General features: G+C 45.2%; 55 protein-coding genes, 2 pseudogenes and 1 riboswitch (1 of these 58 running past the window's edge). Of the genes and pseudogenes, 16 read left to right on the plus strand and 41 right to left on the minus strand.

Going from position 1 to position 57,671, the window contains the following annotated elements; translation table 11 throughout:
• The coding region (locus M3234_RS00005) for an IS3 family transposase (RefSeq protein ID WP_262303536.1) at positions 1–175 on the plus strand (175 nt) is incomplete at its 5' end.
• Positions 176–242: 67 nt separating this feature from the next.
• On the opposite strand, the gene M3234_RS00010 is transcribed toward M3234_RS00005, so the two are convergent.
• The 16 genes from M3234_RS00010 to M3234_RS00085 all read right to left on the minus strand — a co-directional run bounded on the left by M3234_RS00010 (position 243) and on the right by M3234_RS00085 (position 20,458).
• Positions 243–620, minus strand: a complete 378-nt coding sequence (locus M3234_RS00010; RefSeq protein ID WP_262302710.1) for a phage holin family protein — start codon at positions 618–620, stop codon at positions 243–245.
• Between the two features lie 63 nt (positions 621–683).
• A complete protein-coding gene (locus M3234_RS00015; protein WP_262302711.1) occupies positions 684–1,790 on the minus strand; it encodes a DUF4097 family beta strand repeat-containing protein in 1,107 nt (368 codons plus the stop codon).
• 41 nt (positions 1,791–1,831) lie between these two features.
• Entirely contained in the window at positions 1,832–2,146 is a 315-nt protein-coding gene (locus M3234_RS00020) for a DUF4870 domain-containing protein (protein ID WP_262302712.1), read from the minus strand.
• Positions 2,147–2,472: 326 nt separating this feature from the next.
• On the minus strand, positions 2,473–5,346 hold the full coding sequence (uvrA, locus tag M3234_RS00025) for an excinuclease ABC subunit UvrA (RefSeq protein ID WP_262302713.1): 2,874 nt from the start codon (positions 5,344–5,346) through the stop codon (positions 2,473–2,475).
• Positions 5,347–5,399: 53 nt separating this feature from the next.
• Positions 5,400–7,379: an excinuclease ABC subunit UvrB gene (gene uvrB, locus M3234_RS00030; RefSeq protein WP_262303537.1), complete on the minus strand. Its 1,980-nt coding sequence runs from the start codon at positions 7,377–7,379 to the stop codon at positions 5,400–5,402.
• Positions 7,380–7,611: 232 nt separating this feature from the next.
• On the minus strand, positions 7,612–8,865 hold the full coding sequence (locus M3234_RS00035) for an exo-beta-N-acetylmuramidase NamZ family protein (RefSeq protein ID WP_262302714.1): 1,254 nt from the start codon (positions 8,863–8,865) through the stop codon (positions 7,612–7,614).
• Positions 8,866–8,959: 94 nt separating this feature from the next.
• Positions 8,960–11,029: a glycoside hydrolase family 3 protein gene (locus M3234_RS00040; protein WP_262302715.1), complete on the minus strand. Its 2,070-nt coding sequence runs from the start codon at positions 11,027–11,029 to the stop codon at positions 8,960–8,962.
• A 130-nt stretch (positions 11,030–11,159) separates the two neighbouring features.
• Positions 11,160–12,839 (minus strand): serine hydrolase domain-containing protein, encoded by a 1,680-nt coding sequence (locus M3234_RS00045; protein WP_262302716.1) that lies wholly within the window; start codon positions 12,837–12,839, stop codon positions 11,160–11,162.
• A 245-nt stretch (positions 12,840–13,084) separates the two neighbouring features.
• A complete protein-coding gene (gene murQ, locus M3234_RS00050) occupies positions 13,085–14,032 on the minus strand; it encodes an N-acetylmuramic acid 6-phosphate etherase (protein ID WP_311315610.1) in 948 nt (315 codons plus the stop codon).
• Positions 14,019–14,843 carry a carbohydrate ABC transporter permease gene (locus M3234_RS00055; protein ID WP_262302717.1) on the minus strand — a complete coding sequence of 275 codons (825 nt, stop codon included), beginning with the start codon at positions 14,841–14,843 and terminating at the stop codon, positions 14,019–14,021. The genes murQ and M3234_RS00055 overlap by 14 nt, the downstream gene beginning before the upstream one ends.
• A gap of 12 nt (positions 14,844–14,855) precedes the next feature.
• The gene (locus M3234_RS00060; RefSeq protein WP_262302718.1) at positions 14,856–15,806 is read right to left on the minus strand and encodes a carbohydrate ABC transporter permease; all 951 of its coding nucleotides are present in this window, start codon (positions 15,804–15,806) and stop codon (positions 14,856–14,858) included.
• Between the two features lie 34 nt (positions 15,807–15,840).
• Positions 15,841–17,142, minus strand: coding sequence for an ABC transporter substrate-binding protein (locus tag M3234_RS00065; protein ID WP_262302719.1), 1,302 nt, complete (start codon positions 17,140–17,142; stop codon positions 15,841–15,843).
• Between the two features lie 165 nt (positions 17,143–17,307).
• The gene (locus M3234_RS00070) at positions 17,308–18,162 is read right to left on the minus strand and encodes a MurR/RpiR family transcriptional regulator (protein ID WP_262302720.1); all 855 of its coding nucleotides are present in this window, start codon (positions 18,160–18,162) and stop codon (positions 17,308–17,310) included.
• A gap of 261 nt (positions 18,163–18,423) precedes the next feature.
• Positions 18,424–18,663: a CsbA family protein gene (locus M3234_RS00075; RefSeq protein ID WP_262302721.1), complete on the minus strand. Its 240-nt coding sequence runs from the start codon at positions 18,661–18,663 to the stop codon at positions 18,424–18,426.
• Positions 18,664–18,734: 71 nt separating this feature from the next.
• Positions 18,735–20,177, minus strand: a complete 1,443-nt coding sequence (gene panF / locus M3234_RS00080; RefSeq protein WP_262302722.1) for a sodium/pantothenate symporter — start codon at positions 20,175–20,177, stop codon at positions 18,735–18,737.
• Positions 20,174–20,458 (minus strand): YhdT family protein, encoded by a 285-nt coding sequence (locus M3234_RS00085; protein WP_262302723.1) that lies wholly within the window; start codon positions 20,456–20,458, stop codon positions 20,174–20,176. Before M3234_RS00085 ends, panF begins: the two co-directional genes overlap by 4 nt.
• A 400-nt stretch (positions 20,459–20,858) precedes the next feature.
• Between M3234_RS00085 and M3234_RS29135 the strand changes: the two genes are divergently transcribed.
• Both M3234_RS29135 and M3234_RS00090 read left to right on the plus strand, forming a co-directional pair.
• Positions 20,859–20,987, plus strand: a complete 129-nt coding sequence (locus tag M3234_RS29135; RefSeq protein WP_285858173.1) for a hypothetical protein — start codon at positions 20,859–20,861, stop codon at positions 20,985–20,987.
• Positions 20,953–21,378, plus strand: a pseudogene (locus tag M3234_RS00090) (protease); the annotation flags it as partial. The gene M3234_RS29135 and the pseudogene M3234_RS00090, both read left to right, overlap by 35 nt.
• A gap of 29 nt (positions 21,379–21,407) precedes the next feature.
• On the opposite strand, the gene M3234_RS00095 reads toward M3234_RS00090, so the two are convergent.
• Both M3234_RS00095 and M3234_RS00100 read right to left on the minus strand, forming a co-directional pair.
• Positions 21,408–21,941 carry a TVP38/TMEM64 family protein gene (locus tag M3234_RS00095; protein ID WP_262302724.1) on the minus strand — a complete coding sequence of 178 codons (534 nt, stop codon included), beginning with the start codon at positions 21,939–21,941 and terminating at the stop codon, positions 21,408–21,410.
• Between the two features lie 413 nt (positions 21,942–22,354).
• Positions 22,355–24,004, minus strand: a complete 1,650-nt coding sequence (locus M3234_RS00100; RefSeq protein ID WP_262302725.1) for a M20/M25/M40 family metallo-hydrolase — start codon at positions 24,002–24,004, stop codon at positions 22,355–22,357.
• A 175-nt stretch (positions 24,005–24,179) separates the two neighbouring features.
• A riboswitch (Lysine riboswitch) is annotated at positions 24,180–24,361 on the plus strand.
• A gap of 79 nt (positions 24,362–24,440) precedes the next feature.
• Here M3234_RS00100 and M3234_RS00105 point away from each other — a divergent pair.
• From M3234_RS00105 to M3234_RS00115, 3 genes are all read left to right on the plus strand, one after another.
• A complete protein-coding gene (locus tag M3234_RS00105; RefSeq protein WP_262302726.1) occupies positions 24,441–25,235 on the plus strand; it encodes an ABC transporter substrate-binding protein in 795 nt (264 codons plus the stop codon).
• 80 nt (positions 25,236–25,315) lie between these two features.
• Positions 25,316–25,999, plus strand: a complete 684-nt coding sequence (locus tag M3234_RS00110; RefSeq protein WP_262302727.1) for an amino acid ABC transporter permease — start codon at positions 25,316–25,318, stop codon at positions 25,997–25,999.
• Positions 25,996–26,718 (plus strand): amino acid ABC transporter ATP-binding protein, encoded by a 723-nt coding sequence (locus tag M3234_RS00115; RefSeq protein WP_262302728.1) that lies wholly within the window; start codon positions 25,996–25,998, stop codon positions 26,716–26,718. Before M3234_RS00110 ends, M3234_RS00115 begins: the two co-directional genes overlap by 4 nt.
• 137 nt (positions 26,719–26,855) lie before the next feature.
• On the opposite strand, the gene M3234_RS00120 is transcribed toward M3234_RS00115, so the two are convergent.
• On the minus strand, positions 26,856–27,197 hold the full coding sequence (locus M3234_RS00120; protein ID WP_262302729.1) for a zinc ribbon domain-containing protein YjdM: 342 nt from the start codon (positions 27,195–27,197) through the stop codon (positions 26,856–26,858).
• 372 nt (positions 27,198–27,569) lie between these two features.
• Between M3234_RS00120 and M3234_RS00125 the strand changes: the two genes are divergently transcribed.
• From M3234_RS00125 to M3234_RS00135, 3 genes are read left to right on the plus strand one after another with little or no spacing between them, the layout of a single operon-like run.
• The gene (locus tag M3234_RS00125; RefSeq protein ID WP_262302730.1) at positions 27,570–28,796 is read left to right on the plus strand and encodes an efflux RND transporter periplasmic adaptor subunit; all 1,227 of its coding nucleotides are present in this window, start codon (positions 27,570–27,572) and stop codon (positions 28,794–28,796) included.
• A complete protein-coding gene (locus M3234_RS00130) occupies positions 28,780–29,463 on the plus strand; it encodes an ABC transporter ATP-binding protein (RefSeq protein ID WP_066314792.1) in 684 nt (227 codons plus the stop codon). Before M3234_RS00125 ends, M3234_RS00130 begins: the two co-directional genes overlap by 17 nt.
• Positions 29,460–30,665 (plus strand): ABC transporter permease, encoded by a 1,206-nt coding sequence (locus M3234_RS00135; protein ID WP_262302731.1) that lies wholly within the window; start codon positions 29,460–29,462, stop codon positions 30,663–30,665. Before M3234_RS00130 ends, M3234_RS00135 begins: the two co-directional genes overlap by 4 nt.
• A gap of 35 nt (positions 30,666–30,700) precedes the next feature.
• Here M3234_RS00135 and M3234_RS00140 read toward each other — a convergent pair whose 3' ends face one another.
• From M3234_RS00140 to M3234_RS00190, 11 genes and pseudogenes are all read right to left on the minus strand, one after another.
• Entirely contained in the window at positions 30,701–31,642 is a 942-nt protein-coding gene (locus M3234_RS00140) for a cation diffusion facilitator family transporter (RefSeq protein ID WP_262302732.1), read from the minus strand.
• A 309-nt stretch (positions 31,643–31,951) separates the two neighbouring features.
• The gene (locus tag M3234_RS00145) at positions 31,952–34,015 is read right to left on the minus strand and encodes a heavy metal translocating P-type ATPase (protein ID WP_262302733.1); all 2,064 of its coding nucleotides are present in this window, start codon (positions 34,013–34,015) and stop codon (positions 31,952–31,954) included.
• Entirely contained in the window at positions 34,008–34,379 is a 372-nt protein-coding gene (locus M3234_RS00150; protein ID WP_262302734.1) for an ArsR/SmtB family transcription factor, read from the minus strand. Before M3234_RS00150 ends, M3234_RS00145 begins: the two co-directional genes overlap by 8 nt.
• 158 nt (positions 34,380–34,537) lie before the next feature.
• On the minus strand, positions 34,538–35,725 hold the full coding sequence (locus M3234_RS00155; RefSeq protein WP_262302735.1) for a chromate transporter: 1,188 nt from the start codon (positions 35,723–35,725) through the stop codon (positions 34,538–34,540).
• A 79-nt stretch (positions 35,726–35,804) separates the two neighbouring features.
• Positions 35,805–36,446 (minus strand): response regulator, encoded by a 642-nt coding sequence (locus M3234_RS00160; protein WP_262302736.1) that lies wholly within the window; start codon positions 36,444–36,446, stop codon positions 35,805–35,807.
• A complete protein-coding gene (locus M3234_RS00165) occupies positions 36,415–37,239 on the minus strand; it encodes a sensor histidine kinase (RefSeq protein WP_262302737.1) in 825 nt (274 codons plus the stop codon). The genes M3234_RS00160 and M3234_RS00165 overlap by 32 nt, the downstream gene beginning before the upstream one ends.
• 53 nt (positions 37,240–37,292) lie before the next feature.
• The gene (locus M3234_RS00170; RefSeq protein WP_262302738.1) at positions 37,293–37,997 is read right to left on the minus strand and encodes an ABC transporter ATP-binding protein; all 705 of its coding nucleotides are present in this window, start codon (positions 37,995–37,997) and stop codon (positions 37,293–37,295) included.
• Positions 37,994–38,806, minus strand: a complete 813-nt coding sequence (locus tag M3234_RS00175) for an ABC transporter permease (RefSeq protein ID WP_262302739.1) — start codon at positions 38,804–38,806, stop codon at positions 37,994–37,996. The genes M3234_RS00170 and M3234_RS00175 overlap by 4 nt, the downstream gene beginning before the upstream one ends.
• 196 nt (positions 38,807–39,002) lie before the next feature.
• A pseudogene (locus tag M3234_RS00180) lies at positions 39,003–39,503 on the minus strand (nitrous oxide reductase accessory protein NosL); the annotation flags it as partial.
• Positions 39,500–40,786, minus strand: coding sequence for a right-handed parallel beta-helix repeat-containing protein (locus M3234_RS00185; RefSeq protein WP_262302740.1), 1,287 nt, complete (start codon positions 40,784–40,786; stop codon positions 39,500–39,502). The gene M3234_RS00185 and the pseudogene M3234_RS00180, both read right to left, overlap by 4 nt.
• A gap of 226 nt (positions 40,787–41,012) precedes the next feature.
• A complete protein-coding gene (locus tag M3234_RS00190; protein ID WP_262302741.1) occupies positions 41,013–41,630 on the minus strand; it encodes a putative ABC transporter permease in 618 nt (205 codons plus the stop codon).
• A 306-nt stretch (positions 41,631–41,936) separates the two neighbouring features.
• Here M3234_RS00190 and M3234_RS00195 point away from each other — a divergent pair, with 306 nt between their 5' ends.
• The 4 genes from M3234_RS00195 to M3234_RS00210 all read left to right on the plus strand — a co-directional run bounded on the left by M3234_RS00195 (position 41,937) and on the right by M3234_RS00210 (position 45,964).
• Positions 41,937–42,554, plus strand: a complete 618-nt coding sequence (locus M3234_RS00195) for a TetR/AcrR family transcriptional regulator (protein ID WP_262302742.1) — start codon at positions 41,937–41,939, stop codon at positions 42,552–42,554.
• A 97-nt stretch (positions 42,555–42,651) separates the two neighbouring features.
• Complete coding sequence (locus M3234_RS00200) at positions 42,652–43,395, plus strand: ABC transporter ATP-binding protein (protein WP_262302743.1); 744 nt, start codon at positions 42,652–42,654, stop codon at positions 43,393–43,395.
• Positions 43,373–44,428 carry an ABC transporter permease gene (locus tag M3234_RS00205; RefSeq protein ID WP_262302744.1) on the plus strand — a complete coding sequence of 352 codons (1,056 nt, stop codon included), beginning with the start codon at positions 43,373–43,375 and terminating at the stop codon, positions 44,426–44,428. Before M3234_RS00200 ends, M3234_RS00205 begins: the two co-directional genes overlap by 23 nt.
• A gap of 276 nt (positions 44,429–44,704) precedes the next feature.
• A complete protein-coding gene (locus M3234_RS00210) occupies positions 44,705–45,964 on the plus strand; it encodes an MDR family MFS transporter (RefSeq protein WP_262302745.1) in 1,260 nt (419 codons plus the stop codon).
• 150 nt (positions 45,965–46,114) lie between these two features.
• Here the strand turns inward: M3234_RS00210 and M3234_RS00215 are convergent, their stop codons facing one another.
• Positions 46,115–48,034, minus strand: coding sequence for a glycosyltransferase family 2 protein (locus tag M3234_RS00215; protein ID WP_262302746.1), 1,920 nt, complete (start codon positions 48,032–48,034; stop codon positions 46,115–46,117).
• A gap of 271 nt (positions 48,035–48,305) precedes the next feature.
• Between M3234_RS00215 and M3234_RS00220 the strand changes: the two genes are divergently transcribed.
• The 3 genes from M3234_RS00220 (at position 48,306) to M3234_RS00230 (ending at position 50,767) form a co-directional block, all read left to right on the plus strand.
• On the plus strand, positions 48,306–48,743 hold the full coding sequence (locus M3234_RS00220) for an ATP-binding protein (protein WP_262302747.1): 438 nt from the start codon (positions 48,306–48,308) through the stop codon (positions 48,741–48,743).
• A 25-nt stretch (positions 48,744–48,768) separates the two neighbouring features.
• Positions 48,769–49,653 (plus strand): ROK family protein, encoded by an 885-nt coding sequence (locus M3234_RS00225; RefSeq protein ID WP_262302748.1) that lies wholly within the window; start codon positions 48,769–48,771, stop codon positions 49,651–49,653.
• Positions 49,654–49,864: 211 nt separating this feature from the next.
• Positions 49,865–50,767, plus strand: coding sequence for an urea transporter (locus M3234_RS00230; protein ID WP_396953911.1), 903 nt, complete (start codon positions 49,865–49,867; stop codon positions 50,765–50,767).
• 39 nt (positions 50,768–50,806) lie between these two features.
• Here M3234_RS00230 and M3234_RS00235 read toward each other — a convergent pair whose 3' ends face one another.
• The 10 genes from M3234_RS00235 to M3234_RS00280 form a co-directional block, all read right to left on the minus strand.
• Entirely contained in the window at positions 50,807–51,025 is a 219-nt protein-coding gene (locus M3234_RS00235) for a hypothetical protein (protein WP_262302750.1), read from the minus strand.
• 62 nt (positions 51,026–51,087) lie between these two features.
• Positions 51,088–51,768 (minus strand): urease accessory protein UreH domain-containing protein, encoded by a 681-nt coding sequence (locus M3234_RS00240; RefSeq protein WP_262302751.1) that lies wholly within the window; start codon positions 51,766–51,768, stop codon positions 51,088–51,090.
• A gap of 69 nt (positions 51,769–51,837) precedes the next feature.
• Positions 51,838–52,662, minus strand: coding sequence for an urease accessory protein UreD (locus M3234_RS00245; protein WP_262302752.1), 825 nt, complete (start codon positions 52,660–52,662; stop codon positions 51,838–51,840).
• Position 52,663: 1 nt separating this feature from the next.
• The gene (ureG, locus tag M3234_RS00250; protein ID WP_262302753.1) at positions 52,664–53,275 is read right to left on the minus strand and encodes an urease accessory protein UreG; all 612 of its coding nucleotides are present in this window, start codon (positions 53,273–53,275) and stop codon (positions 52,664–52,666) included.
• Positions 53,276–53,370: 95 nt separating this feature from the next.
• On the minus strand, positions 53,371–54,057 hold the full coding sequence (locus M3234_RS00255; protein WP_262302754.1) for an urease accessory protein UreF: 687 nt from the start codon (positions 54,055–54,057) through the stop codon (positions 53,371–53,373).
• Positions 54,050–54,505 (minus strand): urease accessory protein UreE, encoded by a 456-nt coding sequence (gene ureE, locus M3234_RS00260; protein ID WP_262302755.1) that lies wholly within the window; start codon positions 54,503–54,505, stop codon positions 54,050–54,052. The genes M3234_RS00255 and ureE overlap by 8 nt, the downstream gene beginning before the upstream one ends.
• Before the next feature lie 11 nt (positions 54,506–54,516).
• Complete coding sequence (gene ureC / locus M3234_RS00265) at positions 54,517–56,229, minus strand: urease subunit alpha (RefSeq protein ID WP_262302756.1); 1,713 nt, start codon at positions 56,227–56,229, stop codon at positions 54,517–54,519.
• Positions 56,226–56,555, minus strand: a complete 330-nt coding sequence (locus M3234_RS00270; RefSeq protein ID WP_262302757.1) for an urease subunit beta — start codon at positions 56,553–56,555, stop codon at positions 56,226–56,228. The genes ureC and M3234_RS00270 overlap by 4 nt, the downstream gene beginning before the upstream one ends.
• A gap of 18 nt (positions 56,556–56,573) precedes the next feature.
• A complete protein-coding gene (locus M3234_RS00275; protein WP_066314982.1) occupies positions 56,574–56,876 on the minus strand; it encodes an urease subunit gamma in 303 nt (100 codons plus the stop codon).
• A 358-nt stretch (positions 56,877–57,234) separates the two neighbouring features.
• Positions 57,235–57,671 carry the final stretch of a pseudouridine-5'-phosphate glycosidase gene (locus tag M3234_RS00280; protein WP_262302758.1) on the minus strand. Its footprint extends 475 nt past the window's final position, so 437 of the gene's 912 nt are visible here — the last part of the coding sequence; its start codon lies off the right edge, out of view — the gene reads right to left on this strand; the stop codon is at positions 57,235–57,237.

The raw sequence follows: 57,671 nt of genomic DNA on the forward strand, positions 1-57,671 counted from the left end.
AATGGAAGGGTTTTGGGGAACATTGAAATGCGAGAAGTATTATCTAAACAAGTACAGTACATTTGAAGAGTTGAAGAAGGACATTGAAGACTACATACAATTTTACAATGAAAAACGACTACAAAAAAGACTAAACGGCCTCAGTCCCTTAGAATACAGGGCTAAAGCCGCCTAGTTCCGTTTTATTATTTCCACTGTCTACTTGACAGGGGGCAGTTCAATGAGCAGGCACGCACCTTTTGTTATTTTTTTGATTTTCTGTTTGCGGATCTGGATGGGTCCATTATTGTTTTTTGGATGACAAGGTTGACGAGTGACATTAATACGGCAAAGAACAGGGCCATGCCGAAGCCAGAGATTTCAAATGCGTCCCCCATTAAATAGTCCGTCAGCTCCAGTGTGATGGCGTTGATGACAAACAGGAACAATCCCATCGTCAACACCGTTACAGGCAAGGTAAACAAAATCAGCAGCGGACGCACTAACACATTTAAGATGGATAATAGAATGCTCGCCTGAAGTGCAGCCCAAAACCCTGTCAGGTAAAAGCTTTCATGAAAATATCCGGCAAGTGCCATAAATAAAACTGCATTAATCAAACATCCAATTAACCATCTCATGTTTCAAAACTCCCATTTTTATGTTCGGCAGACTGTTTTTCCTCGAAAAAGTCTGCTTCTCCGCTATTCAAATGCTTTCTGAACCGTAATCGAGCCTGATTTGGAATCTGCGTATATTTTTAACATTTTATCAGGATGATTGACAGATTGGAAGCGCAGCGATTTTTGAATCATTTCGCTCTTTTCCTCAAGAATCTGCACGCCTACAAGATTGAGGTGGAAGCCGCCCAAGTTGGTCTTCAGCTCTCCATCGACCGGCGTTCCCTCTGGAACATACAATTCAATTGGACCGGTCGTGGTCTTGGCGTGGACCCACTCGCTGCGGTTGCCCTTTAACAGCACACTGATATTTCCGTTGAACGACTGGGTATCGACCTTTTTAAAATCGCCATCAACCTTAATTGCGCCATTGATGGTCTCCGCCTCAAGCTCATCGAACTGGCCATGCTTCAGATTAATTTTCCCGTTGGCCGTTTCGACCTCGGCCTTATTGCCAATCACATGCTCGAGTTTAATTTTTCCATTGCCTGTTTTCACTCGCAGGTCGGCGACATTCAACTTGCCGCCAGTGACAGAACCATTAAAGATGCGCACCCTAACTTTTTCGTACTGCACTTTCGGTACAAACATCACGGCCTCTACCTTCATCCACTTTTGCTGGGTGAAAAAGCGCAGTTTCCCGCCTTCAACAGCAAAGGTTACATCCCGTAAAAAGTTTTGTCGGGCTTGGTCCTGATTTTCGACCCGATACACCTTGGCCTGGCATTCAACACGGACATCCGGCTGGTCCCAGGCAACGACGTTCACTGAGCCATTGGCCAAATCAATATCGATATTGTTCAGCTCCGCATTGCCATGTTGAAAAATGTGGGAAATGTCCACTGATTGCCCGAAATTCAAATCAAGGTCGAGTTCCTTGATTTTTTTCAATGCGGAATCGACAAATTCAAAAATCTTTTCCTTTGTGGACTGATACTTGGCGTAGGCCGCGTCGTCCTTTTTCGCTTCCTCAAACTGAACCGCGGTGGATAGCTCGTTGATAATATCCGCCTGCTTCTGTTCCATATTTTTTTGATCCTTTTGCAGTTCATCAAGCAGCCTTAACGCTTCATCCACTGACAGTTTTCCCTCTTCAACCATGGTTAGTATCCGCTTGCGTTCCTCTTTCATTTTTTCCACCCTCAATAAATTTTATTTGTCCTACTAAAAACCTATTCAGCTATGAGCACCTTTACGCCTTTTATAATGTTCCAAATGACTACAATAATGGAGACAAGAACCATCAGAATGACAGTAATAATGGTAAAAACAGGTACTTCTGCTTCCATGCTGGCAAATTCATAAACTAGTGAAAAAATTAATAGCGGTACCGTAATCAATGGGATTAAATGCGACAGCAGCGCGCTTTTGGCGTGTTTCTTCGTTATTTCATCTCCAGAAGCGATCAGTACAACTAGCGGAAAAATAAACCCCGCGAAAAAAATACTAAAATAGCACAAACTGGAAAGAACTTTTCTCGATTCCATCACTATCACCTCTTCCCATACATACGAAATGAACGCGGCGAAAGTTTCGTTTTTTAAAACAGCTGGAAACCCAAATTATAAATCGGCCCGAAAAGTACTGTCAGGAAAAACCGTGTCGTGCTTACCCCGGTATTACAAAATTGTCTCAATTTTAAGACGGGTTTGAGAGGTGGTTGGTTACACTACTCTGGGGATTACGCTGAAATTGGTCTCGTTTTCGCCGAACCGAGTGCATTATTCGCCAAGTTGAAGCGGATATTCGCCGAACTATCTCCAAGGGACAAAAAAACTGCCAGCCCGCAAACAGGGCCAACAGTTCTTCAACATTATGATTTTATCGTGCTTTTTTCCTCGACCTGCTGCTGCATCCGCAACCGGTCGCGCTCGAGAATCGGCTTTAGGTATTTACCGGTATATGACTCGGAAACTTCAGCGACTTTTTCTGGCGTGCCGGTGGCCACAATCGTGCCGCCTTTATCGCCGCCCTCAGGTCCAAGGTCGATAATGTAATCAGCAGCCTTGATGACATCAAGGTTGTGCTCGATTACTAGGACAGTGTCGCCGTTTTCGACCAACCGTTGCAGCACAACAAGCAATCTGGAAATATCGTCAACATGGAGTCCGGTTGTTGGTTCATCCAAAATGTAGAACGTCTTTCCGTTGGAGCGTTTGTGCAGCTCAGAAGCTAGCTTCACCCGCTGTGCCTCCCCGCCCGACAATGTTGTCGCCGGCTGGCCAAGCTTGACGTACCCTAAACCGACATCATAAATCGTCTGTAGTTTACGGCTAATTTTTGGATGGTTTTCGAAAAACTTAACCGCGTCCTCAACTGTCATATCAAGGACATCGGCTATATTTTTTCCTTTGTACTTTACTTCGAGCGTTTCACGGTTATAGCGTTTGCCGTGACACACTTCACAAGGAACATAGACATCCGGCAAAAAGTGCATTTCAATTTTTATAATCCCGTCACCGCGGCAGGCTTCACACCGGCCACCCTTGACGTTAAAGCTGAAACGTCCCTTTTTGTAACCGCGAACCTTTGCTTCATTCGTCGACGAAAACACGTCGCGGACATCGTCAAACACACCGGTATAAGTGGCCGGATTGGAGCGCGGCGTCCTACCGATTGGCGACTGGTCAATATCAATGACTTTATCCAAATAATCGATACCCTTAATACTCTTATGCTGCCCCGGTTTTGTTTTCGCACGGTTCAGCTTTTGCGCCAACGATTTAAGAAGGATTTCATTAATCAGGGTACTTTTACCGGAACCGGATACACCGGTTACCGCGATGAACATGCCAAGCGGAAGCTTGATATTGACATTTTTTAAATTATTTTCAGCAGCACCCTTAATTTCAACAAAGCGTCCATCCGGCTTGCGTCGCTCCAAAGGCAGCGGAATAAACTTTTTTCCGGACAGGTAGTGACCTGTAAGCGAGTTAGGGTCAGCCATTACCTCTGCAGGTGTCCCTGCAGAAACTACTTCCCCGCCGTGAACTCCTGCACCGGGACCGATATCAATTAAGTAATCCGCCGCCAGCATCGTATCTTCATCGTGCTCGACGACAATCAAGGTGTTGCCGATGTCACGCATATGTTGCAGGGTGTCGATCAAACGATCATTATCGCGCTGGTGAAGACCGATGGATGGTTCGTCCAGAATGTAAAGTACCCCGGTTAACCGTGAGCCAATTTGCGTAGCTAGGCGAATCCGCTGAGCCTCGCCGCCGGAAAGCGTTCCGGCCGTGCGGCTCAAGGTCAAGTAATCTAGTCCCACATTAACAAGGAACCCCAGCCTTTCATTGATTTCTCGTAAAATCAATCTGGCAATCTGCTCTTCTTTTTCCGAAAGCTGTAAACCTAAGAAAAATGCTTGGGCCTCTTCGATGGAAAGGTCTGTCACATGAGCGATATGCTGTCCGTTAATCAGTACTGCCAACGTTTCCTTTTTCAATCGGAAACCTTTACAGGCTGGGCACGCCTGTTGCCCCATGTATTTTTCCATTTGCTCGCGGATGTAATCGGAGCTTGTATCTTTATAGCGACGCTCGACATTGCGAACGACGCCTTCAAATTCGATATAGCCTTCGCGGATTTGGCCCCAATCATTTTCATACTTAAAATAAATTTTTTCACTGCCTGAGCCGTAGAGTATTTTCTCAAGATGATGTTCCGGGATATCCTTAACGGGGATATCCATGTCCACGCCGTAATGATTGCAAACCGCCTCTAGCAGCTGTGGGTAATATTGCGAACTAGTCGGCTCCCACGGTGCAATGGCATGCTGCTTTAGAGTTAAATCCTTATTAGGGATGACAAGGTCGACATCAACCTCGAGTTTCGAACCGAGACCATCACATTCCGGACAGGCACCAAACGGGCTATTGAATGAAAACATCCGCGGCTCAAGTTCACCTATGGAAAAACCGCAGTGAGGACAGGAATGATCTTCGCTGAACAGCAACTCTTCCTCACCAATAACATCGATAATCACTTTTCCTTCGCCCAGACCTAGTGCTGTTTCAAGCGAATCAGCTACCCGAGCCGCAACCCCGTCTTTGACAACAATCCGGTCGACAACTACTTCAATAGTATGTTTTTTATTTTTATCAAGCTCAATATCGTCACCAAGGTCAAGCATTTCTCCATCAACGCGAACACGGACAAAACCTTGTTTTTTAATATCTTCGAATACCTTGATGTGCTGGCCTTTTCGTCCGGAGACGACAGGAGCAAGAATTTGCATTTTGGTCCGCTCTGGATATTCAAGAATTCGGTCGACCATCTGTTCAATGGTCTGTGAAGAGATCTCGATACCATGATTCGGACAGGTAGGATGGCCTATACGCGCAAATAATAATCTCAGGTAATCATAGATTTCAGTCACCGTACCGACGGTTGAGCGCGGGTTCCGGCTCGTAGTTTTTTGGTCAATTGATATCGCCGGGGATAACCCTTCAATCGAATCTACGTCAGGTTTATCCATTTGGCCGAGGAACTGGCGCGCGTAAGCCGACAGCGATTCGACATACCGGCGCTGTCCTTCTGCATAAATCGTATCGAACGCGAGTGAGGACTTTCCTGATCCGGAAAGTCCTGTCACGACAACAAGCTTATCTCGCGGTATAGTAACATCAATATTTTTCAAATTGTGGGCTCTGGCGCCTTTCACAATCAATTTTTCCATCGCCATTTGTTCATTTTCCTTCCACTTTTAAAAAGTTTTTGGACGAAGGACAGCACTGCTTATCCTTCGGCCTTCAATTCTAAAATTAAATCTCGGAGCTCGGCAGCGCGCTCGAAATCAAGTGCTTTGGCGGCGTCCTTCATTTCTTTTTCCATATTGGCAATTAACTTATCTTTTTCCTTCTTGGACATGGCGGCAAACGATGCTGCTGGTTTGTAATCTTCGGCCTCCTCGGCGGCATGGGTGGCACGGATGACATCGCGGATTCCCTTCTGAATCGTTTGAGGGGTAATCCCATGCTTCTCATTATACTCCTCTTGAATCGTACGACGCCGTTTTGTCTCGCTGATCGCCAGCTCCATCGAGTTGGTCATCCGGTCCGCATACATGATGACATGGCCGTTGGCATTCCTTGCTGCCCGGCCGATGGTCTGAATCAGCGAACGTTCCGAACGGAGGAAGCCCTCTTTGTCGGCGTCTAAAATCGTCACGAGAGAAACCTCCGGAATATCAAGGCCTTCTCGCAGCAGGTTAATCCCGACAAGGACGTCATATTTACCAAGACGAAGCTCGCGGATGATTTCAATCCGCTCGAGCGTTTTGACCTCAGAATGCAAGTATTGGACCTTGATGCCGATTTCCTTAAGGTAATCCGTAAGGTCTTCGGACATTTTTTTCGTTAGGGTTGTAACCAGGACGCGTTCATTGCGTTTAACCCGCTCCTGAATCTCGCCAATGAGGTCATCAATCTGGCCTTCAATCGGCCTGACATCAATGGTCGGATCAAGCAATCCTGTCGGCCGGATGATTTGCTGAACCATTTCCGGTGTGTGTTCGAGTTCATAGGGCCCAGGTGTTGCCGAGACAAATACAATATTTCGAATATGCTTCTCAAACTCATCGAACGTCAGAGGACGGTTATCGAGTGCCGACGGTAGACGGAAGCCGTGCTCGACAAGGACTTCCTTCCGCGCCTTGTCGCCGTTAAACATACCGCGAATCTGCGGCAGGGTCACGTGCGACTCATCAATCACAATCAGGAAATCATCCGGGAAATAGTCGAGCAGGGTATACGGTGTCGAGCCTGCCGGCCTTAGGGTCAAATGGCGCGAATAGTTCTCGATACCGGAGCAGAAACCCATTTCGCGCATCATTTCCAGGTCATAGCGGGTGCGCTGCTCCAAGCGCTGGGCTTCGAGCAATTTGTTATTTTCACGGAGAACGGCCAAGCGTTCCTCGAGTTCTTTTTCAATATTTTCAATGGCCACGCGCATCTTCTCTTCGCGGGTTACGAAGTGGGAAGCCGGGAATACGGCCACATGCTCGCGTTCGCCGATAATTTCGCCTGTAAGGGCGTCGACCTCACGGATCCGATCGATTTCATCACCGAAAAACTCCACCCTTAGACAATGCTCATCACGGGAAACAGGAAATATCTCGACAACATCGCCGCGAACACGGAAAGTCCCACGCTTAAAATCAATGTCATTCCGCTCATATTGGATATCAACCAGACGGTGTAAGAGCTGATTGCGCTCAATTTCCATTCCAGTTCTAAGTGAGACCACCATCTCGCTGTATTCTTCCGGCGAACCGAGGCCATAGATGCAGGAAACGCTGGCGATGATAATGACGTCCTTGCGCTCAAACAACGAGGAGGTCGCAGAGTGGCGCAGCTTATCAATTTCATCATTGATACTGGCGTCTTTTTCGATGAAGGTGTCTGTCGACGGAACATAGGCTTCGGGCTGATAGTAGTCGTAGTAGCTGACAAAGTACTCGACAGCGTTATTCGGGAAAAACTCCTTGAACTCGCTGTAGAGCTGGCCGGCGAGTGTCTTGTTATGGGCGATAATCAGGGTTGGTTTGTTTACTTCTTTAATGACATTGGAGATTGTAAACGTCTTCCCCGTACCTGTTGCACCAAGCAGGGTTTGATACCGTTTGTTCTGATGAATGCCATTCACCAGCTGCTTAATCGCCTCAGGCTGATCCCCCTGCGGCGAGTAATTGGAGACTAATTCGAATTGATCCATTATCCTGGTTCCCTCCCGTTCCACAAAATCAATACTACCATTTTACCACAATCCCCCTAATACAAACCAATAATATGCGAACTAATATTCGATTTTCCGTTTATTTTCTTAATTCAACATGAAAAAACCAGCCCCAAAGTGTTTGGGACTGGCCAATTCGCATAGTCATAGTGTTAATGTCGCTAATGGTGTCAGGCACCACTCGTGGACACTGTCCACCCCAGATGGACAATGATTAGTACAACAGGAACTTCTTACGAACGTCCATGAATTTGTCCAATTCAGGCTGCCATTGTTTTTTCATTTCTTCTATAGATTTGCCAGCTTCGATACCGTCACGGATCCAGCCGTTTCCGACGAGCAGGTCGAAGTGGGATACTCCCTTGCTGTCACGCGCACGGAACTTAAAGTCGTTCGGATACATGTCATGGATAGTTTTTACGATGTGCAATCCGGTTTCGAACGGTTTAAAGGCATTGCGATTGGTGACATGGATCTGGATTCCATGGTTTAACTGGTTTACGTTCTTTGAAGTTGTCGGGATGAACGAGGCGGAACGGAACTTTACCCCTGGCAGGTTCAAAGAGTTCAGCTTTGCAGCCAGCTCATCTCCATCTATGAAAGGTGCCCCGATTAGTTCAAACGGTCTTGTAGTCCCGCGGCCTTCAGAGACGTTATCGGCACCTTCAATTAAGGCAGCACCCGTATAAACAAGAGCTGTATCCAACGTAGGCATGTTTGGTGACGGCATGACAAAATGCAATGGGGTGTCATCGTAATACATGCTTCGGTTCCAGCCTTCCATTTTAACAACGGTTAAATCAGCGCCGATGCCAAATTCCTTATTAAATAACTTTGCTAACTCTCCTACTGTCATCCCATGGCGGACGGGAATGGCATATTTGCCCACAAACGAAGAGTACTTACTTTCCAAAATTGGGCCTTCTACCTTTGCACCGCTAACTGGATTCGGGCGGTCGAGAACGATGAACGGAATATTTTGCTCCTTAGCTGCTTCCATAGCTAATGCCATGGTGTAAATGTATGTGTAAAAACGTGCACCAACATCCTGAATATCAAATACCAATACATCGACATTACTTAACATTTCGGGTGAAGGTTTTTGCGTTTTTCCATAAAGGCTGTAAACAGGCAAGCCTGTTTTTTCATCCACATAGGATTCTACATATGCCCCAGCTGGTGCGCTGCCGCGGACGCCATGCTCAGGACCGTATAAAGCCGTAAGCTCAAAATTTTTATTATTATAAAATAAATCTACGATACTATTCAAATCTTGGTCTACACCAGTCGGGTTGGTAATCAAGCCGACACGCTTTCCTTTGAGCAAATTGATTTTGTCTTTTAATAACACTTCCACACCTAAACGGAGCTTTTTATTGTTTTTCTCCTTGTCGTTCTTGGCAATCGCAGCTGTCACTGTTGAAAGCACCAGCAGCAGCGTAATAATCCCTGTAATCCACTTCTTCACACAAATTCCTCCCCGCTTTTTTTGGAAAAATAAAAGCCTTTATCTTTGGGGAATAGCCGCCAATATCGACTATTCCCAATGAAACTTGGAATTCTTAATACCTTAATCCGTGATCAAAACCGTATAAGACGCTGCCGTCATGGTTGTAAATCGTTACTGGAAGTTTTCCAGTCGGACTATTTTTACCGAAAATGGTGTTAGCAGATGCTTCAAAACTTGCCGGTCTGTATCCATACTGTACAAGTGCTGCATCTACAGTCTGATAGGACATCACATCATACGGATTTCTAATTCCCACCGCAATAACTGGCGCATCGAGTTCAGTGATGAGCTGATTTGTCATCAGCATTTGTCCGGCACTTGGCGCTCTACCGCCAACGCTGGAAGTGTATGTTCCAACAATGATGTATTTTGCATCTCTTATTTGATCCAACTGTGCTGCCGTCAGTTTGGTCTGCGTATTAATATAAGTCACATTCTGATGATGCTTTTTCACTTCAGCCAACAAAGAGTCCACATAAAATCCGCTATAACCGACAACCGCAATTTTATCTTCAGCTGCTGCCTTCAACGGAAGAACGCCGTTATTTTTCACTAGCGTAATCGATTTCTCTGCTGCTTCTTTTTCGATTGCTCTATGTTCAGGTGAACCTACAACCTGAAGGGCATTGGCTACCTTTTCATCCAAGCTCACTTCTTTCTCAGCTTTTACAATGCTTCTATTTAATTTCAATGTTAAAATGCGTTCAACTGACTTTTCTACTCTTTCAATTGAAATTTCACCAGTATTAACCTTGTCATAGAGTCCATTAGCCACTGCTTCAATTCCAACAGGCATTAATAGAATATCGGCTCCAGCCTGGACGGCCCGAATAGCTGCATCAACCGGACCAAAGTGTGTCGTAATCGCACCCATATTCATCGCATCGGTAACGATGACACCGTTAAAGCCCATCTCTTCACGCATAAGCTCCGTTAACACCTTGTAAGAAAGCGTAGCCGGAACAGCAATTTCGCTGCCGTCCATTTTCGAAATCGCCTTTGTGTTATCGATTTTCGGGAAGGTAACGTGAGCGGTCATAATTGCATCAATACCTGCATCCATCGCTTTTTGGAATGGATATAGCTCTACTTTCTTGAGACGTACTTTATCATGTGGTACTTCATTTAATCCAATATGCGAGTCAACTGCTGTATCACCATGGCCAGGGAAATGCTTTGCTGTTGCCGCAGTTCCTGTTCCATGAAGCCCTTTAATATAGGCATTACCCAGCTTTGCCACTAATTCCGGGTCTTCACCAAATGAACGAACGCCGATAACCGGGTTGTCAGGATTATTATTGACATCCAAAACCGGACCAAAATTCATATTGATGCCCTGCGCTTTAAGCTCTTCACCAATTGCTTTGCCGACTTTCTCCGCCAGTGCCTCGGAACGTGCTGCCCCTAATGCCATGTTTCCTGCAAAATCAGTACCTGTTTGCAGACGCGTGACAATTCCGCCTTCTTGGTCAATCGAGATTAGCAGACCGTATTTTTCGGCTGCATCTTGATAAGCACTTACGAGTTTAGTTGTTTGGTCAGCATTTACCGTGTTTTCGCGGAACAAAATGACGCCGCCAAGATGATAGTCTTTAACAACCTGGGCAATTTCGTCATTCATGACGGTGACATTTTTGCCCTGCCAGCTTCGGAAGTCCGGCATCAACATTTGCCCTATTTTTTCTTCCATCGTCATGTGCTTGATAGCGTGGCCAATTAGGTCATAGCGTTTCCCTTTTTCTTTTTCGACAAGGATTTGTCCTTGGTTGCCTTTGAATTGAATAGCAATCCGATCGGTGTATTTACCGTCACTTACCGAGATGAATGTTTTTCCGTTATGGCCTGATAGTGTGACCAGCCCTTCTTTAACGGACGCCACATTCTTGTTTGAGGATTTCCAAGTGACATCGGATGCCTTCATGAATGGGCCGTCCTCATAGACATGCAGAGCATTCAGCTGAATTTGGTTATCCTGCACTTCTCGTTTTACCTGCGGAACGTTCAGATCAATGACCAAATCCTTGATTCCTGTGGCTGCTGTTGCCCCTGATACCGGGATCCCGGTTACCAATAACACTAGAGCCAAAGCCGAAACCATCATCATTTTGAAAAATTTACGCATGCTTTCTCCTCCTCGATTTTGAATTTCCTTAGATGTGTATGAATCGCCAATAGAAAGCCACAAACGCTAATAGAAACTAAATACTCGGCAATAGGGTGGATTTTTTCACCACCACTTTGATTTTAGAAAATTAATAATCTCTCAATTCCCAATCATTGCTTTTAAATTGCAGTCTCTTGTTATCAAGAATTGGATTCAGTACATACCAGCCGCGACCGTTGTATAAGGTGTCTGTTTTATAAACAAAACGTAATTTTGATGCTTCTTTCGGGACGGTGAGCTCCTGGTGTTCCCAGCCTTTGCTGATGCCGTTAAACGCGGCGAGTCTTTGCCACGCCCCATCCTTATAGACCTCGACATAGCCGTAATCTGACTGATACTCTGTCATATACCAAGTCGCAAACGTCAGCTTAGCATCTTTATTCAAGGAAATATCACTTTCCATGACCTTGTCCTGCTTGTCGCCATAGCCGGCAAACCATGCTGATGCCCTGCCTGGAATCGACACTGGAATCGAATCGGCGACCTGTCTCGCAAACAATCTTCTCGGTTCGTTTATCGATCCCATATTTCTGCTCGGATGTACTCGATTCGTCAGCAAAATGGCTATCGTTTTGTTGTTCGGGCTGACCACAATCGATGTTCCAGTATACCCGGTATGGCCAAATGAATACGTTCCTTCTGATAACGCATCCATGTACCACGCCTGGCCTAACTCCCAGCCAAGTCCGTGATCATTGCCCGGGAACGCTTCATTTTGGTTTTCCAGTAAAAGTTTTACCGTTTCCGGTTTCATAATAGCCTTGCCGGCATACTTACCATTATTAATAAATACATGTGCCAGCTTTGCCAAATCCTCTGCTGTCGAGAACACACCGGCATGGCCGGCAACCCCGTCCAATGACCAGGCGTTTTTGTCATGAACCTCGCCCCAGACAAGTCCGCGATTAGGAACAGCTTGATATTCTGTCGCCGCAATCCGGTTTTTCAAGGAGGCCGGTGGATTGTACATCGTATCCTTCATTTTCAGCGGATCAGTAATATGTTTCTTTACAAATTCATCCTGGCGCTGCCCTGATAGACGTTCAATCAATGCTCCTATTGTAATCATGTTCAAATCGCTGTACTCATAACCGGTTCCTGGCGCCCTTTTTAGCCCTTGTTTAAAAACTAAACCGATGCGGTCTTCACGGGATGTCCCTTGTGAGTAAAGCGGAATCCAGGACGTAAATCCGGACGTATGCGTCAACAACTGGCGGATGGTGACGTTCTCCTTCCCATTGGCGGCGAATTCCGGAATATACTTGGCAACCGGATCATCGAGCTGGAATAATCCTTGCTCATAGAGCTGCATCACAGCTACTGAGGTGAAAATTTTGCTGATGGAGGCCAAATCGAAAATAGTGCCCTCTTTCATCGGCACCGGTTTTTCCATTTCGGTAAATTGGCCGTCTACATACTGGGCGGCATTTCCATAGGCCGTATGCTTGACGATTTTTCCGCTGCGGGCAACAAAGGCCACCGCTCCTGGGAACAGTTTATCCGAAATATACTTGTTGATGATTGGATCGATTTGCTTTAGAGGTGCCTCGACCATTCCGGCTCCTCTGGCCGAACTTGGGTGCAGGACAGGCGTTACTGGTATGACGTTTGAGTTCCATGTAAAAGCTGGGTGCGGTTTCTGTGATGGGGATTTTTTCTCTGCATTTTCAAGCGAAGGAACAACGGCCGAATCATTACTGGCGGCTGCAGTGGTTGTTCCTAAAAAAACAGTGCAAATGGCGGAAATCATCAGCTTACTTCTTTTCATAAATCCTCCTTTTTCCAAATGGATTTCGACTGTAAGCGTTTGCTGTTTAGCGTAAACACTTAGAATCTTTATTTCAAACATACGAAAAAAGTGGTATAGTCGTCTATACCACCTTAGTCCCATCTTCTGTTTTTTTGACTAGGTATAAAGTTGTTTTTTGTTGAAATCGATCTAAAACACTAGTTCTTGAGGCAGTTTTTTGATCGGAAGAATGGGGTAGAAAATCGGCAATGAAACCGGCCCGACTACGCAGGACCCTGCTCACCTGTTTTTTTCTGAAGATCTGCTAACGCATTAGGAAAATGGTCATTGTTTTGCTTTAGCGCTTTAAGGGCAGTTTCATAATCTACTAGGAATAAAATCATAAGAATAGCCGCCCGTGTATTGCCATTGGCCCGGTCATTCATCGTTTTGGCGGTCACTTCATCCACACCGGTTATGTCTTGAATTATTGAAAGTGACCGGTTTCGGAGTTTTTCATTGGTAGCCTGCACGTTTACCATCAGGTTTTTGTAAACCTTGCCAAGCTTGATCATTGCTGCGGTAGAAATCATATTCAGCACCATCTTTTGGGCAGTGCCGGCTTTTAGGCGGGTTGAACCGGTTACCACTTCCGGTCCGACCGGAACCTCAATCGGGAATTTTACGAGTTCCGACAGTTCGGAACCATTATTGCAAGAAATTCCGACCGTGGGAATTCCCCGTTCGTTTGCCCGATTAATGGCTCCAAGAACATACGGGGTTCTGCCGCTCGAAGCAATTCCAATGAGGACATCTTTTTCGGTTACCAAAGAGTCGACAGCCGCTTTCCCTTCTTCCTGATTGTCCTCTGCATCCTCGATCGCATAGCGAATCGCTTTTTCCCCACCGGCAATGATTCCATTGACCAACTCATGGGGAACGCCAAACGTCGGCGGGCATTCGGATGCATCGAGAATCCCGAGTCGGCCGCTTGTTCCCGCCCCCATATAAAACAATCTCCCGCCTTGCTGGAGTGCGTTTACCGCCACGTCAATCGCATCGCGAATTTGCGGCAGGGCCTGCTCGACAACGAGCGCCACTTTCTGGTCCTCCTGATTCATCAGCCGGATAATTTCAAGTGTAGATAATTGATGCAAATTCTCAGAGTCCTTATTTCTCATTTCTGTCAACAACATGGGATCAAATCCTTCATAATCATTATTTAACCGCACCGGCAGTCAGTCCTTCCATAAATTGCTTCGATGCAATAAAGAACAGAATCATCATTGGAAGTGACGACAAGGTCAGGCCGGCAAACAATGCGCCCCAGTCAGCGGAATATTCGCCGAACAGGCTCAGCATCCCGACCGGAATGGTCTTTTTCAAATCGTCGGTAATAAAAATCAACGGGAAGAAGAAGTCGTTCCACGATTGAATAAAGTTAATGATCATCACAGTGCCAAGCGCCGGGCGCATCAAGGGCAATACTACATTCCACAAGATTCTGAGGTCCGTCGCTCCGTCGATTCGCGCCGCTTCCTCCAATTCAGCCGGCATCGTTCTGAAAAATCCGGTTAAAATCAAGATGGACAGCGGAATGCCTGTCGCTGTATACATCAGAATCAGAGACCACAAAGAGTTCGTTAGCCCAAGATCCTTCATCAGCATGAACAGCGGCACAATCCCGAGTTTAATCGGAATCATCATCCCCATCAGGAAGATGAAAAACAGGACGTTGTTCCACCAAAACGTATAGCGGGCAATGTAAAAAGCCGCGAGTGACGTTGTGATGAGGATAAGCAACACTGAAACCACACTGACGAACACGCTGTTGTAAAAATAGGTCATGAACGGAACCCGATCCAACAGGTTTTGATAGGTTTGAAGACTGAAGCTTTTCGGCAGCGACAGCGGGCTCATCATGATTTCCATATTCGGTTTAAAGGATGATAAAATCATCAGTATAATCGGATATAGACTGATAGAGGCGAATAGAAAGGCAACGATATAATAGATTGGCTTTGTCCAGATAGTTTGTTTCACCTTTATTCACCCCTACATTTCCACTTGTTTTTTCTGCATTGATTTCAAATAAAACGCCGTCACGATCGAGATGAAAATAAATAATACGACGGCCAAAGCTGACCCAAGCCCAATTGCCGTGGAATCCCCGGTCGACCCGCCAAAGGCGAGACGATAGAAATAAACGGCCAGCGTGTCGGTCGATCGGTACGGCTCCCCTTGCGAGCCTTGCATCGCATAAACGAGTTCGAAAGCTTCGAAGGATTGGATAAACGTCAGCACCGTCATAATCGTAATCGACGGCATCATTAGCGGCAGCATAATGGTTCGGATCATCGTGAACCCTTTGGCCCCGTCTAAGCGCCCAGCTTCGATCAATTCTTTCGGAATCGCTTGGAAGCCGGCGAGGAAAATTAACACCGCAAAACCGATTCCAAACCAACAGTTGACGAGAATAATCGCCAGCAGCGCGGTATCGGGATCACCAAGCCAAGCCTTCTTCAAGTTCTCGAGACCCATTTTTCCAAGCAGCACATTAAGCGCTCCGAAGTTAGGGTTCAAAATCAGCTTCCAAAGAAAACCGACTACGATGACCGATAACAGCCGCGGCAGGAAATAGGCCAGTTTGAAAAATTCCGCCCCACGGATTTTTTGATAGATGATAAACGCGAGAAAAAAGGCCAGCCCATTCTGTACGACCATTTGCACGGCAAAATACAGGAAGTTGTGGCCAAAGGCATTCCAGAACATGCCGCTAAATGGCTCGGCCGTAAACAGATTCTTATAGTTTTCCAACCCGATAAATGCGCCTTTTTTGATGCCCTTCCAGTCATAAAAACTGTAGGCAAGCGCCGCCACCAGCGGGTAAACTATGAACATACCATAAATGACAAGGGCGGGAATAGGGAAGAGATGGATGCCCCACCGCTTCCTTTTCTTATGTGTTTTCTGCGTGATTACCTCTGGATTGATTTCTGTTTGCATATTCACCGCCACCTACTTTTAATTTAATGCACTTTTACTGTTGAAACGGTTTAAACCAAGTTTCAGCATTTTCTTGGACTTTTTTCGCGGCGCCTTCAGGAGTTTGCTTACCTAAATACATTCCTTGAAGTTCCGTTTCGAGCGTTGCCTTTGAAGTTGGGTTACCGCCGGCAAAATGAACAACCATCATGTATGGAGTCGAGATTTTTTCAACAGCTTCGCTTAAGCCGGTAACCAATTCATCCTGTGACTTCACGCCAGGCATGGCACTGATCATCTTAAATTCGTTTGTAAACAGCGTTGCAAACTCTTTTGTTGCTAAAAATTCCATGAATTTCTTTGCTTCTTCTTTGTGCTTGGATTTCGCATTAACGGCGAATGATCCATCAACCCATGCGGTAATGGTTGCTTCTTTTCCAATAGCGGATGGCATTGGGAAAAAGCCGATTTCAATATCAGGATTCAGTCCGCGTACGACTTCAATTTCCCAGCTTCCCATTGGGAACATTGCTGCCGTGCCAGTGGCGAAAAGCGTACGAATATCTTCCATTCCCAGTCCTTCATAGTTATCTGGGAAGAATTTCTTCAGTTCATCCATTGCTTTAATTGAGTTTACAAATTCTGGGCTGTTAAAATTGGTCTCGCCTTTGGTAATCTTTTCGACAAACTCATTGCCGCCATAATGGGCCGGCCCAAAAATCCCGTGTGCTGCCGATAATAACCAGCCTTCCTTGCTGCCGAGGGCAATCGGAACAATTTTCTTGTCTTTTAATGTTTGGGCAAGTTTAATGAATTCATCCCAAGTCTTTGGCTCTTTCAGGCCGTTATCCTTAAAGATTTTCTTGTTATAGAACATTTGCGTTGTACTCATATTGAGAGGCACGCCATATTGCTTGCCGTCAGTTCCCTTTGAGGCATTCAGCGCAGCTTCCGGAAATACGTCAAGTCCTGTTACACCATCAAGCGGCTCCAGATAACCTGCATCAGCAAGCGCGATACCAGGTGCGTATGGGCGCAGGTGGATGATGTCCGGACCTTCACCGCTTTGTAAAGCAGTGTTCAGGATTGTGTTGTACTCGGTATTTTTCGAAGGCTTAAATTCCACTTTAATGTCAGGATTTTTCTTATTGAATTCGGCAATAACTTTTTCGTATTTGGCCGTATCCTCTGTGCGCCAGCTTCCGATTGTGAGTGTTACTGCTTCTTTTTTTGTGTCATCATCTTTTGGTGTACCTTCTGTTTTCTCCGTGCCCCCTTTGTCATTTGAACACGCTGTTGCCAAAACGAGAATCAGTGTGAACAAGCCAAACAGCCATAGTTTCCCCAGTTTTTTCATCGAAAAAATTTCCCCCTTAAAAAATGTTTTATTTTTTCCTCGGCAAGCCGAGGGAGTTACTTATTTTACGGAACAGCCATGCTTTGCCGTCTAAAGTTTTCTTGGGAGTCTGATCTATGATGGAAATGAAGTAGTGTATAGAATGGCAGACGGTTAACAGACTATCTATCTGCCGGTTGTCTTTTTCAATATGTTAACGGCTTTGCGGGTTCTTTCAAGTGCTTCAATATTTTTAGATTGATTGGATCGGGTGACACCAAGGAATAGAATATCGATGACATTCAGTTGGGCAATCCGCGAGCTCGTCGCCCCGCTCCGGACATCCCGTTCCAGAGAGGTTGTATGCAGCTTTACATCCGCCAAATCGGAAACATGATTATCCCCGGACTTCGTCAGCGAAATTATTTGGGCGCCACTTTCCTTGGCAACCCTTAACGCCTCGATGACGTCCTTCGTTTGCCCGCTGTAGGAGATGCCGATCGCGACATCCTGTTTCGTCAGGTTGGCAGCAATCGTGATTTGCGTATCGCCGTCAAAGCCTTCCTCACACCAGCGCCCGATTCGCGTCAGCTTTTGCTTTAAGTCCATGCCCACGATGGCAGATGCGCCAATCCCAAATACCGCCACCTTTCTGGCCTGGGATAAAAGGTTGACCGCCTGTTCAACTTCCTCTTCGGACAAAACCATCAGCGTGTTTTGAATTGATTGGATATTGTTCTGCGAGATGGTCTGAATGAAGGATTTTGCCGAATCATCCTTGGGAATATCCTCATAAAGATTATTTTGCGGTTTAGCCAATTCATAAGCGATTTTGAGTTTCAACTCCTGAAACCCCTTACATTTCAGCGACCTCGACATCCGAATAATCGTTGCCTCGCTGACCTTGGCCTTTTCGGCCAGTTTTTGAACAGATAGGTTGACTACCTCTTGCGGGTGACGCAGGATGTATTCTGCAGCCTTCTTTTCTGAGGGTTTGAAGCTGTGCATGCCCTCTTGGATAAAAATAATCTCTTGGTTCATCGTCTTCACCATATGTATGTGTCTTTCCCTCATTATATTAAATAATATTTCAAAATTCAATGAAATTTCGGAAATTTTGTTTCATTTACTAATCTACATAATTTGCTATTTTTCTACAACCATACTTTCATTTTACTAGCAGTATCCTTCGGACCCTATTGGAAAAAAATAATAACTATTCATGAACAAACACTCCCAACCAATGTATGAAAAAATTTTTTCACAGAAAAAGCCTGCCTGGATTTCAGGCAGACTTCGATGTTAGCTTCTTTTAATGGCGCGTTGCTTCATCTTCGACGCCAGCCAGAAGCCAGCCGTTAATGAAAATGCATCCACAACAATAAGCCAGAATGTATTTGTATAGCCTTTATAAACGGAAGCGGCGATGAGTGCCACGGTCAATATCAGTCCGATTACCCGGTTGTAAGTGACCCGAGTAAAAAGCAAAACCAACAGACCTGGCAGCAACAATGCCGACATAAACCTGATCACTTCTACCATAGTGGAGCCCCACCTCGTTCATTACTGATTTTATTCTAGAAATTAACTGTGAAAAAAGCAACAAATAAAGATCAGAAATGATGTTCCACCAATGTTTTTCGTTGGGTAAAGAGACTAACTGCAATAAAGCCGAGAAAGGAAATAAGTATCGGCAACACCACCGTATGCAGCCCAAGCGCATTCGGATAAAAACGGTCAAACAAGATGTAGGAACCCATCCCCAATATCATCGAAGTAATCGCACCGTACTTATTCCCCCTGCTCCAATACAATCCGAAAATCACCGGCCAAATAAAGACCGATTCCAGGCCGCCAAACGCAAACAGGTTCAGCCAGATAATCAAATCAGGCGGACTTAGCGCCAGCAGAATAACGATTATCCCGATAATCGCCGTTACGCTGAAGCTTATTTTTTTAATATGCTGATCAGCAGCATTCGGTTTGATGTAATTTAAATAGATATCCTTGACCAATGCTGAGCTTACTAAAATCAACAGCGCATCGACTGTCGACATGATCGCCGCCATCGGAGCCGCGAGTACAATTCCTGCCACAAACGGCGGCAGTACCTTCAACGACAAAAGCGGCATGACCGTGTCGCCTATTTTTATGCCGGGCAAAACCGGCCTGGCAAACACACCAATCAGGTGCATACCGAGCATAATGATCCCAACGACAATCGTCCCGATAATAATGGCGCTGTGCATCGCCTGCGAATTTTTATAGGACATTGCCCTGACAGCAATTTGCGGCAGACCAACAACCCCGACACCGACTAAAATCCAAAATGAGGAGACATAGGCGGGTGTCAAGGTACGCTCGGCACCAAACGGACTAATTAAGTTCGGGTTTTCCGCGGCTAGGTCGGAAATGATCCTTGGAACCCCGCCGCCCGCTTTGATGGTGGCGATTAGGAGAATCAGCGTCCCCATAAACATCACCACACCCTGAACGGTATCGGTCAAGGCCACCGCCCGAAACCCGCCGACAATCACAAATACCAGAACGGAAAAAGCAAAAATCATCAGTGCCGTTGTATAGGGAAGCCCAGTTAACGATTCGACAAGGCGGGCTCCGCCAATCCATTGCGCCGTCATTGACGAAAACAGAAAGATGATAATGCTTGCCGCCGACAGGATGACGACAGTCTTACTTTGATACCGCTCTTTCAGGAAATCAATCAAGGTAATCGCCTTATATTGCCGGGAAACAATCGCAAACTTTTTCCCCAACACCATCAGAACAAAATAACCTGTCGCCAGCTGAGCCATCGCCAGCAGCACCCAGCCTAACCCCTGAGTATAAGCGACGCCCGGTCCGCCGATAAAAGAGCTTGCACTGCCATAGGTGGCCACCATCGTCATAGCCAGGATAAATCCGCCCATCTGTCGCTCACCGAGAAAATACTCCTCCAAAAATGAGTTGGATTTGAGGACAAATTTATTCGACCAAAAGCCGACAGCAAAGATAATCAATAAGAAAAGCAGCATTGGAGTAATCACCGTCCAGTTCATTCGGCACCACCTTCTTTCTCGTCGAAGGGCACTGCTTTAAACAGAAATTTTAAGGCCAGGATGACGAGAATGATCATAAATATCGTCCCGGCAATACAGCTGTAAAAGAACCAGGCCGGCAGACCCAATATGTATGTGTAATCTTCAACCTTGGCGGAACCGAGGCCATAAGCAAATCCGTACCAAATGATGAAGTTAATGATGACCAGGGCGACGCCGATCAACGCTTCGCGGTGGGCAATTTTAAATCGCTTATCCAGCGGTTTTGCTTGCTTTTTCATAAAATCCTCCTTAGGGATAGAAACTTTGGTATCCCTGTTGTCTAAAGTCTTGTTAGTTTATGTAATAAAGAATATATTACCAAAGTTAACTGCAGGGAAAAGGGGCTAATCAAAAAAAATAACGAAAAAGGTCTATTTTTATAAAATGTTGGAATTACTTGTCAGTCATCATGAAAGGGTTTTGGAGTTTTATAGTACATTTTGACTGTTTTTTCGATAAACCGTTAAAATATTTACAAATTTTCATAATAATTTTACTATTGTAGTATACTCTTATTTCTTCGGGATACTAAATTTCAGCACGCCCACGTATTCAAGTAGAGCGAAGGAGGGAATATGTTAAAAATACATATTTCATAGGTTGCAAGTCTAGTAAAAAATTATTTTGAGGGGGAGTAATATGAAAAAGAGACGGATTCTTTCCACAGCATTGGCATTGTCTTTAGGCCTAGGACTGGTACACGCTGCAGCAGCGACACCAACTGGCAAAGCAAGACATCCGCCGCGGCGCAAGCCTAATGAGCTATGACCCAGGTCTAGTAGTTTGGTATGTTGATGAAACCTACGATAACAACTGGACAGGTGTTCACCCTGGCGATGGTTTCCTTGGTGTGGTCGATGCAGACCAGCATACGGTTTCCTGGAGCGATAAGTCAGTCGGTGCCACTCGTTACCAGCTGCACGATGCTGCGTTTGGTCTTGAAAAAACCAATAAAATGTATTTGGATTACAAGAATCTATTAGGGACAACGATGACTGATAACTTCACTCAGCGCAATCCGTTATTTGATGACGGTGCTAATTACAGCAATCCTAGTCTAGCTGATGCCGGCCGTAACGTGCCAAACTACGGATTAAAATTCCGTGTTGTCGGCCAAAGTGCTGATGGTACTGTTGGTAAAGTGTTAATCTTTAAATAAGAGAGTAATAGGGTGCCCCGATGGACACCCTATTTTCTTTTTAAAAGAAATCCTATTATAAAAATAGATGCTGCCGCTAAGATGATTTTTCCTTGAATACTCCATTCAAGCACCTGCTTAATCGAATAAGCTTCAATTAACAGGGCGGGAATTTTACCAAGTGTGCTAGCGATGGAAAAATTAATGATGCCCATTAGGCTGCCGGCACTCACAAATGTCACCAGTCCGGATGGAATGAATGGAAAAATCCTGAGGGCAATAACCAGCAAAAATGCTTCTGTGCCTTTAGTATACTGTAGTTTTTTTAAATAATTGTTTTTGATTTCGGGTTTGACCTTGTTAATGCCTTTTCGATATAAATAGAAACTGACCACGGCCCCGAAGGCTTCCCCGAGGATGGAAATCACCAATCCCTGTATAACGCCGAAAAAGGTAATATTGGCGGCTGTGAGAAAGACACTCGGGATAACCCCAAGGACGCTGATGACAATATTTATGATAATGCTCAACCACACAGCAAAGCCGCCGCTTGTTTCAAACCATTCTAGCAACTGTGTTTCCATGTCAACCTCGTCCCCCAAGATCCCCGTTGCATTCATTTTATATCTTTAGGGTCAATAAATATAGGGGTCCTTGGAAAAGAACACCTCGTTATTTAGGAATAAGCTAGTGAATCTAAAGTAGGGGTGCCCCGAAGAAGGGGACACCCTTTCATTTAGGTAAAGATTGAGGATGCTTTCATAGTGACCGAGGGCTTCCGATTTTTGCTCGGACGGGTAGTATGAGCGCTCATAGTGACCGTCTGCTCCAGGTTTTTGGTCAGTCGGGCGTTATGAACCTCTTATTCTACCATCATGAGAACATTTTCCTTAGATTTTTCGTTGGAGTTGTCTTCATAGGATTTCACTTATTTTTTACCTCGTTTTGTCCTCAAGAGCCGATCACAAGAAGAACCCGCCATTCGGCGAGTTCCTATTTATGACAACAGTTTCTGAATCAAACTATTGGTCAGGTTTGGCACGATTTCAAGCGAGTAGGTCATTTCCATTCTTTCGAGTTTTTTGTGTGCGTCCAGACCATAAGGACCGATATTAATAACTGGCACATTGATATCGCGGATGTCCTGATATTCCACGTAATGCTTGGTGCCCCAGCCCGGATTATTATTCGAAACGGCTTGGATGCCTTCTTCATCATCACTAAGGGCAACAAAGCTCATGTCCGAAATGTACGGGAAGAAATTCCGCGTCACAATCGGATGCGGGTAGGACGGCTGGACCGTTTCCACTGCTTGACTCAAGGCATTAAGCAGCGTCTGCTCCTTGTCATTCTTGCCAGACAGTTCAATCCGCGGCGAATATAAAGACGAGTAGAATACGATAATCGCCGGATTTTTATCCTTCATCCATTTCCAGGCTTCCTCGACTACACGAGCGGCAAACATCCGTGTATCAAGGTCTTTGTCCTCTAGAAGCGCATTTTTAAATTGGCTTATATGAGAAACAAAGGCATCACCATGCTCCCCAACCAGCATCTTTTCCATTTCTTCATACGTGAACACTCTTGGTGTCCAAGGTTGTTTCACGTACGGCTCGCCGCTTAGGCTCGCGTATTTCTTATAGCGTTCATCAAACGAGTTTAACGCTTTTTCAAAGGCAATCTCTGCTTGCTCCTTCAGCTTTTCCAGCACATCCTTCGGCGACCAGGAATGGATGAAAAAGTTGTAGTAAACATACGCAGATAGGGCTGTTTGAACTGTATAGGACGGTTTCAGGTCTGTCTGCTTCAAGGAAACAGGAGGCACCGTCAGCTCGCCAAATGCTTCGTTGCAAAGCTCGGGATTATAATCGATTTGCTTTGTGAGCTCCGCGGCAATGAAATTGGGATCGAGCCCTTCGAATGCAGATCCGACGTGGGTTTCTGCACCTGTTATAAAAAACGATGGCAATAGCTTCCCGACTGTGCCCAAATAAATATATCGATTGTCATCGCCCTGATAGCGCGGAGAAACGAAATCTGCGTTGATGGCAGCCACGTAGTCAAAGCCATGCTCCTCCCTCCAGTTTTTCAGCACCTTTAATGACGACAAAACCCCATGCGAGCTGTCTTCCTCATCACATTCTGACAAGAAGACAATATTTCCGTCCAGCTCTTCAGGATGCTCCGAATAGTATTTCAATAGATAAAGGTTGCTAGCGACACCGCTCTTCATATCGAGGACACCTCGTCCGAACAGCCAGTCGCCGGATTCGAGGTGCTGTCTAGCCGAAGCAGGCAATTCCTCGCCCCTCAAAGACTCCATCAATTGGTCCGGGTAGCAGGCATGCTCCTTCAGATGGGTAAAATCATCAATTCCAACCGTGTCCATGTGCCCCATCAGAATCACTGTCCGGTTGCTCTCCCCTTTCGTCCCTTTTACAAAGGCCAGCACATTGTAGCGCTCATGCTCATCCTGAAGCGTTTGCTGGAGCAGAAGATGAGATGGGTTTTGCGTAAAATATGGAAATGTGGATAAAAGTGTGTATAAAGAATGGGCAATTGTTTTTTCGCCATTGGTATTTACGATACTTTCAATATTCACAAGTTGATTCGTGAATGCCAATACGTCCTCGCGGCAATTCAGCATGATGAAAGACTCCTTTTTTCATAGATTGTTATTGTAAAAAAATTTATACCATTCAATCAATATTCGTCAAGCTTTTTCCATTACGATAATTCATGCTTGCAGATGAATAAATATTACTATATACTAAAATTGTCGAAAAAACTGAATATTAAATCCTCATCTTTTCAAGCGTTTGAGATGGGGTAGAGGTCGCGATTAATAAGAGTATCCTATTGGAGATTCAGTGAAATCTATGAAAATAGGAAAAAGGATTAATCGCCGAAGCATACGGAATCACTGTTTCCGTATAGCTGGGGCTGCACTCGAAAGGGGCAGAACTGTCACAATTTTTGCGAATTGTGGAGAACTATCTTTATTCAAAGCTTAGATGAGGGTGTCAGGCACCGTCATATCCATAAGACGGTGCCTTTTATTTTTCTAAAGGGGGAAAAACATCATGAAAAAACTATTAATTGCCGGGGTTTCTGCACTCATGTTGATGTTATCGGCATGCGGAACAGACGAAGGAAGCAAAACAGGACAAGCCAAAGGGGAAGACCTTAACCTAATCAAACAAGGAGAGTTCTCCTTTGCCATGAGCGGACAATATCCGCCATTAAACTTCAAAAAGGATGGAAAGTTGACTGGCTTTGACGTGGAAATCGGCACAGAAATTGCTAAACGAATCGGATTAGAGGCAAAACCTGTAACAAACCAATGGGAAACGATCATCCAAGGATTAAAGGCCAAAAAATATGATGCTATTATCGGAAGCATGACGGCGACACCTGAGCGCGACAAGCAGGTTGACTTCACGGAGCCATATTATCTATCAGGCGCCCAGATTTTCGTCGCTGACGGCAACAATGCGATTGTCTCAAAAGAGGATTTAAAAGGAAAAACGGTCGGAGTCATCCAGGCTAGCACTTGGAAGGACATGGCTGAGGAATTATCCAATCAGGTAAAAGGCTACCCATCCGATGTCAACGCGCTTCAGGACTTGGAACTAGGACGTCTCGATGCGGTGATTACCGATAAAATTGTCGGCTTAAACGCTAAAAATGAAAAAGGGTTGAAGATAAAAGAAATTGGCGGCCTGTTAAATGAGGACCGCGTTAGTGTGGCCGTTTCAGAAGGAAACAAGGAGCTTGCCGAAAAGATCAACAAGGCAATTGACGACATGCTTGCAGACGGTACGTACGAAAAGATCAGTAAAAAGTGGTTCAACACGAACATCATGGAGAAGCAATAATTGATTTTTCCAGGAAACAACCAGATAACGTAAGCTCGAATGCACGGGCTTGCGTTATTGTTTAAGGAGGCAAGAGCATCATGGATTTTTTGCAAAATATTATTGGGATTCTGAGTGAGCATGGCCTTGCATTCTTGCAAGCCTCTTGGATGACCATTTCTATCACCATCATATCCCTTCTATTTGCGATGATCATTGGCATCATCTTTGCAGGGTTTAAAATCTCTTCCATCAAATTTCTTAATCGGGTCGCAGACCTTTATATCGGCATTATCCGTGGAACGCCGTTAATCGTGCAAATTATGTTCCTGTATTATGGGATTGCCAATATCTTAACACTGAACAGCTTCACCGCCGGCGCCCTGGCGTTGAGCATCCATACTGGCGCCTACATTGCGGAAATCTTCCGCGGGGCGGTCCAATCGATTGACCGCGGCCAGATGGAAGCGGCGAGATCTTTAGGGATGAGCTATCCGCTGGCGATGCGAAGGATTATTTTTCCACAGGCATTAAAACGGGCAATTCCGCCGCTTGGGAACCAATTCATCATCAGCTTAAAGGATTCTTCCCTCGTTGCCTATATTGCCGTAACAGACTTATATAATACAGCCCTCACCGTCCAAGGTGAGAACTATATGCCGTTTGAGACCTATTTTGTTGTCGGGCTTTATTACTTAATCATCGTGTTAATTTTCACCTGGTTCTTCAACCGATTGGAGAAAAAGCTCGATGTCAGTAAACCGAAGGGAGCGGCGATTGCATGATTAATGTTCGGAATTTGTCAAAATCTTTCGGTGGACTTCAGGTTTTAAAAAATATCGATTTAGATGTGAAAAACAGTGAAGTTGTCGTTCTCATCGGAGCGAGCGGTTCAGGAAAGAGCACACTGCTTCGTTGTTTAAACTTTTTGGAAACCGCTGAAGCTGGTGAAATTACCATCGGGGATGAAAAAATTAATCCGGCCACAACGAATTTGAATAAGATGAGAGAAAAAGTCGGAATGGTATTTCAGCATTTTAACCTGTTCCCTCACATGACGGTGTTGGAAAATATTATCGAGGCTCCCGTCCATGTGAAAAAGATGGGGCGTGATCAAGCCACCACTCTGGCCGTGGAACTGCTAAAAAAGGTCGGGCTGCACGATAAGGCGCATTTCTATCCAGACCAATTATCAGGCGGACAAAAACAACGGGTCGCGATTGCCAGGGCTCTGGCAATGCAGCCGAAAGTAATGCTGTTTGATGAGCCGACTTCGGCCCTTGATCCCGAGCTTGTTGGGGAGGTTCTGCAGGTTATGAAGGATTTGGCCCTTGATGGCATGACGATGGTAATCGTGACCCATGAGATGGGCTTCGCCAGGGAAGTGGCCAGCCGCGTTGTGATGCTTGCCGACGGGCATATTATAGAAGAAGGCAGACCGGAGGAAATCTTTGCGAATCCAAAGCATGAGCGGACGCAGCGGTTTTTAAACCAGATTTTATAACTATAATGAAGAAACAAGGTACTTCGTTTAAGTGCATCGTATCACTTACACATTGCGATATTTGCGGAATTTTTTCAAAAAGCGCCTGCCCCCTACTATTGATTAGGGGCAGGCGCTTCCTTCGTGTTACTTGTTATTTAGACCTTTTTCACAAATTCAGATTTCAGTTTCATCGCTCCGAATCCGTCAATTTTGCAATCAATATCATGATCACCTTCAACTAAGCGGATATTTTTAACTTTTGTACCTATTTTTAAAACGGAAGAACTCCCTTTCACTTTCAAATCCTTGATGACGGTTACAGAGTCTCCATCGGTTAAAACATTTCCATGTGCATCATTAACGACCTTTTGGTCATTATTATTTTCCGGCGAAGATCCTGCAGCCCATTCATAGGCACATTCCGGGCAAACTAGAAGACTTCCATCCTCATATGTATATTCTGAATTACATTTTGGACAATTTGGTAAATTTGACATCCTGCATTCCTCCCGTACCTGGTACCACCCAGCTTTTGTTTGAAACAATGGTGTCCAGGGCGATATTTTCTAGCTGCCATCCCAGCATACCCCATATCTGTTCCTTTTGCTATTAATCCCATTTCCATTCCTCTTCCAATCATCCTATTAAAAGAGAGTCTTTTCGTTAATAACGTGCGCCTCTTTAACACGTAGAATATTTTCTGGAATATTTTTTAAATATTGAACCCAAAAAGCTTAAAAAACCGTCTTCAATAATGGATACTATTCGATTATTTATTTTCCTAATTTTATAATAATATTGAAATATTATCCAAATGCTTTATAGTAAAAAATAAGAGAAAAAATTACTAGACGGGGGTACGCAGTTGCATGAAAAAGAAAAAAGTTTGGATTTGGATTGTGTCATTACTTGTATTACTAGGGATTGGTGGAACGGTCACGTATTTTTTAACAAAGGGTGAAGCAAAAATGGCCGGTGGAGAAACAGAAGCACCACCCCTTACCGTTCAAAAAGCGAGCGAACGCGAACTGGCCCAATCGATCCTTGTAACTGGAAAAATAGTCCCGGAAAGCGAGCAGAAGATCTTTATCGAGCCGGAAAAAGGTGCGATTAAAGAAATGAAGGTGACTGAAAACCAGACAGTCAAAGCTGGGGATCCCCTGCTAGTTTACGATTCTGCAAAAATAGACACCGAGCTTGCTAGAGCAGTTCGAAGCAAGGACCTGCTTACTAGCAGAGCCAAAACGGAACAAAACCAAATTGCCGATGTAACGAAGCGCCATAATGACGCGAAAAAGAAATTGTCAGCACAGAGCACCAACTCAGAGGGTACCGAAGAGGTTCCTGTAAGCCAAGAAACTGTCAATCAGCTCGCGAACGAAAAAATCCAGCTGGAGATGCAATATGAAAGCACCAAATCGGAAATTGCCTCAGCTGAAGATCAAATAAAAGAGCTTAACGCTCAGAAAAATGCCATGACGGTTGTAAGCAAAATGGATGGGATTGTCGTTAAGGTCAATCCAAACGTTGCCAAGACGGAAGCCGGGTCAGCAGAACCAGTCATCCATATTATTTCAAGCCAGCCCTATAAAGTAATCGGGACGATGAGTGAATTTGACGCTGTCAAAATTCAGCATGGACAACCGGTCATTATTCGGCCAAAAGTCTTTAAGGACCGGGAATGGAAGGGTTCAATTGAATCTGTTTCCCAATTTCCTACTGAGGATGGCGGTGGCGGAGGAGAATTCGGCCCTCCTGGCGGCGGCAATGTAACGATGTATCCGTTTAAAGTCGCCATTACCGATGATACCTCCGAGCTGCGCCAAGGCTTCCATGTTTCGTTAGAAATTAAAGTCGGCGGCGGGGAAAAACCGCTCGTAGTTCCACACCCAGCAATGGTTGATGAAGGTGGCATCAAGGTTGTCTATGTTTTAGTAAATAAAAAGATTGAGCGACGGGAAGTAAAAACAGGCGCTATGAACGATGAATTCATTGAAATTACTGAAGGAGTAAAGCAAGGTGAACTGGTCGTGATTACGCCGAATGAACAAATGCATGACGGAATGGAAGTGACCTCCTTTGATGAAGTTGAATAATATCACCAAAGTTTACGGCAAGGGTTCACTTGAAGTTCCTGTATTACATGGAATAGATTTGACGGTTGAAGATGGTGAATTTATTGCGATTATGGGACCCTCGGGATCCGGGAAGTCTACATTAATGAATATTATTGGCTTTTTGGATTACCCAACAGCCGGAACCTATGAATTAAATGGTGAAGTGATCAGCTCCGCGAAAGAAAGCGTGCTGGCCCGATTGCGCAATGAGCATATCGGCTTTGTTTTTCAACAGTTCTTCATGTTTCCAAGGGATAATGCGTTGAAAAATGTCGCCTCCCCGCTGATTTATGCCGGTGTTTCCAAACGGGAACGAACCGAACGGGCCAAGCAGATGCTAACGAAGGTGGGCCTGGAAGATCGGATGAAGCATTTGCCGAGTGAATTATCGGGGGGGCAGAAGCAACGGGTCGCCATTGCCAGGGCACTTGTAAACAATCCCTCGATTTTGTTGGCGGATGAACCCACCGGAGCACTTGATTCGAAAACAAGTGCCCAAATCATGAAGCTGTTTACCCAACTAAACGAAGAAGGCAAAACCGTTATTATTGTTACCCACGAAGAGGAAATTGCCGCTTACGCCGATCGGATTATTACGATAAAAGACGGGATGATTACCGATGACCGGAAAGTGGTGGCTTCATGAATATTTGGGAAAGCTTCAAAATCGCCCTTTCCTCGATTTGGAACCATAAGGTCCGGTCGATTTTAACAATGCTTGGCATCATTATCGGTGTGGCCGCGGTCATCATTATTGTAGCAATTGGGCAGGGGACAAGGACACAAATGACAAATGAATTGTTCGGCACCGATAAGAATGCAATTCAATTTTACTATGAATACACCCCGCCTGAGGGTGAGGAGCCTACGTTTTGGATGGAGCCGGAACTGACGAGCGAAGACGTCCAAACATTGGCTGAGGTGCCCGGCGTCAAAGCGGTCATCGCGACCAATCAAGGCTGGGGTCAGATGGTACGAAATGATGTCCAAGGGGATATGCAGATCACTGGTGTCGGTGGTGAATACTTCTCAGCTAGAAAAATTCACGTCCTTGAAGGGCGGGCTTTGTTCGCTGCCGACAACGATGGCCTAAATCGTGTGGTGATGATTGATACAATCGCCAGAAAAAAATTTTTCAAAGAAACTGAAAATCCCATCGGTGAAATCATTGATTTAAATGGCAATCCTTATAAAGTAGTCGGTGTGTATGAATCGCCGATTCCTGAGCAATTCCGTAATAAGGAAACAGGCGAAATGATGATGCCGCGAGCCGTGATCTCGATGATGTTTGGCAATCGAGAAATCGAACAATTGTCCGTGATTGCCAGCGACCCTGAACGGGTTTCCGAAACGGGAAGACTCGCGGCCGAGACGCTTACGGAAAAGAAAGGGCTTGAAGACGGACGGTATGCGACCAACAGCTTCGAGGATTATGAAAAAGAATTAAACAAGATGATTTCATTACTGACCTTGCTGATTGGGAGTATTGCCGGGATTTCTCTGTTAGTCGGCGGCATTGGCGTCATGAACATCATGTTAGTATCGGTAACGGAACGTACACGGGAAATTGGTCTTCGAAAAGCAATCGGAGCTACACGAAGAAAGATCCTTCTACAATTTCTAATCGAGGCCATCACGTTAACATCGTTAGGCGGTCTGATTGGAATGGGCTTAGCGGCAATCGGAACCATCCTTGTGTCAAAACTATCTCCAATTTCCGCATCCATGAGTCCGTTAATTGTGCTGATTGGCATTAGTTTTTCAGCTCTTATCGGCATCATTTTCGGCCTGCTTCCGGCCAATAAAGCATCAAAACTTAGTCCGATTGATGCATTAAGATATGAATAAGAAAGAACCGAGGATTTTTTTCCTCGGTTCTTTTTTTAATTGCAAGTCCCATGCGGACTCGGGCAGCCGATTGCCTCTTTTTCAACTTGAACGGTGCTATGCTCGATATGAAATTCGTCGTGCAGGATTTTCTGTGATTGGGCGAGAATATCATCGTGCACGCCTTCCTCCGCAATGGTAATATGGCAGCTTAACACCGGATAGCCGGAAGTAATCGTCCAAATGTGTAGATCATGCACTTCCTTTACAAACGGAATCTTGCCGAGCGCAACCTTTACTTGATTCATATCGATTTGCGTCGGCGCCCCCTCCATTAAAATATGGAACGAATCTTTTGTGACACGGTAGCCGCTGATCAAAATCAGCACCGCGACAATGATGCTGGCAATCGGGTCGGCGATGCCCCAACCGAAAAACATGATGAGTAATGCAGCCACGATTGCCCCGACAGAGCCGAGCATATCGCCAAGCACGTGAAGAAAGGCGCTACGGACATTCAGATTTTCGTCCTTGTCGCCCCGCATTAGAATCCAGGCGGCAACAATGTTTACAATCAGGCCGGTCACTGAAATAATCAGCATTCCTGTACTTTGAATCTCTGGAGGTGCGAAAAAGCGTTGGAACGCTTCATAGAAAATGTAAATCGAAATCAGGATAAGCGTTAACCCGTTCAGCGCCGCAGCGATGATTTCAAACCGCTTGTAGCCGTACGTTTTTTCCTGTGAAACCTGTTTTTCCCCAAGCTTGATGGCGAAAAAACTCAAACCTAATGCAGCAGCGTCGCTTAGCATATGGCCCGCATCCGAGAGCAGCGCCAGGCTGTTCGTTAACAATCCACCGATGACTTCTACAACCATGAATGCGGCAATTATGATAAAGGCGCTGAATAAAGCCTTTTTATTATTGCTGCTATGTGAATGGCCATGCGAGTGGCCATGTGAGTGTCCATGTCCATGATGGTGATGATGGTGCCCCATGTTTATCCCCCCATGAGCCTTTTTGTTCCTGGCTCAACTATTTTTCTCTAAATCGAAAAAGTTACGATTATCGCTAGTTTTTTCCTATCTTTATAATTCGATACACACGCCGAATAAGACGGGGGTGTTTTCTTTAAGTGTACGCTTCGTGCCCCGGTGTTTTTGATGCGTGCGACAACCGGTTTTAATATATCTGCGGTCTTTTCGATTATATCTGTGATTATTTCAATATATCTGCGATAATGTGGACTTTATCTGCGATTATTTCAATATATCTGCGATAATTCAAATATATCTGCGAAAGCCTCATTACTCCTTTACCCGTAACAGCCGCAACCCGTTCAATGTAACAATCAAGGTCATCCCCATGTCGGCGAAAATCGCAATCCACAATGTCAGCCAGCCGGGAACGACCAGCAACAACGCCAGGAATTTCACAACAAGTGATAATCCGATATTTTGCTTGATGATCCGTAAGGTTTTCCGGCTTAGTTTGATGGTAAACGGCAGTTTATCGAGGTCATCGTTCATTAGCGCAACATCGGCTGTTTCGAGCGCGGTGTCCGTTCCGGCGCCGCCCATCGCGATTCCGACACTAGCCGTGGCGAGCGCAGGAGCATCATTGATGCCATCTCCGACCATCGCCACCCTGCCAAACTGTGACTTTAGCTTTTTAATAAAATCTAATTTTTCCTGCGGCAGCAGTTCAGCCTCGATGCCGGTGACTCCGACTTGACGGCCGATTGCCTCGGCAGCGGCCCGGTTATCGCCTGTCAGCATAATGGTCTGCTGTATGCCAAGTTTGTGTAGCTGTTGGATCACGCCGCGGCTTGTTTCGCGAATCTCATCGGCAACGGCAATCAGGCCAAGAATTTCAGTTCGGCTCCCGGCAATCATCACCGTTTTGCCTTGATTTTGCAAATCAGTGATGTGGCCCGAGATGTTGCTAGGGATTTCAGTGAAAAGCTTCGTATTGCCAACTTGATATTCAACCCCGTTTACCGATCCTCGGATACCTTTTCCGGTAAATGAAGCAAAGTCTTCAACCTGGTAGTCGGCGTATCGGCCAGCTTTTTTGATAATTGCTGATGCTAGCGGATGCTGGGATTTCGCCTCCAGCGCTGCCACTTTTTCTAGCAACCTCTCGTCATCGCTAAAATTAATGAAATCCGTTACGACGGGCACCCCCTTTGTCAACGTGCCTGTTTTGTCAAATGCAATCGCCTGTAACGCCCCGGCTTCTTCCAAAAAGCTGCCGCCTTTGATTAAGACGCCTTTGCGGGCAGCATTGCCAATCGCGGTCACGATCGAAACCGGGGTGGAGATGACTAACGCGCACGGGCAGCCAACCACAAGTACCGCTAACCCTTGATAAACCCATTGCTGCCAATCGGCCCCAAACAACAGCGGTGGGAAAATGGCGACCAATGCTGCAACCAGCATAATGACTGGTGTATAGTACTTGGCAAACTTGTCAACAAACTGCTGGGACGGGGCCTTCTCCGCCTGCGCCTCTTCGACGAGGTGAATGATTTTTGCAATCGTCGTATCGTCGCTCAGCTTGGTGACTTTTATTTTTAAAAAGCCTTCTTCATTTAAGGTTCCAGCGAACACTTCGTCATCGATAGATTTTTCAACCGGCACAGACTCCCCGGTGATCGCCGCCTGATTGACGGCTGACGCCCCCTCAATGACGACTCCGTCCATAGCAATCCGTTGTCCGGGTTTCACGAGCATAATATCGCCGACTTCGATGTCTTCTGCTTTCAGTAAAATATCCTGGCCATTCCTGATGACCAGCGCCTCCGATGGCGCAAGTTCCATCAACGATCGAATCGAGGCCCGTGCTTTATCCATTGAATAGCCTTCTAGCACCTCGCTGATGGCGAACAGGAGCACAACAACGGCGCCTTCACTCCACTCCCCAATGATCGCTGCACCGATAATCGCGATGGTCATCAGTGTTTTCATATCAAACTCGAGCCGGGTCAGATTTTTCAAGCCTGTTTTAAATAGCGGGTAGCCTCCCAGTAAAATCGCCGCAGCGAACAGGAGATTTTCGTTGATGAGATAGCCGGCAATCACGAAAGCAAGTGACAGCCCAAGCTGGCCGTAGCGTTTCCATATCGGTTCCTTGGCTTGTGCCGGCAGCTTTTCTTTTTCCGGATAAATAGCTAATTTTTCAAACGCGCCTGCTTCATGCAGGTCCTCCAATGTGGCGTTTCCGTAGACTGTCAATTTGGAAGCGCCAAAGTTTACTTGTGCATCGACAACACCATCCAGGTGTTTCACGTTCTTTTCGAACTTGGCGGCACAGCTCGTTCAGGAAAAACCTTGAACACGGTACACTTGTTTTTCGATTGCTTCACCCACGAGTTTTCACCTCTTCCTGGTGCTCGAAGGCAATATGGATTAATTGTTTTACATGGTCATCGTCGAGGGAATAATATACAAGCTTGCCCTCTTTTCGATATTTGGCGAGGCCAAGATTTTTCAGGTGCCTTAGGTGATGGGATGCCGTTGCGGTCGTGGCTCCGACAATATGGGCCACATCGCAAACGCAGAGCTCGTCTTCCAGGGTCAGCGCGTAGGCTATTTTCATCCGTGTTTCGTCGGATAGTGCTTTAAAAAGTTTGGTCACTTCGAGTACATGGTTGTTTTTTTGCAGTTGTTCCTGAACTCTTGCCGTTTTCTCACTATCGACGCAGGCAACTTCGCAAACATCGCGGTCTTTCATACTGCCACCTTCTTCATTCAAATGTTCGTTTGAATATATCATATTCAAATACTGGTTTGAATGTCAATCGTTTTTGGAAGATTTTTATAAACATACTCAAACAGGAATTTGAATGTTTACTGATAAAAAAATCGTCCCTCATGATGAGGAACGATTTTTTAAATTAAGGCAAGCAGGGAGCCGCTCACAGCACCAGCAACCACAACCACCCATGGCGGCAGTTTCCAATAGGCCAGCATGCTGAACAAAATCGCGGCCAAAGCAAAGTCAGCCGGTCGTAAAATTGAACTGGTCCAAATCGGGTTGTAGAACGCTGAAATTAATAGGCCGACAACAGCTGCATTGACTCCAACCAAGGCCCCTTTTATTTTGGGATTACGGCGCAGCGTGTTCCAAAATGGCAGAGTGCCTAATACGAGCAAAAATGCCGGTAAAAATATCGCAGCGGTCGCGATAAGTCCGCCCTGCCATCCGTTGATGACACCACCGATATAGGAGCCAAAGGTGAACAACGGACCGGGAACGGCTTGAGCAGCCCCGTAACCGGCAAGAAATTCTTCCTTCGATAACCATCCGGTTGGGACTACCTCCCTTTCCAGTAACGGTAACACCACATGCCCGCCGCCAAACACGAGCGACCCGGAGCGATAGAAGCTGTCAAACATCGCCAGCCACCCCGATGCCATAACTTCCCTAAGCAATGGAAGTGCAAACAGCAAGCCGAAAAACAAAATCAAACAGGCAGCGGCAAACCGTTTGGAAATCGGAAATTGCAAATCGGGCTCACCCGCTTGATCCGCTTTTGTATTTTTAAAAAGAAACAGTCCGGCTGCTGCCGCCAATAAAATTACCCCAACCTGCGTAAACGCCCCCGGCAACAGCAGCGTTCCCACGACTGCAAACAGGGCAATTGTCTTTGTCGTCACATCCGGCGTTAATTTTTGCGCCATTCCTAAAATCGCATGAGCCACTACGGCAACGGCAACAATTTTTAACCCGTGAATCCAACCCGCGCCACTGACATCAAAACCTTGCATCAGCAACGCGAACAGAATGAGGGCGATGGCGGATGGGGCCGTAAATCCCAAAAATGCAAGGATTCCCCCCAGCAAACCGCCGCGCATCACACCGATGCCAATCCCGACTTGGCTGCTCGCCGGGCCGGGCAAGAATTGGCACAATGCCACCAAGTCGGCGTAGCTTTTCTCGTCAAGCCATTTCCGGCGCCGGACATATTCTTCATGGTAATAGCCTAAATGGGCAATTGGCCCGCCGAACGAAGTCAATCCGAGTTTGGTAGATACGAGCCATATTTCAATTAATGCCTTTCCCCTGTTTTGCACCAATGCATTGTCCTCCGATGATTATACTTATTATCCATTTTTTCATAGACTCGGTGCATGGCGCAAGCCAAAAGCCACATTATTAGTTCGTAATATATTTAACTGCATAAGACGCGAGTTGGACACGGTTTTCAAGCTCCAGCTTTTCCAGTAGATGTTTAATATGATTTTTCACCGTATTTTCGGCAATAAATAATTGTTCGGCAATTTGCTTATTCGTCAACCCGTCCGATACCAACAGCAGGATTTCTTTTTCACGACGCGTCAGTGATTTGATTTCTGGGGTGTTCTGCAGGTCGCGCTCGCGAAATTGGTACAGCAGCTTGCCCGCCAAATCCCTAGTTGCCGCGCTCGAGCCGTCGACGACTGAATGAAGATATTGCAGCCAGTCATCGGGGTCCATGTTTTTCAGCAAATACCCCTGGGCGCCGTACTGGATGGCGGTAAACAAATCGCCGACATTGTCGGAAACGCTCAGGATGATCACTTTAACAAACGGAAATTTCCCTTTGATGAGTTTCGTCGCTTCAAGGCCGTCCATGACCGGCATTTCTATATCAATCAGGAGGATGTCGGGAAGTTCCCGCTCGCAAAGCTGAATCGCTTCCTGGCCGTTTTTGGCCTCACCAACAATTTTAAACAAGGAATTTTCCTCTAGAATCGCCCTTATGGCCAGACGCGCATGGGGGTGGTCATCGGCGATTAACACTCGATACGGTACCATACTTCCCGCTTCCTTTCACGGTAATGATCGTTCCTTCATTATTTTTGGAGGTAATTTCAACGGCAGCGTCGATTTTTTGCGCCCGCTCCCGCAGCATCGCCAGGCCGTAACGAGTGTGGGTGGCTTCATTCTTTGGAAAACCCTTTCCGTCATCCGCGATGGTTAATTTCCAGCCTTCAGAGCCCGTTTGCAATTTCAGCGAGGCGGCCGCAGCCCTTGAATGCTTGCGGATATTGGTAAAGGCCTCCTGGATGATGCCAAACAACTGCACTTCCTCTGACGGACTGAAGTAGCCATCTGGCAGCCCCATCGTGAGCTTCGGTTCTATTCCCGAGACAGTGCTCCAATCGTCGAGCCATTTCTCCACTCTTTTTGAAAAAGATATCAGTTCCTCTGGGCTCATCCGTAAATTATAGATTGCCTGGCGGACATTGGCGTCGATGGAATTTACGAGGGCTGACGCTTCGTTCACTTTCCCCTTTTTCAAATTCACTTTTAATAAAAATAACGTCTGGGCAATATTATCGTGCAGTTCCTTGGCAAGCCGCTCGCGCTCCTCAAACACGGCCCGCATTTCCCGCTCCTGGGCGAGGCGCCGGTTTTTTTCCTCAATTGTTTTAAACATCCAGGTGGCGAATACGTAGAAGATGAATAGAGTTAAGACGATGATCAAATAATTGCCGACGTCCATCGAAAGGTTGTAGAGCCACACACTGTGCCTTAGTAGTTCAAAGCCGCCGATTAGCACGGTCGGCAGCAAAATCGTTATCCATTTCAGCTTGCGGTAGGACATGCCCGAGCCCCCCTTTTTGTCCTTCTATCTCTATTAAAACATAGCTGACGTTCTCATGCTTCTATTTTTCGATAACGATTCAGCAAATCAACCATAAATCGGTCGGGATTTTCTCCGCTATTTTCGATGATTTCGAGTTGTGCCCCGTTTTCCATGAAGATAATCCTGTCGGCAACTTCAGCGGCTACGTCCATCATATGGGTGGAAAATAGTATCGTCGTTCCAGTTTGTTTGATTTTTTTCAATAAGTCGATAAAAACATTAATCCAATATGGGTCAAGCCCGTTTGTCGGTTCATCGAGAATCATCAGAGCCGGCTGTGCCAGCCATGCCTGCCCGAATAATAGCCGCTGCCGCATTCCTTTGGACAGGTGCTTGAGGCGTTCGTTTTGCTTTTTTTCCAGGCCAAGGGTCCCGATGACCTCTTGAACGCGCTTTGCCGGAACATTCCGAAACCGGCCGTAAAATGTTAGAAACTCGGCTACTGTCAGCGTTTCCTGTGCGAAAAATTCATCAGGCATATAGCCGATGGAGGAGATATAGTTTTTTCGGTCGGTGTGCAGGTCGACACCGTTAAGTTTGACGGAGCCGGAGCTTGGTGCCGAGATGCCGGCAACAAGATCGAGCAGCGTGCTTTTTCCGGCGCCATTCCCGCCGCAAAGGGCGATACACTCGCCTGCCCTCGCTATTAAGGAAAATGGCTGCAGCGCGGTTTTCTTTTTAAAGGCTTTTGATACTCCCTGGATTTCAAGTGTCACTGCGCCCGCCTCCTCATTAATAAAAATAATGGAATTACAGATACAGCCCCAAAATAAATCGGGAGGTAAATCAACAGAACAAGCCAGCCCGTTCCCGACTGGAATAATCCAACGATAGAATCATAGGACTGGCCAAAAATTGAACCTCCGTCCCACTGGACAATAAAAAAGATGCGCAGAAATTCTGCAGGATTGACAATCATCGCCACTTTCATCAAAGGCTCAATCAGTGGATAAGGTACGAGCCTCAAAACGGTAATTAACGCGGTCGGCCAAATCATAATCAGGAGAAACCAGACGGCAACCGAGACGGTGAATGCCTGCCACCTCGTGTTGACAATGGTTCCAATCGACATGCCGAGATACAGAAAAACGATGATTAACATTAGAGAAAAAAAGTAAATAAGCAGCAGCCAGTTTAGCTCGAGCGGGATTCCGGCGACGAGGCCAATCGCCATACTAATCCCATAGCCAAGGGTGAACACCACCGTTTGGGCCGTAATCAGCCCGAAAAATTTGCCAAATAAGTAGGCGGGAACGCTTACCGGATACGTGCAAAGCAAATGCCACTGCCCGTTTTCCATTTCATTGGCAATCGAAAAAGAGCCGGTCATCATCATAAATAACGGCAATAAATACAACAGGATATTAACGATGGTTCCCGTTGTGTTGGTAAACCCGGTGACATTCGGGTTATTTTTTTCAAGTAGATATAATAAGGAAAAAACGATGACCCACAGGATGAGAAAGGTATAATAGGAACGCTGCCGCGTCATCGTTTTCCATTCGGAAAGCCATAAATTAACCATGAGAAAATTCCTTTCGAGCGATTAAATAGGGTGAACAGGAGTTCATGCTTACAATCGGAATTGTTATGGGCCGGATTTAATTTGGCTGCTATTAGTGCTTGGCGCCGGAATCGCTCTTGTCCATATCATGATTGCCGCCGGAATCGTCCATATTCATGCGATGTTCTTCGGCTGATCCATTCTTATCCATTTCGCCGGAGTCGCCATGTCCATGCATTTTCCCCTTCATTTCATTGACCATATCCTGATTGCGCTCCCAGGAGTGATGCTGGAGTTTATCATAGCTTAATAGGTCGCCGCTGCCATGTTCCTCAATAAAGCTTTTGGCCGCTTTTTCATCAGAAAAGGCGATGACATTGTAGGCCATCGGTGTTTTGATTGGCTTGTCGTAGACGAATGAGGCCTTTTCAAGCTCAAGCCATTCTTTCGATTTATAGTCTTTGACGTAGGAGTTGGCTACCTCCTTGCCCTCATTTTCTCCCAGCCATTTGTACATGCAGCCGATGTCGTCAAACAGGAGCGCTTTTCCATTTTCGAGGATCAGTTCAGTGGCGAACCCGTCATCCTTCACGGCCATATGGCAAACCTCGCATTTATCGCTCTGTTCGTTGATCGCCACCGGCTTGATTTCCTTTTTGCCGCAGCCGGCGATGAGAATAATAGAGATGATTGTAAAAAGTAATAGATGTTTTTTCATATTTGTTTCCTCCCGTAAAAAATGATTAATAGACTGGTTGAAATCATGACGAGGCTCAAGGCCCCGGTAAGGATTGATGGCTGCGATTCGAGTGGCTCGCGGGTGGATTGCTCCATTTGTGGCGCCACATCGGTCACGACCATCCCCGCAGGGCTTTTCAGCATTTTTTGCAGCAGAATCAGTCCCGGATGCTGGAAAAATAGCTGGTACTCTGGTGTTTCCTTAATAAGTGTTAAAAAGTAGGGATCGGCTTGGTACGGCAGATTGCTTTTTCCATCACCATCGGTATCAAGCTTAAGGGCAGAATCCCAATAGTTGTGGCGGATTTGATTGGTGCCGCCACCCATGCCGCCGATGGCTTGAATATGGTTGACATTTCCGATAAAGGCATTGTCCTCGATTGCATTTTCCGCCGTTTTCATGATTTGCGCGCCTACAAAGTTTGTCGTTATTTTGTTGCTAGTAATCTCGTTCCCCGTGGAATTTTCAATAAACAGTCCCACCCTGTTTTCGGAAATCATATTATCGCGGATTGTCGAGTCATGAACATCGAAGAGAAGCATTCCTTGGGCGTTCACGCTTTCATTATTTCCATAGAATTTGTTATCTTCGATCGTGGACCCGCTCGTTTCCATCACCATCGCTCCGGTCACGTTGCGGGTGGAGGTATTCTTTTTAATCGTGGCATGATCGGAAAACATCACGTGAATTCCATACCGTGACTCCTTAATGTGATTTCCCAGCAGCGTATTATTATGGCTGTTTTCGAGGTAAATTCCGTCTTGGACTCGAACGATTGTGATCGTTTCAAAGGCATTCTGATGGGATTCCCATAGCTCGATACCATTCTCTTTACCTTGGCCGGATATTTCGATATTTTTAAAACTGGAGTTTACGGCACTTTCCAACTTGATGCCGATGCTTGCCGAATTGATGACCAGGTCCTCCAGGTGATGATTCCTTCCGTTGACAGTCACTGCTGCCGGAATTTGCCGGCATCCGATGACACTGACGCCCTTCAGTATGACATTTTTCCCGGTAATAGTAATCGCGGGTTGATCAGAGCACGCTTTGATGAAGGTGCCTTTCTCGCCGATCAGGGTAATCGGTTTCTTTAAAATCAGAGGTTCTTCATAAGTTCCGGCCTTGAGTGTCAATGTCCCTCCCTCGGGTACCGCGTTTATCAAAGCCTGTAGCGAGGTTTCTGCTTCTGCGACAGCCCCCTTTCCTCCAAAAATAGTCAGTATCCCCGCCAATAATAGCAGATTCATAATGGTCTTCATGGAACTGATGTCCTTCCTATAGGCACCAAGGATGCTTAGTGCATGGGAATTTTAATATAACAACCTATAACTTAATCCAATTTGGATACTTTTCCTATGACTCAACCGGGCTATTTTTCCATTGGGATTTGAACAGTTTTGGAAAACGAGGGCAGTGGGAAGTATTGCCGGCGGACACTAAAACGCTCCTTCTAAACTTAATTAGAAAGAGCCAAAAAAGATTGAGTTATTCCGGATTTTTTATCATTTCCGTATTTGCAATAGTGTCAGTATCGCTTATGGTGTCAGGCACCATTATATGACTTCGCACTGTAAGAACCATGTCTGCGATGAAATAAAGCCCAACTGCTGGCCAGGTCCATGACCAAAGTTGTTCCACTATCCCATAGGTCGCACTCACTGCTGGATGCACCCATTTTAGGACGATGAATGACAATATGCCCCAGCTTAGGGAAAAGGGCAGGCAAATGTGGCCGTGAAGCTGCATCGGGGTGCCGGAGTAGTCCCAATATTGGCGGTGAAACAGTTTTTGGAGCATGGCTCCGCTCACATATTCGATGAATGTTGGGATAATGAAACAAAGAAGAAGCACCAACGCCCAATGTGTATCCGGTGTGATCAAGTACACCAGCATGATCGGGGCGAAGCCGTACATCGGTTTAAACGGTCCGTATAAAAAATTGTCTTTGATGAATTTGCCTTTGGTTAAAAAGTTGTAGCTGTTTTCCAACAGCCAGCCCAGAAAGGAATACACAGTAAAATAAAACACAATCACGGCTGCTGCCTGGGTAAAAAGGACATCTGAATTTTGGTATTCAAACCCTTTTAACAAGTTGATAATCATGGCTAATCCACCTTTCATAGGTTAAAAATTCACAACTTAGTTTAGCCGGGTGACGGAAAAGTATACCAAAATAATCCTGTTTTGGTTTTCGCCGAATTGGGCTGGGTTTTCGCCGAAAACAAGCGGTTATTCGCCGAATCTGAGCAGATAATAATCGCCGAGTTCAACTCGTTATTCGCCGAATTCCGCAGAGTATTCGCCAAACTGGGTAACAAGTTACCCTTTCATAAATAAAAATCAACATTGTGTTCATTAATCTACAGGAATTTCGTATAATTTTAACAAAACCAATCGAGGTGAATCATATTGACCGAAAAAATCGCCGATAAACGCGTGGCGCGGACGAAGCGAGTCATTCGCGACGCCCTCACTCAATTAATGGAGGAAAAAGGTTTTGAAGGAATCACAGTCCGGGATTTGACCGAGAAGGCGCAGATCAATCGGGGGACCTTCTATTTGCATTACCGCGATAAATACGATTTGCTCGAGCAAAGTGAAGAGGAGATTCTCAAAGGAATCGCAGCTATTACGGAAAACATTGACCCAGTGGATGCAATGGCCTATACCAGCAATGATGAACCCTTTCCCATCATTCTCAAACTCTTTGAATTTTTTCAAGAGCATGCCGAGTTTTTAAAGGTCATTCTGGGAGCGAATGGCAACGCATCATTCCAGGTAAAACTGAAAAGCTTCATAAAAAAAATCTTCTACAGTAAATTAGTCACCAAGCTTAATAAAGAAGGCATTCAAGTGCCAGTCGAAATCCTGCTGGCCTACCTGAGCTCGGCCCATCTTGGCGTGGTCCAGCATTGGCTTGAAACTGGAATGGAAAAGTCGCCTCGTGAAATCACGCTCATTTTAACAAAAATGACATTATTGGGCCCTGGCTATGTGGCAGGTTTAAAACCGCCTATTGAAAAATGAACATAATCCACTGTTTTGTTTATTGTAATTCACCCGGGAGCGCTCTACTATTAAATTAGAGACACTCAACACGGTGTTCATTTAAGGGGGTTTTTCAATGAATCCAACCATCAAGGTAGAACAGGTGAACAAAAGCTTCAGCAAAAAGGCAGTTCTCGAGGATGTCAGTTTAACGATTGAAAAAGGCCAGCTATACGGGCTAATCGGACCTTCAGGTGCCGGGAAAACGACACTGGTAAAGATGATCGTCGGCATGGAAAAAGCGGATTCCGGAACCATTCAAGTTTTGGATAAAAAAATGCCTAACCTTGCCATACTCCAGGAAATCGGCTATATGGCCCAATCCGATGCACTCTACGCGGAATTGACCGGAGAGGAGAATTTAAAGTTTTTCGCTTCTCTGTATAAATTAAATAAAAAAGACCAGAAAAACCGAATTGCCTACGCGGCGAGCTTGGTCAATCTGACCGATGACTTGAAAAAGCGTGTTTCTGCCTACTCCGGCGGGATGAAGCGGCGCCTGTCACTGGCAATTGCACTGATCCAGGACCCGAAAATTTTGATTTTGGATGAACCGACCGTCGGGATTGACCCCGCGTTAAAAATTTCAATTTGGAATGAACTGATGCGGTTAAAAACCGAGGAGGATAAAACCATTATCGTGACGACTCACGTCATGGATGAGGCCGAGCGCTGCGATTATGTCGCCATGGTTCGTGATGGACGCATCATCACTAGTGGGTCGCCTGCAGCATTAAAGGAACAGTACCAGGTTACCCATTTTGATGAAGTATTTTTAAAGGCGGGGGTGAAGCATCATGAGAATCCGGGCGCTCATTAAACGAATTTGTCAGCAAATGCTGCGCGACAAACGGACACTGGCATTAATGTTTGTCGCTCCGTTGCTGATTCTGACCCTGATGTACTTTTTATTTAATGGGAATAATGTAGACCCGAAATTAGGTGTGGTTGGTATCGATGAAAGCCTTGTGAGGATTTTGAAAAAAGCAGACATTAAGGTGGAAAAATTGGATCAGGCGGAAAGTAGCACGGTGGTTGAACGCGATCTCGACGGACTGCTCCAGCAAGATAATGGAAAAATGGAACTGACACTGCAAAACGATGACCCTACCAAGGCGAAGGGACTGCAAGCGAAGGTTAATCAGGCGGTTGCCTCTTTGGCCCAAGCCAATTTGATTCAAAAAAATCCCGCCTTAGCCGGGATGACGGCGCCACAAATGGACATCGATTACGTTTATGGCGATAAGGACACTGTCTTTTTTGATGTGTTGAGCCCAATTTTGGTTGGATTCTTCGTGTTCTTCTTTGTATTCATTATTTCTGGAATCGGCCTGCTGCGCGAGCGCACGACTGGGACATTGGAGAGGTTGATGTCGACCCCCATTCGAAGGGCAGAAATAATTATCGCCTATTTAACCGGCTACGGAATCTTTGCCGTTATTCAAACCATTATTGTCGTGTTGTATGCGATAAATGTGCTCGATATTGTGTTGGTGGGTTCGATTTTTCATGTGATACTGATCAATCTACTACTGGCATTGGTCGCACTTTCATTGGGAATATTGTTATCATCTTTTGCGGCTTCCGAATTTCAAATGATGCAGTTCATTCCGATTGCCGTCATTCCACAGGTGTTCTTTGCCGGGATCTTCCCTCTTGAAGGGATGGCTGAATGGCTTCAGGCCTTTGCCAAAGTGATGCCGATGTACTACGCAGGCGATGCGCTTAAAGGCGTTATGTATCGAGGAGCAGGATTAAGCGAAATCAGCGGTGACCTCCTTGCCCTCGGAATCTTCGCGGTCATCTTTATCACATTGAATATTTTTGCATTAAAAAAATATAGAACCCTGTAGAAAAACAAAATCCAAAGGACGCAAACTCCTTTGGACTTTCTGTTTCCTGCCATTTAAAAAGACGCTTCCGGCTAGGAGCGTCTTTTGCATTCGGAACAAACGTTCGTTTTGTGTGACAATCAAATTAAAATGGCCTATATTTGCCTTCCATATTATTAGTATAAATGATTCATAATTTTAAGTCTATATCTTTACAAATAATTAGTTTATAGTTTTTATACCGTCCGGGAAAACAGTGGAAGCACGGAACCGTTCTCTGCTTCAAGGAGGATTTAGATGCAATTTCGTTTATGGGATACTAATTTGAAGGTTCGCTTGCTTGGCGAAGGCTTGTTTAATATGTTGTTTTGGATGTACTTTCCGTTTATTACCGTGTATTTCAGTGAGGAATTAGGCAACCGTGCAGCCGGAATACTGATGACCGTCCCGCCGATTTTTAGCCTAATCGGGAGCCTGCTTGGCGGGGCCTTGACCGATCGGTTCGGACGGCGGCCCGTGATGCTGCTGGGCGCCTCACTGCAGGCCTTGATGTTTGTTATGTTTGCAATGTCTCCATCCCCTTGGCTGGATTACATTGCCTTTATTGGGATAGGACTTGGAGGTGCGGTCTATCGTCCGGCCAGCTCCGCGATGGTTGCCGATTTGGTTCCAGCAAAAAGCCGCCGCGAGGTTTTCGCGACCTTTATGACCGCCAATAATATTGGCGCCGTGCTTGGGCCCGCACTTGGAGCGATCTTCTTCTTCCATTACCGGCAAGAGCTCCTTTGGACCTGCGCATTGGTCTTGCTTATCTATTTTATCGCTATTTATTTCATCGTTCATGAAACAATGCCGCCATCTGCAAGGGAAGCGGCATCAGAAGCAAAATCCACAAAAATAACCGCTGTCTTCAAGGAACAGTGGCAAGGCTATGGGATTATTTTTCGAGATAAGGTTTTCCTAATTTATATTTTGGCAGGAATTTGCTCATTGATTCCGATTATGCAGCTGGATATTTTTTTGCCAGTCTACGTATTTAATCATGTCCCTGCACAAACTTTGTTCAAATGGGGGGATGCTGCCTTTACTCTGTCCAGCAAGGAGATTTTCGGCTGGCTGGTAGGGTTTAACGGCCTCTTGTTTGTCCTGTTTATCCTCCCGGTTACGAAATGGTTAGGAAAATGGAAAGAGCGGAATGTGTTCATCCTGTCATCAGTGCTCTCCGGGTTTGGTACATTTTTCGTCGGGCTCACTACCAATGTATGGCTGTTGTTTTTCATCACCATCATTTTCACCCTTGGAGAGATGGTCCGCTCCCCGGTCATGCAGAGCTTTATCAGCCGCTATGCCCCGGAGAACGCCAGAGGCCAATACATGGGCGCCGATAGCCTGCAGTATACCATCGGGAAATTTCTGGCGCCGCTCACCGTATTCCTATCCAGCTGGGTTGCGCCAATGGGCATATTCAGTATCGTTTTACTATTTGCACTGATTAGCATCATCCTATATATACAATTATTTAGAATCTGGGTAGAGCAGCCAGCAGCAACGGATTAAACACCACCGCCATTTGAATGGATCCAAGTACATCGGTAAGTTATCCCATGAACTGGCATCGACCGTGTCCACCACACATGGACATTTGTCCACGCTTGGTGCCTGACACCAATACTGCAGGTACCAAAACCGCCGCAGCACGCTTAGGCTTCACTCCAATGGAGATGAGAAAAAAGTATCTCCTGTGTCATCGAGTTGAGATAAGAGAACAGTCCCCAGCATGTAACCCGGTATTACACCGTTTTCATCGCAGTGCCAGAGATAGACGCTGCCGTTTTCCATTTTACTCACGATGGCGATATTCCCATTATGCGTTTCGAAAATGATAGGTATTCCTACAGCTCCCTCGGCAAAGGTTCCGGTTTTGTGCCATTTACCGTCCTGGTGCTGCTGATAATGAACCAATGAGGTACCTGAACGAATAACCAGCTCCAGTCGGCCAGACTTTCCTTTAACTGGAATTGAAACGGCATAATTGTCAGGATTGTCTTCATACCATGGGTATTTCCTGCTTTTATATGATTCGGTTAGTTTCCTATTATGATACAGGCGGATCATTTCCCTAGCAGGGTCAGCCATGTCCCTTATAATCGGATGGCATAAGTAACCTTTGTTGTTCGACAAATGATAAACCATTTCATCCAAGGTATAGTGTGGGCGATAGCGAATCATCATGGCATCTGAAGGATTCGAATATTTTTTCAACCGGAAACCAAGCTCCTTCGCCATATTAACATAGACAATTTCATCCATTCCCCAGGAGGACGTTTCAATTAAAGCTTGTTTTAGCTGGTCCTTACGTTCTGGCGCCAGTAATGCTTTGACAAGCCGCCGCGATATGACTTGGGCAACATTGAAAGTGCCGTACAATGGTTTGACCTTAAAAATTCTGCTCCAGCGTTTGACCTCCTTTTGAAGTTCTTTGCCAATAGACCACTGACTGTCTGGAATCCTGAAATCCACTCCCATGTAATCCGTATCTTTCATTTCCGCTTTAATATATTCTTCATAGCCTTTTCCGATAAATAAAGCATCAGAGTCAATATTGATAAAATAGTCATACACAATCCCCAACTCTTCCAGCCATTCCATCGTTTCCAGAAAATAAACAGCTGTATGGCCATAATCCAATTTGCGGCTTGAAGGACAGACAGGCACCCCCAGCCCTTCACAAAGCCGCCAATCATAGCCCCCGTTGTATAAGACAATCGTACTGTTTGGACAAAAATGGCGGACATTCTCCACCAGTTCCTTAATCAATTCCTTTTTTTCATGGGCAAGAATGGCAAAACATATTCCGCTCTTTGGCGCCTTCATATATTGATTTTGGCTTCTGCTTAAAACCTTAGCATTCATCCTATTAATCTCAGCGATCGGTTTCTTTCGTTCGGCAATAAGCTTACGCATTTTCTCTTTATTTCCATTCGCCCGCTTATAACGGTCAAGAAGTTTAGAATTCGAATTGCCATATGGATTGGTCCTATAGTTTGAGGCCGGGTGCCAAACGTGATAGATGGCGCCATTCACTTTAGTTGCTGGTCCGCACAGCGTCTCAACCGATAGGGAAAATGCATCATCCTCCCCGCCCCAGCCGAGAAACCGTTCATCAAATCCCCCGACAGCCTCAAAGTGCTCTCTCCGGATGACAATAAGCTTTCCGGCAAAGCCCTTGTACAACCAGTTTGCCTTTGTAAATTTCTTCGCATTGATTCCTATTGGCCAAGAGGGAATAGTCGTAATAAGCTGTTTTGTCTCCTCTTTTTCAATATCATAAATTTCCGTAAATGGAATCACCCAAGGCGAGTGATTCAGCTCCTTTATCGCTTCCACAATAAGCTCCGGACCATACACCACATCGGCGTCGGCAATAACAAATATATCTCTTGTAGCCTTTTTAGCAGCGGTGTTAACTGCCTTGGATTTATTCACCACTGGATCGTCAATTGTACCCACGCAAAGTTCCGCCCCAGGCATGACACGCTCATAATACTGCTTAATCCATTTAAACGCCTCTGCTCTTGAGCCATTATCTGTTTGGAAAGGAATAATGATTGACACATTTTCTAACATAACCTCTCCTCACCTTTCCTGATTTAGTAAAAAAATCGTATGTCGACGTTATAGGATATGTGCTCCGCCATAGCTGGCAACGGCAAGTATCCATGGAGGACAAAAAATTACCAAGGTCCCTAAACCAGTTAAGCTGACAACTTGTGGCCATTCCAAAAAACATTGTCTGCTAGTGAACTTGTCCCTTTCCAATCAAGACCTGCCTGCATTTTATAAAGTACAGCATTTTGCAAAAGGCAAATGCTAAGTTTTTCCGACAAGGAGGGAATCCATGGTGAAACTAGGTATTATGTGCGGCATCCCCCTAAGCGGGAAATCAAAATATGCAAAGGGTTTACAGAGTCAAGGCTGGGTGCGCGTGTCGCTTGATGACCTAAGACTGGCATTACATGGCCAAATTTATAAAGCAGAGGCCGAGGCCAAGGTGTGGGAAACCGCCGAACTGATGGTGCGGACGCTGTTAAAAAGCGGCCACTCTGTTATTGTGGATACCACAAACCGTTCAAGAGAACGCCGCAGGAGATGGAGGCGGGTGGCCAAAGAGTTTGGCCTTACATTGGAAATTTACCAGGTGCATACTGATTATGAAACTTGCAAAGCACGGAACAAGACCTTGAAGAGGCTATCCCAAGATATGTTAAAGAAAATTCACCAGGAGTTTGAGGGACCGACGGCCGATGAAGGGACGATTATCCATGTGACTTTATAAGACAATTGGGAGGTGTGAAAGGCGAGTGAAAAAATATATTTGCTTTGATGTTGGCGGGACAAACGTGAAGCATGGGATTTTACAGGAGGATGGAACAATTATTTCAAAAAGCAGTTATCGAACTCCGACTGACAATCTCGAACAATTTTTAACTAAAATGACAGAAACCATTATGTCATACTTAAAAAATCACCAAGTGTCGGGAATTGCTGTCAGCCTGCCAGGCTTTATCAATCACTATACAGGTTTTTCCGAACAAGCCGGTGCGGTTACAGCTTTAAAAAATCAGAATTTAAAGAGTTTGCTAGAGGCTAGGGTGCCACTGAGGGTGGAAATTGAGAATGACGGAAATTGTGCGGCCATCGCGGAAAAAATCAGCGGCAATGCCAAAGGGTGTGATGATGTTATTTGTGTAACGATCGGTACCGGTATCGGTGGCGGGATTTTTGTCAACGGCAAGCTTTTACGCGGCCAACGCTTCCGGACAGGCGAATTCGGCTTTATGATTACACAGGCGAATGAACATGATTATGGTGATAACTGGCATGCAACAGCCTCCACTGCCGCATTAATCAGCGCCTATAAAAAACTCAAAGGTGGAGAAGACCAAACAAACGGGGAGGCCGTTTTTTTGCATGCAGCCCGAAGCAAATCAGTAAAAAAACTCATCGACAGTTGGACTAGGAATATCAGCTACGGCATTTTCAACCTGGCGGCCACATTAAATCCGGAAAAAATCTTAATCGGCGGTGGGGTTTCCTCCCAAGAGGATTTGCTGCCCGCGATTCAAAGACATTTGGACGAGCTTCCGTGGTGGAAGGACTTAAAGGTTCCCATCGAAAGGTGCAAACATCGAAACGATGCAGGAATGCTTGGGGCGATGTATCACTTCATTCAAAAACAACAGTAACCCAAAAAAAATGGTGCCAAGCTAGTACTGGCGCCGTTTTTTATTCAAATCGACCAATCGAGGAATAACTGCTCTTTTTTTAGGAAAAATACTCTAGAAAAACAACAAGCCCGATAAGTAAATGTTCATAATAAGGAGCCAGCTGCTAGAATTTTTTCAACCACACAGTCCTGGACCTGTAAAGGAGTTGTTTTCGATTTTCAAGAACAAATTGAATTGGGTTATTGTAACAACCTTAAAAGGAATCTCTCAAGTAATGTTAATTGAAAATGCGGTCTCAGGCTTTATGATCTTGGCAGCGATCACGATTGCATCGTATTCGTTGGGAATCGTCGCCTTTTTATCCAGCTTGATTGGAACCTTAATCGGTAAAATAGGTGGTGCAAATGACGAAAGCATTAATCAAGGTTTATTTGGGTATAATTCAGTTCTGGCGGGAATGGCTCTTTCCTTGTTTTTAACAGGAAACAATCGATGGTTGATCGCCTTGGCGGCAGCGGCCATCGTAGCTTTTGTTACCGCTGCCATGATGCATTTTATGCGTCAGTCCAACATCCCTATTCTTACCTTTCCCTATATTCTACTTACCTGGTTTTTACTGTTGACGACTTACCGATTCGTCTCCCTAAACATTAGTCCCGCGCTTAAGCCTCAATCATTATCTAATTGGACGCTCGATATTGAAGGAGAAATAAATTGGGTTGACGGCATCGCGAATGGTATAGGGCAAATTTTCTTCCTTGATTATACTCCCTCGAGCGTTTTATTTTTTATTGCGCTTTTTTGGGCAGGATGGAGAATGGGACTTTATGCGATCGTTGGAAATGTTGCTGCATTATTAACAGCATACGGTCTTGGCGGTGAATATTCCTTAATCTTTGCCGGGTTGTACGGGTATAATGCCATTTTAGCTATTCTCGCAGTATCGGCAGTATTCCAAGAAAACTCTCGATATGGTCTATTAACTGGAATTATTGCTGCGTGTTTAACCGTCCCTATTACAGCAAGCATTGATACGTGGCTTCTCCCATTAGGACTTCCGCCACTTACTATGCCATTTGTGCTTTCTAGTTGGATTTTTTTAGCAGCAAGAAAGATTTTGCCTCAAATTTGAAAAAATGGCTGCCTCAACAAAATTGAGACAGCCATTTGTTTATTCCCCTGCATAATCACTCATCATATTCATAACCTTTGATTCAATTGCATCAACATGTTCCTCTTCCAGCGATTGTTTAGGATGGGGGTTATACCAATGCACCTTATCTCCATGAATCATGCCTTTATATTGATTGCCCTTCACATTTAATGAAAAATGCCGATGTTCTCTGGCAGTGCCTTCAAACACAGGATTTATATCAAAATCTTCAAACATATAGTCCCTCCTTTCAGTTATCAAAAGAAGTTTCTCCAATTAAATAAGCAAATATGCGGATATTATAACCAAAGACTAAATAAACCGTCATTCACACCAAGATTATACATATAATAAAATCCGAAAATGGTACTTAACGCACCCGTTGTTAAAATCAATGCTTTGCTCGTAATCATCCGTTTCATGCTTAAAATAAACGGAATTCCAATAATCGTTGTGAAAATTAACATCCCAGCAACGGTTCCTACTCCAAAAATTAAAATATACAGAGCTCCCTGCCAAACAGACTGAACCGTGCTCATGGTCAGAAGCACCATGGCCCCGCTTCCGGCAATCCCATGGACAAACCCGATGATAAGGGATTTATAATATGTAACCTTCTTGCTGCCAGGTCCATGGGGCAACTTTTCATGGGCATGATGATGAGGTTTATGCTCCTGTTTCTTTCGAATGGATAACATTGCGGCAATCCCTAGATACACCAGCATAATGCCAACAAAAAATTCTAAAGTGAGCGACCACTTCTCCGGAATATCATTTTTCATCAGAATCAGGATAATCCCCACAACAAATAGTGTGGCCGTATGACCGATTCCCCAAAAAACTCCGGCAAGCGACGCCTGCCATAATCTTTTGCTTTGGCTTGCAATTGTGGATACGGCAATCATATGGTCCGGTTCCAGTGCGTGCCTGATTCCCAAAATAAAACCTAAGGTTAAAACTGATAACATCGTTACATCCATGTTTCATCCTCCCCGTAAATCTATATCTATATAAATACCCAGCAACCAGGATCATTGCCGGGTCAACGCCTAATATTTCCTTAGTGAATTTGGTTTTATTTGATACCATTCCTGACTAATCTTGGAGTGAATCTGAGAAAAAACTTTTTCAATATCCTGGGTGGAATTGGAAAATACTCGGACTGTAAATCCAGGCACAGATAGCAGAGACAGTCCAAATCTATAATCAAATGTATTCTGATCAAGTAGGTAATATAACTCATCAAGAAAGGCATTATTTATTTTTTTATCCACTACAATCATGGATCCTAAATGGGTAAAACCTTCCATGAATCCTAATCCTGCAAGGTTTTGATTCGCAGGTTTTAGCTTTAAATGATCATAAACAACCAACTCACCATCCATGTAAATTTCATTTAATACTTGAACTGTCTTATAACTAAACCGTTCGCCTTCCGGTGACCATCCAGGAGTAATGATATCCGAATAAAGCAAGGTAGCACTCCGGTCCATTTGTATGACATTTTTTTGTTTGTAATGGGCATTTTGATAGGCAATCAAAGGGTCAGGAAAATACTCAAGATAACTCCCTGCTTGTAAGTGAATCTCCGTTTCTTGATAGGCGTATTGCTTCGGAGTCTTATAAACCTTTGTTGCACCCTGGGTTGTAAGGGTCAACTGGGCGTTCTCCTCAAGGCATATCTTCATTTGATAACGATCCCCATCTAAATAGCCGCCTCCGGGATTCAATAAATAGTAACAAGCCCTTCCGGAATTATCATGGTAAATAGGGCGCATTACTTTAAATGCGCCCTGAAAATATACGTTTTTTGCAACTGTCTTTCCTTGTCTGTTTTCTGCATTTAAATGTAAAACGCCTGTCCATTCCCCCATATTATGCCAACCCTTTTAATAACGCATTCTCTTTCAGCCAATCAATCACATGATCGAGTCCGGATTCATCTTTTAAGTTAGTGAATGTAAACGGCTTGTCCCCGCGAAACACTTTTGTGTCAGACTCCATGACTTCAAGGCTTGCTCCCACATGCGGCGCCAAGTCGGTTTTATTAATGATAAATAAATCCGATTTGATCATCCCCTGGCCGCCTTTTCGCGGAATTTTTTCCCCTTGGGCCACATCGATTATGTAAATTGAAAAATCAACTAGCTCGGGACTGAAGGTAGCTGCGAGATTATCCCCACCGCTTTCCACAAAAATTAATTCTACATCCGGATGTTTTTCCTTTAGCTCATTGATTGCTGCAAAATTCATCGAAGCATCTTCACGAATGGCGGTATGCGGGCATCCCCCGGTTTCCACACCAATTATCCTTTCGGCAGGAAGGACGCCGTTTTGCATTAAAAATTTTGCATCTTCTTTTGTATAGATATCGTTTGTTACTACCGCCATACTAATTTGATCATGTAAACGCCTTGTCAGTTTTTCCACTAACATCGTTTTTCCGGCTCCTACTGGACCGCCAACACCGATTTTAATTGGTTCCATAGAAAAAACACGTCCTTTCTAATTTGCTGATCACACATAAATTTAACAACGCTTGATGAATCGTACTAATAGATGCGGGAATCGGCAGGGTTTCATTAAGACATAAAAATTCTAATATTTACGCGCTCGTGTCTCATTTGTGATAGCTCAATCCCGGGCGAGACAATGCCAAAGTCCTCCTCGCCCAAGTTGCTGATGGCCTCAACTGCCTCCATCAAATCAGTTTGCACATCGCGTATCAGTTTCTGTCCCGCCGTTTGCCCCAACGGAATACCTCTTACTGCATTTTGAACAATGCTAGATACGACAGAGTAAAGGTAAAATAGAATAGATGTGGAGTTGGGCACTCCAAGATGATGGGCGACCATTGTAAAAACGATAGCAGGATGTCCAAACGATTGTTTTTCCTCTATTCGCTTTCTGTAACCAGAAAGAACCGGTATCCTATATAAGGACTGAACCAGATGTAACATCCGTTCGCCCATTCTCATAGCACCCTCTCTCGTTTCTCGAGGCAGGTTTTGCATGGTCAACAAACGGTCCAGTTTCCATACTTTTTGAAGGTCGTCCTCTTCCAGCGACTGATACACAAGTTGGCATGCCAAGCCATCCGAATAGATGAGCTGCTCATCAATATAAACCCGAAGCCATTCTGAAAAGGTATCGATGTTATGCACCGTATTGTCTTGAATATAGCTTTCAAGGCCATATGAATGGCTAAACGCACCTGTCGGAAAATTTGAATCGCAAAGCTGAAATAGGGCCAGGATTTTTTCATCCATGACTATGACCTATATGACGAAAAGCCTGCTTTACTTTTCGTTTTTCCCGATTATAGGGAATTTCTAGCTCTTGCAACAGTTCCTCCACAAGATAATCATATTGAACCATAATCATATCATCCTCGAATTGAGCCGGAAGGTGCCTGTTTCCTAACTGATGGGCAATTGTCCCCATTTCTTTGATCGTGCGTGGAGTAATGACCAATAAATCATCTGCGAGCACATCAATGACAATCATATTTTTTTCATCCATATACAGGACATCGCCTGCAACAAGGTCACGCGGCTCTTTTAAGCGAATGCCGATTTCCCGGCCGTGGTCAGTGGTGACCCGCTGGATCCGTTTTACTAAATGGTCACTTTCAAGGTAAACTCTTTCAACATGGCGCTTAAAGATTTCTTCTTTTTCCATGTCTTCAATATTTGTTTCAATTTTTTCAATTAGCATACCTATTCACCTCAAAATAGAAAATATCGCTGGGCCATCGGCAGTTTTTTAGCTGGCGAGCTTGTAATAAGCTCCCCATTGACTTTAACCTCATATGTTTGCGGGTCGACCGATAGTTCAGGGGTTTCTGAGTTCAATTTCATGTCTTTTTTCGTTAGTTTTCTGATACCGTGGACGGGCAGGATGATTTTTCCCAATCCCAATTTTTCATGCACTTTCCCTTCAAAGGCAGCCTGTGAAATGAAGGTAATCGAACTTTTGGACAACGCTTTGCCAATTGTCGCATACATCGGTCGATTGACAATCGGCTGCGGCGTTGGAATCGAGGCATTTGCATCTCCCATCATGCCATAGACAACCAATCCACTTTTTAGGACCAATTCCGGTTTTACACCAAAAAACGCCGGATTCCACAACACAAGGTCGGCGATTTTCCCAACCTCAATCGAACCTACGTAGTCGGAAATTCCATGAGTAATCGCCGGATTTATCGTATATTTTGCAATGTACCGCTTGGCCCGATTATTATCAGAAAGCTTGCTGTCCCCTTGTAAGGAGCCTCTTTCTTTCTTCATTTTATCCGCTACCTGCCATGTCCGTGTAATCACCTCACCGATACGGCCCATTGCTTGGGCATCTGAACTGGTCATACTAAAGATGCCCATATCCTGCAGGACATCCTCTGCGGCAATCGTTTCCTTGCGAATCCGTGAATCTGCGAAGGCAATATCCTCTGGTACAGATGGGTTCAAATGGTGGCAGACCATCAACATATCCAAATGCTCATCGACCGTATTCACGGTATATGGCAGCGTTGGATTCGTTGAGGATGGAAGTACATTCATAAAGCTGGCCGATTTGATGAGGTCAGGTGCATGGCCGCCGCCTGCTCCTTCGGTATGATACATGTGAATAACCCGGTCTTTAATTGCTGCCATGGTATTTTCAACAAACCCGGATTCATTTAGGGTATCAGCGTGAAGGGCAACCTGTACGTCATACTTGTCTGCCACCCTTAATGCATGGTCAAGAGCGGAAGGAGTTGCCCCCCAGTCTTCATGAACTTTCAGACCAATGGCGCCAGCCCTAATTTGTTCGGCTAAAGGTTCTTCCGTTGCTGCCTGCCCTTTGCCCGTTAAGCCGACATTTATTGGCAGTCCCTCCACTGCTTCGAGCATTCGGTGGATATTCCATTCCCCGGGAGTAACCGTGGTCGCTCTGGAACCGGCAGTGGCGCCTGTTCCACCGCCAATTAAAGTGGTAAGGCCTGAGGTTAAGGCAACATCGACCTGTGCCGGGTTGATAAAATGAACATGGGTATCAATTCCGCCAGCGGTTACAATCATGCCTTCCCCGGCAATGATTTCCGTCGAAGCACCAATGATAATATCCACCCCATCCATCACCAGTGGATTTCCCGCTTTGCCGATTCCGGAGATTTTCCCGTCACGAATGGCAAGATCCGCCTTGTAGATTCCGGTGTAATCTAAAATCACGGCATTGGTAATCACACAATCAGGAATTCCGTCACCACGGGTTACGAGCGGATGTTGGCCCATTCCATCGCGAATGACTTTCCCCCCGCCAAATACTACTTCCTCACCATAGGTCGTATAGTCTTTTTCAATTTGAATCATCAAGTCCGTATCCGCCAGCCGGATGGAATCTCCTGTAGTCGGACCAAACATCTGGGCATACTGCTTCCTCGGCATTTCAAAACTCATTTGATACGCCCTCCTTCAATAGAGCCGTCGGTCATGTTATTAAAGCCGTAAACTTTGCGTTCTCCAGCGTATGGAACCAATTCCACTTCTTTTTCATCGCCCGGTTCAAAGCGGACTGCAGCACCGGCCGGAATATTTAACCTTTTGCCAAAGGCTTCTTCCCTGGTAAATTGCAAAGACTCATTCACTTCGAAGAAATGATAGTGCGACCCTACTTGAACCGGTCGGTCTCCCGTATTCGTTACCCTCATTTTCAATACGTCTCTTCCTTGATTACATATAATCGGCTCTTCCTTTAAAAATAATTGTCCTGGTTCCCATTCCATTGAGTATCCCTCCAGCAGTTAACGAATTGGATCGTGCACAGTTACTAGTTTTGTTCCATCCGGGAAGGTGGCTTCTACTTGAATATCATCAATGATATCGGCAATCCCTTCCATTACATCTTCACGTGTTAAGATGGTGGCTCCGTATTCCATCAGTTCTGCTACAGTTCTTCCATCTCGGGCACCTTCTAAAACCTCATAGGTTATGAGTGCTACTGCTTCTGGATAATTTAATTTCAATCCTCTCTCTTTTCTTCTTTTTGCCAGGTCGGCCGCCACTACAATCATGAGCTTGTCGATTTCTCGAGGTACCAGTAACATGACCCATCCTCCTTTTGTCGATTTTTGTAAAAATTTCCACCCTACAATATAATTCTCCATATTATCGGAAATTAAACACATTTAAATTTCTTCTTAAAATAAATGAAAACTCGCCGACGGCGAGTCCGTTAGGACGATGACAGAGGCGTAGTTGAATTTATGCGACATTGGAAAATATAAAATTTGATGAAAATTTTATACTTTCCTATTAGCTAAAAAAAAAACGGGAAATTTTCCCGTCATCGTTATAAGTTCAAAACAATGAATAGAACAGCTTTCAGTTCCTTTTATGATGTAACAAAAAAAGCATGTAGACCAATCCGAAATTAGATTAATCTACATGCTTTTTAGTTTTCAATTACATTGCATTAAAGCTTACCGCAATTTTTGCTCCGACTACGGCATTGTTTTTCACTAAAGCGATGTTTGCTTCCAAGCTTTTTCCTTCTGTCAGGTCTTTCACCTTACCAAGCATGAACGGCGTTACATCTTTACCGGCAATATGACGTTCTGCCGCTTCTTTCAATGCCGACTCAATGATGCTATTAATAAATTGCTCATCCATTGCGTGCTCTTCAGGAATCGGGTTAGCAATGACGGCTCCGCCTTTTATGCCAAGATCCCATTTTACTTTCAATGTGGAGGCGATTTCCTCCACATCGTCAGCGCGCAAGTTCAATGCGAATTCGCTTGTCCGCGTAAAGAAAGCTGGAAGGACATCAGTTTGGTAGCCGATAACCGGCACGCCTTTTGTTTCAAGATATTCCATCGTTAAGCCCAAGTCGAGGATGGATT

The sequence above is a fragment of the Neobacillus niacini genome (assembly GCF_023715785.1).
GTDB classification, from domain to species: Bacteria; Bacillota; Bacilli; order Bacillales; family Cytobacillaceae; genus Neobacillus; species Neobacillus niacini_E.

Coding starts and splice junctions, on each gene's coding strand:
- M3234_RS00010 (WP_262302710.1), bottom strand. CDS start 620: ATGAGATGGTTAATTGGATGTTTGATTAATGCAGTTTTATTTATGGCA.
- M3234_RS00015 (WP_262302711.1), bottom strand. CDS start 1,790: ATGAAAGAGGAACGCAAGCGGATACTAACCATGGTTGAAGAGGGAAAA.
- M3234_RS00020 (WP_262302712.1), bottom strand. CDS start 2,146: ATGGAATCGAGAAAAGTTCTTTCCAGTTTGTGCTATTTTAGTATTTTT.
- uvrA (WP_262302713.1), bottom strand. CDS start 5,346: ATGGCGATGGAAAAATTGATTGTGAAAGGCGCCAGAGCCCACAATTTG.
- M3234_RS00040 (WP_262302715.1), bottom strand. CDS start 11,029: ATGCGTAAATTTTTCAAAATGATGATGGTTTCGGCTTTGGCTCTAGTG.
- M3234_RS00045 (WP_262302716.1), bottom strand. CDS start 12,839: ATGAAAAGAAGTAAGCTGATGATTTCCGCCATTTGCACTGTTTTTTTA.
- M3234_RS00060 (WP_262302718.1), bottom strand. CDS start 15,806: ATGCAAACAGAAATCAATCCAGAGGTAATCACGCAGAAAACACATAAG.
- M3234_RS00065 (WP_262302719.1), bottom strand. CDS start 17,142: ATGAAAAAACTGGGGAAACTATGGCTGTTTGGCTTGTTCACACTGATT.
- M3234_RS00070 (WP_262302720.1), bottom strand. CDS start 18,162: ATGAACCAAGAGATTATTTTTATCCAAGAGGGCATGCACAGCTTCAAA.
- M3234_RS00075 (WP_262302721.1), bottom strand. CDS start 18,663: ATGGTAGAAGTGATCAGGTTTATGTCGGCATTGTTGCTGCCAGGTCTG.
- panF (WP_262302722.1), bottom strand. CDS start 20,177: ATGAACTGGACGGTGATTACTCCAATGCTGCTTTTCTTATTGATTATC.
- M3234_RS00085 (WP_262302723.1), bottom strand. CDS start 20,458: ATGAAAAAGCAAGCAAAACCGCTGGATAAGCGATTTAAAATTGCCCAC.
- M3234_RS29135 (WP_285858173.1), top strand. CDS start 20,859: ATGAAAAAGAGACGGATTCTTTCCACAGCATTGGCATTGTCTTTAGGC.
- M3234_RS00095 (WP_262302724.1), bottom strand. CDS start 21,941: ATGGAAACACAGTTGCTAGAATGGTTTGAAACAAGCGGCGGCTTTGCT.
- M3234_RS00100 (WP_262302725.1), bottom strand. CDS start 24,004: ATGCTGAATTGCCGCGAGGACGTATTGGCATTCACGAATCAACTTGTG.
- M3234_RS00105 (WP_262302726.1), top strand. CDS start 24,441: ATGAAAAAACTATTAATTGCCGGGGTTTCTGCACTCATGTTGATGTTA.
- M3234_RS00110 (WP_262302727.1), top strand. CDS start 25,316: ATGGATTTTTTGCAAAATATTATTGGGATTCTGAGTGAGCATGGCCTT.
- M3234_RS00115 (WP_262302728.1), top strand. CDS start 25,996: ATGATTAATGTTCGGAATTTGTCAAAATCTTTCGGTGGACTTCAGGTT.
- M3234_RS00120 (WP_262302729.1), bottom strand. CDS start 27,197: ATGTCAAATTTACCAAATTGTCCAAAATGTAATTCAGAATATACATAT.
- M3234_RS00125 (WP_262302730.1), top strand. CDS start 27,570: ATGAAAAAGAAAAAAGTTTGGATTTGGATTGTGTCATTACTTGTATTA.
- M3234_RS00135 (WP_262302731.1), top strand. CDS start 29,460: ATGAATATTTGGGAAAGCTTCAAAATCGCCCTTTCCTCGATTTGGAAC.
- M3234_RS00140 (WP_262302732.1), bottom strand. CDS start 31,642: ATGGGGCACCATCATCACCATCATGGACATGGACACTCACATGGCCAC.
- M3234_RS00150 (WP_262302734.1), bottom strand. CDS start 34,379: ATGAAAGACCGCGATGTTTGCGAAGTTGCCTGCGTCGATAGTGAGAAA.
- M3234_RS00160 (WP_262302736.1), bottom strand. CDS start 36,446: ATGGTACCGTATCGAGTGTTAATCGCCGATGACCACCCCCATGCGCGT.
- M3234_RS00165 (WP_262302737.1), bottom strand. CDS start 37,239: ATGTCCTACCGCAAGCTGAAATGGATAACGATTTTGCTGCCGACCGTG.
- M3234_RS00175 (WP_262302739.1), bottom strand. CDS start 38,806: ATGGTTAATTTATGGCTTTCCGAATGGAAAACGATGACGCGGCAGCGT.
- M3234_RS00185 (WP_262302740.1), bottom strand. CDS start 40,786: ATGAAGACCATTATGAATCTGCTATTATTGGCGGGGATACTGACTATT.
- M3234_RS00190 (WP_262302741.1), bottom strand. CDS start 41,630: ATGATTATCAACTTGTTAAAAGGGTTTGAATACCAAAATTCAGATGTC.
- M3234_RS00200 (WP_262302743.1), top strand. CDS start 42,652: ATGAATCCAACCATCAAGGTAGAACAGGTGAACAAAAGCTTCAGCAAA.
- M3234_RS00205 (WP_262302744.1), top strand. CDS start 43,373: ATGAGAATCCGGGCGCTCATTAAACGAATTTGTCAGCAAATGCTGCGC.
- M3234_RS00210 (WP_262302745.1), top strand. CDS start 44,705: ATGCAATTTCGTTTATGGGATACTAATTTGAAGGTTCGCTTGCTTGGC.
- M3234_RS00215 (WP_262302746.1), bottom strand. CDS start 48,034: ATGTTAGAAAATGTGTCAATCATTATTCCTTTCCAAACAGATAATGGC.
- M3234_RS00220 (WP_262302747.1), top strand. CDS start 48,306: ATGGTGAAACTAGGTATTATGTGCGGCATCCCCCTAAGCGGGAAATCA.
- M3234_RS00235 (WP_262302750.1), bottom strand. CDS start 51,025: ATGTTTGAAGATTTTGATATAAATCCTGTGTTTGAAGGCACTGCCAGA.
- M3234_RS00240 (WP_262302751.1), bottom strand. CDS start 51,768: ATGGATGTAACGATGTTATCAGTTTTAACCTTAGGTTTTATTTTGGGA.
- M3234_RS00245 (WP_262302752.1), bottom strand. CDS start 52,662: ATGGGGGAATGGACAGGCGTTTTACATTTAAATGCAGAAAACAGACAA.
- ureG (WP_262302753.1), bottom strand. CDS start 53,275: ATGGAACCAATTAAAATCGGTGTTGGCGGTCCAGTAGGAGCCGGAAAA.
- M3234_RS00255 (WP_262302754.1), bottom strand. CDS start 54,057: ATGGATGAAAAAATCCTGGCCCTATTTCAGCTTTGCGATTCAAATTTT.
- ureE (WP_262302755.1), bottom strand. CDS start 54,505: ATGCTAATTGAAAAAATTGAAACAAATATTGAAGACATGGAAAAAGAA.
- ureC (WP_262302756.1), bottom strand. CDS start 56,229: ATGAGTTTTGAAATGCCGAGGAAGCAGTATGCCCAGATGTTTGGTCCG.
- M3234_RS00270 (WP_262302757.1), bottom strand. CDS start 56,555: ATGGAATGGGAACCAGGACAATTATTTTTAAAGGAAGAGCCGATTATA.
- M3234_RS00275 (WP_066314982.1), bottom strand. CDS start 56,876: ATGTTACTGGTACCTCGAGAAATCGACAAGCTCATGATTGTAGTGGCG.